A 57,671-nucleotide genomic window follows, 5' to 3' on the forward strand; every position below is an offset into this window, starting at 1 on the left:
CTCAACTGAACAGTCCCATATTTGGTTTCAAATTTCCGTGAATAGGTTCCATTACGACTATTCCCAGAATTATAGCCTACTTTATCGTAAGGTTCATACCCTAAAAAGGCTGATAACTCTGCTTGAAGCAGGTCATTCATAGCTGTTTCAAGAGAAGTACGGAAAAATTCATCAATATCTTGCTTTTGGGCTAGGAAGTTAAGTAGTTCTGTGGTAAACTGAGTCATAGGAATAAATCTCTTTCTAGTAATGTTTCGCAACTCTACTATAACGGATTTATTCCTTTTTGTGTTTACACAACTTATTTTACACTACCATACAAATCTTTCTTTATCATATCGATAACACTATTTCCCATCTCTAATTCTCCATCATAAATAGCTTTAGAATCTGTATCTAGTGAATTACATAGAGTATTTAGAATTTTCGAGTCTGGATTGTTCTTGGTAGTGTAAAATTGGAGTCTACAATCTATGTTAGTAACGAGTAAGGACACCTAAAAAAGAATAATCAGAATAAGGACAACACGACTCATGACCGAAGAAGGCTGCTTAAGATGTATCATTTTAAGTGAAAAAATGGGTGGTAATAGTTCGGCAATTTACCGAACTATTACCACCCAGAAGACAGTTTAAAGTTTCGTCCAACGATTGTTAATTAATTATGACTTTTCGTCTACATCAAAGAAATTATAAGCCTATAACTTTAATGTTTTTTGATTTTTTCTTTTTCCGAATTATATCCGCGAATAAATTCACTGATTTCAAAAGCTTTGTCATTAAATAATTTGTTTGCGACATCAATTGCTAGCTTTGGATAGATCGCAAATGTCCCGCTTTTTTTATAATCGCTTTGGGCTTTTTGGATACCCATTTCAAAATCGGTTAGATTAGATTGCTGGTTATTCTCGGTTTTCCAAGAAGTATAGGCTGCCTTGGCATCATCATAGTTTCCCGCTTCGTAATTCTTTTTTACGTAATCATGGATATCTTTCAGCATACTCATAGTATTTGCCCTACTTTCTGAGTTTCTAACTACACTGACTATTCTATGTTAATTCTTCTCAATTGTCAAGGGCGGTTTAAAATTGTCATATTATGGCGGAATAAAAATGTATGACTTTGGCGATTTATCTTTGCGTAGAAGCTAGTCAATATGATTTCCCTTTAATTTTAATGACATGGGAATGATAAACCAATCGATCTAAAATTGCTTCTGCTGCTATAGAATTATGTAATATGGTTCCCCAACTTGATAATGGGATATTGGTCGTTATGATCGTGGATTTGCGTTCATAACGACCATTTATTAATTGAAATAATAGGTTGGCGACTTCCGACGCAATAGGTAAGTATCCTAATTCATCGATTATTAGAAGATCATACCTTTCATAACGCCTGATTACTCTCTCCAAGTGGCCTTTCTCTTGAGCCTTAGTTAAACGTAAAATTAGTTCATGGCAATTAATAAATAATGTTCTAATCCCTTGTTCACATGCTGCAATACCCAATCCAATTGCTAAATGGGTCTTGCCAACACCCGGACTACCAAGAAAAATAATGTTTTGTTGATTATTAAGAAATGACATTGTTGAAAATTCTTTAATTTGTTGTGCATTTATAGTTGGTTGAAAGTCAAAATTGAATTCTTCTAATTTTTTTACAATTGGGAAACGAGCACGCTTAATTTTTATTCCAATCTCTTATTTTTTTGCCTATTTATAAAATACTAAAGAAATCTTCCTCCTTATCAGGATATTAAAAAAGCAGATTCATTGAACCTGCTTAAATATTTCAGCTTAAAAAGAAGACATTAACCCCTTCGCCAATAACAATCAGGCGGTCGCGGTTGCTGTCATCCCATTGGCTGGCGGCTTGGGCTCCGCTTGGTGTTGCCACGCCTGCTGGTACAACATAGTAATTCCAACCGTATTGATTAGAGAAGGCAGCGGACTGGCCATCTTGGTGGTAGTTGCTGAATTGACATTGGAAGTCGCCATCGGATTTACTGATAGTGCCAGTTCCATCTGCAGCTACCGTGAAGTTGATAGCGCCATTTTGACCGCTATAGGTGCCGGCAATGCTAGAAAGGTCACCCTGAGCTACGGCAGCTACATTGACATTAGAGTTGGTCTGAGATTGAGAAGAGTTTTGTTTCTGACTTGATGACTGTGCTGGAGCTTGATTAGAAGAACTTGGCGAACTAGTCTTACCCTGAGTACTATTTTGCCCCTGCTTACTTTGACTGGAACTAGTCGATTTTTTCTTGCTAGCTTTTTTACTGGTTTGGCTGGTCTTGGTAGAATGGTCCGTTTTACTTTTAGAAGTATTTTTCTGGCAGGCGCCTAATAGGAGCAGGCTGGTTAGAGCCAGCATAACAAAGCTTGTAACTTTTTGAACATTTTTCATGATAGGTAACCCCTTTCTATTTGAACAGGCCCGAATCTCTGAGGAATTTGAGAGTTTGGTTTAGCTGGACCTCGCTTCTTTTTTCAAACTCGGATTAAAGACTCTACAGACTTTTATACTCAATGAAAGTCTAATACAGACAAGGCAACGAACTGCGGTCTGTACTGAGTTACAGCAAAGTAAGTTAATGATGTATCTTTTTGATTTTCGAAGCGTATTAATCTCTTGAGTTACTTAACGGCCTAGTATCCGCTAAATTTTCACTCTTATTATATGAGATTTTTGACACAAACGCAATACAATCGTAATATTTTTGTAACTTTATCTTTTTTATCCATCTTTCTATTCGAAAATTATTTTAAAAATTTGAGCAAAATAAAATCCTAGGTAAAAAATCTACCTAGGATATGTTCTTACGAAGCCTTACTATGGGCCCGCAGGGCTGAGAGGATGGCCACGGTATCGACGACTTCTTGGAGCATAGCTCCGACTAGGGTTGGGATGACACCAGTCGCAGCGATTATCATAAGGACCACACAGACGGTTAGACCAATCAGGACTGACTGACGAGCAATGCTCATGGTATGCTTGACAATTTTGATTACTTGGGCAACCTTGCTGAGATCATCCTTGAGGATAACAACATCGGCACTTTCGCTGGCAGCACTGGAACCACCGGCCCCCATAGCAATCCCGACATCAGCAGTTGTCAGAGCTGGAGCATCATTGACCCCATCGCCGACCATGAGGACAGGGCCTTGATCTGGAGCGACTTCCTTGAGAAAATTAATCTTATCTTGAGGCAGGCAGTCTGCATGGACTTCTGTAATCCCGACCTCTTGGGCAATCTTGTCGGCAATAACCTTGCGGTCGCCTGTTACCATAACTAGACTGTTAAGACCAAGAATTTTAAGCTCTTCCATAGTAGCTTTAGCTTCTGGCCGAACACGGTCAGTAAAGGTGATATGACCAATATAGTGACCGTCTTTGGCAACATAAACACTGGTCTTATCGGTCTTTTGTTCCTCGGTCAAGTCAGTTATCATGGACATTTTCCCGACTGAGAACAGGCTATCCTGACATTTTCCTTGCACACCCTTAGCGGTGATTTCTTTAATATCACTAACTGGTAATAATTTAATTCCTTGACTTTGAGTATAGGTCACTAGGCTTTGAGCTAGGACATGGGAAGACGATTGCTCAATACTAGCAGCATAGGTTAAAAGCTCTTCCTTGCTCAAGCCTTCTGACACAACTTGATCGACCTGAAGATTCCCCTGGGTGATAGTCCCTGTCTTATCAAAAGCTGCTGTTTTGACCTTAGAGAGTTTTTCCAAGACCGTCCCATTTTTAACAATAACTCCCTCTTTGGAAGACTGGCTCATTCCGGCCACCAAAGCAATTGGAGCGGCCAGAATTAAAGGACAAGGCGAAGCAACAACCAAAACTTGGGCAAAACGCACTGGATCCTTGGTGACAAACCAAGCTATACCGCCGACCAGATAAGCAAAGATCGTGAAGGGAACAGCATAGCGGTCAGCTAGGCGAACGAAGGGAGCCGTGTTGCCTTGCGATTCCTTGACCAATTTGACCAGCTGTTGATACTGACTATCCTTGGCTAGGGCAGTAACCCTGAACTGGATGGCATCCGAGCCATTGAGAGAACCGGACATAATGCTGTCACCAGGGCCTTTTTCAATGGCCTTGGACTCACCAGTCAAGGAAGCTTCGTTAAAATCCGAGCGCCCTTCTATTATCTGGCCGTCAACTTGCACCATTTCTTGGGGCCGTAAGAGAACGATATCCCCGATTTGCAGGTCATCAACATCTACAACCTCAACATCAGCCCCAACCATGCGGTGAGCCAGTTTTGGGGTATTGTCCAGCAGACTGGTCAACTCCCGACTAGCCCTGCGACTGGCATAATCCTCCAGGCTTTCACCACCGGTCAGCATGACCAAAATAATCAGACTAGCCCAATAGTCACCGACCGCTAGGGTGGCAATAATAGCTGTAATGGCCAGGATATCAACACCATAGCGACCTTCCTTAAGGGTCTGAATCATGCCCCAGAACATGGAAAGCGACATAAGGCCACCCGAAATAGCTACCAGTATATAGGCTAAATGATCTTGATCCAAGCCGAAGGTCAGGACTAAAGTAAAGATCCCAATCAGGGATACAATCATAAATTTTTTGAAGTTGCTCATGGCCAACCCCCCCCTCATCCTAATTTTTATTTTCTAGCTTAATTATAATCATTACAATTAAGAATAGCAAGCTAAAAAATAAAAGTTCTAGATATGGGGTCTTGGCCTGTTGGCTTGGCTAAGGATAAGAGAAAGAAACACGAACCCGACTGACCAAGAAGTTGACCGTTCTGTAAAAGAAAAGGGCCTGACATTGAAGTCAAGACCTGTTGTTATCGCTTTTTTACTTAAAAAAGGTGTAAAGCATATTTACAGATAAAAAGTGCGGGAACAATCACGCCCCAGAAAGTCAGACCAATTGGACGAGCGACAGGATTCTTCCACCAAAGAAAGTCATCCTTAGAACTGTTAGAGCTAGACTTGTGGTCCAAACGGTCCCGAGACAGAGAGACATTTTTGGTCAGAGGATACTTTTTATCTAGGTGGGTTTTCCAATGGGTTTTGCGGATATATTTCGTGATTTTAAGACCAGCCAAAAAAGTGAATACCCAGATTAGACCAACAACAGTTTGAAGAAGCTCGCCCTTAATCAGATCAATACCGGCTGCCAACCCAACCATAATAAAAACATAGGCTAGTCGATAGATAGAAAATAATTTATCTTCAGCTTTCCACTTTTCCAATTGGCTGGCCTGCTCATCAGAATAGGCAGCAACTTCTTCCATCTTTGGACTAGGCTCGTCAGCTTGAAAGAGCTCCTTAATAGAGACATCCAAAGCATTGGCAACCAGTCCTAGTGTCTCTAAGCTGGAATCATCTCCTCTTTCAATTCGTTGAATGGTTCGAACACTAAGGCCTGCCTTTTCTGCCAAACGTTCTTGGGTCCAGCCCTTTTGCTTGCGAAGGTTTGCTACGAGTGTTTTGTTTTCCATGATATAAGATTCCTTTCGCTGATGAAGAGCTCTTAGTTGAGTGCCTTTTGAAAGCCACTATCTAATTTTGGGATAGGTCACCAGTTGAGTCTTCGTTTTTTGTTTACGGCCTTAGTATAGCTGGCCGGTAAAAAATTGAGAACGACAGTAACCCGACAAAGACCCGACAGGTCGCCGACAAGGCTGATTGCACACTTCTAGACCTTTGTATAGTTGACAGTCGTTGTCAAGTTTACATGGCGATATGACTTGCTAAAAACCGCACTAGGATAGGATTTCAATCCATAATTCAAAGCTTTACAAAACTGTCAATACTTGTCACCCTTTAAAATTTCAATGAAGCGGGCCGTAAACTGGGCTGTAATACCCCAAAGATCTTCTCCGGCTAAATCATAGAAAAGAACCTTACGCTTGTCCTTGCCAAAATTATAGTTGGAACCATTAGGGATTCGCTCAAAAGGAAAATTCGAGGCCGGTGTAGGTGTGGCCGTTAGATTATAGGTCTTGGGCTGGGTAGTCATGAGCTGGTCAAGTGGTAAGGTGAAGAGTCTTTGAACCTCATCAGGATTTGGTTCAAAGGACTGCCATTCTCCTGAAAGCTGACCAACGAAGCAACGGATGGTCCGACCGCGGTTGACCAGATAATCAATCTCCCCGATAACCTCTACCTGAGAGCTGGGAATATTCAACTCTTCGCTTGTTTCTCGGACAGCAGCCTCTTTGAAAGTTTCGCCAGGCTCCACCCGTCCTCCCGGAAAGGAAACTTCGCCGGGTTGGGAGATATGTTTGCTACGAATTTGGTAGAGAATCTGCCAAGTTTGGCTAGCCTCATCCCAAACTAGAGGTAGCAGGACTGCATAGGAATGCTCCTGACCCAAGGGTTTGGGGTGATAGTTTTTTACCCGTTCAATATAATTCTTCATCTTTTGCTCTTTTCCTTTTGCTTCTACCATCATAACATGTTTGCTTGGTATTTTATAGAAGTTTTTCAATGTCTCAACTTTTATATAAAAAAATTATATATTTTTTCTTGACATAACCTTTAAAGTATTTTATACTTAATATATAAAATTACTATATATCTTTTAGGAGGTGCCTATGTATTTTCCGGTATCATCCATTCTCATTGAATTCTTGATTCTAGCTATTATTGAAAAAGGGGATTCCTACGGTTATGAGATTAGCCAAACCATTAAGCTCATCGCCAATATCAAGGAATCAACCCTCTATCCCATTCTCAAGCGGCTGGAAAAGGCTGGCTATGTGACAACTTACAGTCAAGAATATCAGGGGCGGAGACGAAAGTATTATTCCATCACACCCGAGGGCTTGGTCGATCTAGCCCGACGCAAAGAAGAATGGCAAAGCCATATTTCAACCATCGACGGCATCATCGAAGGGAGAATCAGACATGACAAGAAATGACTATTTACAAGAGCTGGATAAACACCTGAAAAAGTTACCTCAGCAGGATTATCGAGAAGCAATGGACTACTTCACCGAGTACTTTGACGAAGCGGGGCCTGAAAATGAGACCCAGGTCATCCAAGAGCTGGGCAGTCCCAAGGAGGCTGCTAAAGAAATTATCCATAATATATTAGATGGAAAATCTGACCACAGTGAAAAGAACTCCAAATCCCGTCTAGCCTTGATTTGGATTGCCATCCTGGCCTGCCTCTTTAACCCTTTTGGTTGGGCTCTAATCGCTATCATTTTTTCTCTCTTGGTAGTCGGTGTCGCTATGATTTTTACTCTTTTCATGCTAGGCATCGCTGGAGCAATCTCTGGTATTGCCATCTTTATTGACGGTTTAAGCTATCTAGGGTCGACTTGGGCTGGTGGACTGATTGGTATCGGCATAGGCCTGGTCTTTGCAGGCCTTGCTTGTCTCTTCGTTTTGGCGACTACAGAGGCTTCTCGCTGGATTGGTCGAGGAACTGTTGCTATCGCTCGTTGGGCCAGTAGGAAAGGAAAAAGATCATGAAAAGATGGAAAAAAATTACATTAATTTCTGGGATTACTTTAATCCTTTCTGGAGCTGTAATTGGCTACATTGGTCAGGTCAGCGGTGGACTAGATGGCATTCTCCAGGAAAACCGCGGTCAGGTTCGTCATGTGGAAAAGAAATTAGACCAGTTTGATCAAATTGATTTAGAGGGAAATTACTATGACATATCAGTCAAAACAACGACTGATAAGGAAGCAAGTATCTCCTACTATACCAGTAAAAAGGCAAAGGTTGACTACAAGGTCGCAGACAAGAAGCTGAGCCTAAAGCAGTCAACTAAGGGAATAGGAGTGGTTCACTTCTTCAATCTATCACTCCTAGCCCAGCTTGCTGATCATAAGTCCGAAGACTTGAATACTATTTTAATTTCTCTGCCAAAGGGGCAAAGTCTTTCTAGCATCAAGAGTAGACTCAACATTCGTGGCCTGAAGCTAGACGGTCTGACGGTCAAACAGCTTGATGCTGATGTTAACATTGGTAGCCTCAGCATTAAGAATTCTAGGATTGAGGCTGGACGGGCAGATATTAATACAGGAGCTGCAGAAATTTCCAATTCGCAACTGTCCAACCTCACCATGATCAATGATACTGGTAGCATTGACCTTGACAATGTCATCCTGACCTCAAGTAACATTTCTCTTAGCACCGGTAGCCTATACGGAGAAGATTTAACCTTTAAGAAGACCAATAAAATTTCCGCTGATACCGGTAGCATCGACCTTAGTCTCAAAGATTACCATTTGACTGTTTCTAGCCATGCTGATACGGGGGGTTCTGATATTAGTGATAAGCTCATAAATTCAAAAGATAATTTCTTAGATCTCAAAGCCGACACCGGTAGTATCAATATTGAGTAAATCTCAAAAAAGCCAGCTTGACTGATTTGTCAAGCTGGCTTTTTATTGGCTTCTGAAAGAGTTTGGAACAAAACTCGCCTTATAACAGACGAAAAGAGGCTTGGACAAAAGGTCCCAGCCTCTTAACTTTTCCAACATCAGACCGTTTGATGCTTTTGCTTTGTCTCTAAACCTAACGATTATCCTGTCTACGATAGATAAGCAGACCGAAAATCATAGCACCAGCCATGAAGGCCAGTAAAGTAATTAGTTCCCGTCCGACATCTCCGGTTAAGGATATGGTCTTACGTAAACCTAATACTGAATAGGACATCGGTAGATAGGGCTGCACGACTCTAAAGAATTTTGGACTCAGCTCGATTGGATAGGTTCCTGCACTAGAGCCCAGTTGCAAGAGCAGGATAATCAAGCTAGCGAAGGCTCCATAGCGTTGGTCCCAGCCAACTAGGGCCGTTACTACCGCCATCAGGGCCCAAGCAGCAAAGAGGGTCACGAGGTAGGTTTTACCTGAATAATTAGGGTGAACACCGATGGCTTGCACAGCGAAGAAGAGAATGGTCGCTGACGCTGTTGCGATAAGCCCATTAATCAAAAGCTTATTCTTGGCCCAGGCAAAGCGACCTTTTGGTTCATTACCAGAAAGGGACTTGGCAAAGATAACATTGGTTGACAGGGCAACGACCATCAGGGCAACTGACATCATGTAAGGAGCCATACCAACACCGTTGGTTTCAACATTATCCTTATCAGTATGTTTTACGTTTAAGGGTTGGGAAACCGCCTTAGCATTTTCAGGTTTTACGGAAACCACATCAAGCTGATTCTTGGCCTTGGCTAGGGATTGAGAAAGGGTATCGGCCCCACTTGATAAGGTTGACAAGCCACTTGTCAGACTGGCTCCACCCTGAGCTAATTGATTGGCACCTGAGGAGAGCTGATTGGCTCCCGAAGCTAATTGACTAGCCCCGCTGGTTAATTGACCAGACTTGCTGGAAAGTTGACCAGCACCATTAGCAAGGGTCGAGGTGGCATTACTCAAGGTTGACACTCCTGTCAAGAGTTGGGAAGAACCGCTTGCCAACTGACTTTGCATGGTGCCGACACCACCGGCAACCTCTTGGCTACCAGGGAGAACCTGTTGGGTCAAGGTCGAGTTAACCGTTGACAGACCTGATTCTAGGCTTGACAGACTGCTGGCTGCACCTGGAAGAACGACATTAGCTTGACTAGCTAGGGTGGAAAGATTGGTTTGCAAGGCTGATAAATCTGGACCAGCGGATGCTGGAGTGCTTGCTGAGGCATCAGTCGTAGTTGTTGCCTGGCTAGTAGTACTAGCGTTAGCTAGGCTTGCTTCCAGACCTTGAACGGTCGCAATCAAGCCACTAACATCAACGGAACTGCTGCTAGCTTGAGGGGCATTACTGGTGATGGCACCGGAAATTTCCGCCTGTTGGTCCGGTGTCAAGGATTGATAGGCAGCGGTGGATTGAACGGCTGCCAATTGACCAGAAGTGTCCGCAGTTGTCGTAGTGCTACCTGTACCAGACAGGGATTGTAATTGCGTCTCAATGCTGGCTAGGCTAGCCTGCACGCTAGATAAATCTGGACCAGTAGAAGTTTGAGTCGTAGTCGTAGTAGCCGGTTGGGCCGATCTGGTTGTACCCATTTGGCTGATATTTTGATTGAGACTTTGAATAGCCGAATTTAGGGCTGGCAAGGCTGCAACCAATTGGTCAATCTGGGTCTTTTGATCAGTCGATAGGCCGGTGCTGGTTGCTAATTGGTTGATACCGGTTGAAAGCTGATTAGCTCCCGTCACCAAAGGTTGGGCTGAGTCGGCTCCAGAAGAGAGGGCAGAGACCCCATTTACCAGTGTTCCCATATTAGCATTCATGAGGTTGAGACCAGCTGATAGCTGATCCACCCCACCAGCATAGACTTGCAGGCCTGTGTCCAGACTACCAGCCCCAGAAGCTAGGGTTTGGGTTGAAGTTGACAGAAGATTAAGGTTATCTCCCAGCGTTTGACTACCAGACTTAGCCGTTTGGGCACCAGCCGCCAGAGCACCGCTCCCTTGGACTGCTTGACTCATGCCTCCTTGTAACTTGAACATGATTTGGAAGACGGCCTGAGTATAGGTCTTAGTCAGAGAGCCTGACACGCTAGACTCTAACTTGGACATAGCCGAATCACTCATTTTGGAAGCGACAAAACTTCTTCCCTTGGTCGTTTGGTAATTAATCTGCATCTTTTTCGGATGGTCCGTCATCAGCGTCGTCGCATTTTTGGATAGATTCTTAGGCAGGGTCACCACCATGTAGTAATCGCCATCTTTTAAGCCCTGATTGGCATCCTCTTTGGAAACAAAATGATAATCAAGGCTTTCATTTTCAGCCATGTTGTGGACCATATTTTGACCGATGGTCAAGTCATTCCCATTCAGCTTGGCTGCCTTGTCTTCATTGACGACGGCAACTGGTAGATGGTTAACATTTCCATAAGGGTCCCACATGGAACTCAGAAAAATCACATTATAGAGCATGGGGACAAGGGATACCCCGATAATTGTCACCCAGAGCGATGGCTTCTTTAGGATAGCTTTGATTTCTTCTCGCATTTTCTTCCTCGTTTTTAGACACATTGTCCATATTTTGATATAATATATTATACAAGTACAAGATATATTTTCAAGTTTACCACTCTTGATTTTAGACACCTTGTATAAGATTGTTCAAAAGGAGTCACAGTGACAAAAGACAGTCGAAAAGTACGCACCCGCCAGGCCTTGGAAGAGGCCATGGTCGAGCTCCTAATTGAGAAAGATTTTGATGACATCACAACCAGTCAGCTGGCCAAAACTGCGGGTATCAGCCGCTCAAGTTTCTATACCCACTATAAAGATAAATACGACATGATTGACCAGTATCAACAGGCTATCTTCAATAAGCTAGAGTATGTCTTTGATAAGAATCATATGGACATTGAGGCGACTCTCTTGAAAATTTTTGAATTTCTGGACAGGGAATCCCTATTCGCTACCTTGATTACCCAAAATGGGACTAAGGAGATACAGAATTTTATCCGCAGCCACCTGCAAAGGCTGATTTCCTCAGACTTTTATGACAGTGGCTTGACCCCTCAGCGGACCTCTCTGGAAAAGCTCTACAATAGTGTCTATATCAGCCATGCCATGTTTGGGGTTTATCAGATTTGGATTACCAGGGGAAAGAAAGAAAGCCCCAAGCAAATTACCAAACTCTTGATGAACCTCTTGCCCAGTCTCGATTAATACTCAATGAAAATTAAAAGTTGCTAAGGCGATGAACCGCAATCTAAAGTATGGTAACGTGAATTAACGACGGAAGGTTTTGATTCTCAAAGAGTATAAGTATTAGAATAACCTTCATCCACTTGGACGAGGGTTATTTTTTCCACAAGAAAAGGCTTGGGGAAAATCCCAAAGCCCTTCTTGACTTGTAAAATTAAAGCATCTTGTTGTAGAATTCAACGATAAGTGCTTCATTGATTTCTGGGTTGATTTCATCACGTTCTGGCAAACGAGTCAATGAACCTTCAAGTTTTTCTTCATCGAATGATACGAAAGCTGAACGACCAACAGTTGCTTCAACAGCTTCTAAGATTGCTGGAACCTTAGCTGATTTTTCACGAACTGAAATCACTTGGCCTGGAGTTACGCGGTATGATGGGATATCAACGCGTTTTCCGTCAACAAGGATGTGACCGTGGTTAACGAATTGACGTGCTTGACGACGAGTTGTAGCCAAACCGAGACGGTAAACAACATTGTCCAAGCGACGTTCCAAAAGAAGCATGAAGTTGTAACCAAGAGTTCCTTCTTTAACTTTAGTAGCTTGAACGAAAAGGTTACGGAATTGTTTTTCACCTAAACCGTAAGTGAAACGTAATTTTTGCTTTTCGGCCAACTGCATACCGTATTCAGAAAGTTTGCTACGGTTGTTTGGACCGTGTTGACCTGGTACGTAGTTACGACGTGCCAATTCTTTTCCTGTGCCTGTAAGAGACAAGCCAAGGCGACGTGATTGTTTCCATGATGGACCTGTATAACGTGACATTTAAATGCCCTCCTCTAAAAATTTATGAGGAAATAACGTTTTGAACAAACCTAATTCGTGCAGATGCCCTTCGCCTAAACAGCCAAGGTTACTGGTATTTCAGGATATCTGTTGACGAGCTTTATTTTGCCCTGCTGTTATTTCACACAAGGAGCAGTATAGCATAAAATCAGGCCCTTGTAAAGCTCAAAATTCCTAGAGGACGGAAAACTCCCAGCAAATTCTCGGCCTCTAACTAGCTCAGTTAACTAAGAAAGTGTCAGCAAAATAGGCCCAGCTTTACAACCTAAGTCAAGTAATGGTAGGGTGGGAGGGCCTGTTCTTTACAGTAGTGTCAAGAATTAATACTCTTTAAAGTTCAAAACCTGCTATTTTTTACTCCAGCATGGACACAATTCGCTAAAAAGTCAAGTACTTTAGTTAGGTGACTGAAGGATGAAGTGATACTTTCGCCGAAGTGGTAGATTAGCAACAAGCACAGCTGTTGCTAATAAGGGAAATTTTCGAGAGAGATTTAGTCCAGTGGACTAAATCTGCCTGAGCTTAAAAACTAGAGAGCGAAGAGGCTCAAAATTTATTACGGGGCAAATACATCAGCTACTAAAGTAGCGATGTCGCAGTAGTTGACTGCTGTCTTGGCACCTCTTCGTGACACAGCAGACAGCTAGTCATCCTTGCTGGGGTAAGACAACGAAGGTTTTGACGACTGTCAAAGCCCTTCTGTCCTATTCCCTAACGCCAATCTCTATAGCGATTGGCTAGCCCTCTGATTAACTCGGTTAAGCCAGTAAAATCGACTGGCCTAACCTCGTGTTGCAATGAAACTCCCTAGTTTTCAAGAAATTATCCGCTGGATAATTTCTTCTTGCGTCCGCACTTTTAAACGACCTTCCCTTTTCAAAATCGATCTTATTTTGAAAATGAAAGAGTAAGGTAGCTAGGTAAGTCGCCATAGCGATTACCGTAGTTTATCAGTGACTTTTAAGCACTGATAAACTTGCTAGGTTAGAAAGCATCAAAAATGAAAATTTTGATGTTTGTTGAGTATAAGTAAAGAAAAAAGCCCTTGGGCAGGCTTCTTAATCTTCATCAAAATAGCGAATCAGGCTCTTTTGGGTCAAAATATCTGAGTAAGTGTAGGATTCTACATAGGTGTTGCTGATTTCACCAGGTTGGCTGGCTTGGTCGCTATACTCAACGATAAAGAGCGATGGATAAACCTCAATCAGTCGACCGACCTTGGTTTTTTCCCGTTTTCGGCCATGATCCAAGGTCATTTCGACTTCCTGGCCTTCATGGTTTTTAACTTCTTCTTTAATTTTTTTCATTTTAGCAACATCTGCAAATGCATCACTCATTTAATTTTTACCTTTCTTCAAATTGTGCGATGGATGAGAATTTATTGTATTCTTTTTGGAAAATCAGTTTGACAGTGCCCCGAGCTCCGGCCCGGTTTTTCTCTAGGATAACCTCAATGGTATTATCTTCAAGCTGATCACCATCCTCCTTATCCCCTCGTTCATAGTAGTCATCTCGGTAGAGGAAGGCGACAATATCAGCATCCTGCTCGATTGAACCCGATTCACGGATATCTGAGAGGACAGGCCGCTTATCCTGCCTTTGCTCAACCCCCCGCGAGAGCTGACTGAGGGCAATAACAGGAACCTTGAGTTCCTTGGCCAAAATCTTGAGATGGCGAGAAATATCGGAAACCTCTTGTTGGCGGTTTTCAGTCCTAGTACCGGTAATCAGCTGGAGATAGTCAATGACAATTAGGCCTAGGCCTCCGAGCTCTTGGGACAGCTTTCTTGAGCGGGCTCGAATTTCTGTTACCTTGATACCAGGTGTGTCATCAATATAGATAGGGGCATCAGCCAAAGTTCCTTGGGCCAAGGTCAGATTTTGCCAATCTTGGTCTGTTAGTTGACCGGTCCGCAGATTATGGGAGTCAACTAGGCCTTCAGCTGCCAGCATCCGGTTGACCAAGCTATCGGCACCCATTTCCAGCGAGAAGATGGCAACTGGAGCATTCTGCTTGGTGCCAACGTTCTGGGCAATATTAAGGACAAAGGCTGTCTTACCAACCGCAGGACGGGCTGCCAGAATGACCAGTTGGTCTGGATGAAGGCCTGTTGTAATCTTATCCAAGTCACGAAATCCAGTTGGCAAACCGGTGACTTCAGAAGTCTGTTGCGAGCGCTCTTCCAGGGCCTCATAATTTTCTTTAAGAACATCAGAAATCTTGCGGAAACCGCTGTTGCTAGAACGCTCATTGATATCAACTAGGGCTTTTTCAGCATGAGCAATGACATCATCAGACTCAATAGAGCCATCGTAAGCCTCGTTGACTGTCTCAGTCAGGCGGTTGATGATATTGCGGAGCATGGCCTTTTCGGCCACAATCTTGGCATAGTAGTCCGCATTGGCACTGGTTGGCACACTATTGACAAGCTCAACCAAATAGGCCAGACCACCGATATTTTGCAGATCGTCCTGGCTGTCCAAGACAGCCCGAACAGTCGTAGCATCAATGGCATCATTGCGGTCATTCAGCGTTATCATAGCCTTGAAGATAACCCTGTGCGAATATTTATAAAAATCTTCGGGCTCAATATATTCCCGAACAGAAATCAGCTTGTCTGGGCTAATAAAAATCGACCCCAGGACAGCTTGCTCAGCAAGCAAATCTTGCGGTTGAACCCGCAACTCCTGAGCTTCTGGCATAAGTCTTACCTCCTTACTAAGATTGGTCAATAGCGGGCTGACTAAAAGTGACCACGAATTGGCCTCCAAAAAGCCTCACCATAATGGTCAAGAGCTTTCTTAATTCTGACAGCCCTGAACAGGGGCACTTTCTAAGTGGAAAGCTGGTTGACAAGGCTTGACAACTTTGTCAACTAGACTTGGTCAATTTTTAGCTTAATTTGTCCCTCAACTTCCTTGTGGAGCTTGATAGGAACTTCAATCAAGCCGATAGCACGGATAGGATGGTCCAATTCAATAGAACGTTTGTCAATCTTGATGTCAAATTGTTTTTGTAGTTCTTCAGCAATCTTCTTAGCGGTGATAGAACCGAAGGTCCGGCCGTCTGGACCGACCTTTTCATTGAATTGAACCCTAGTTTCTTCTTTATCCAACTGAGCCTTGACGGCCTTGGCTTCTGCTAGAATTTCTGCAGCTGCCTTGGCTTCTGATTTTTGCTTACCCTTAAGCTCATTGACGGCCTGGCTAGTGGCTTCCTTGGCAAGCTGCTTTTTTAGTAGGAAATTTTGAGCGTAGCCTGTTGGAACTTCCTTGACTTCGCCCTTTTTTCCTTTACCTTTAACATCTGCTAGAAAAATAACTTTCATCTTAGGTCTCCTCCTCGAGAATTTGATCAATAATGTCTGTTAAGTCAGAGTAGGCTTGCTTGACAGTCTTGTCATCTAGTTGATAAGCTGCCAGATTGAAGTGGCCCCCGCCACCCATTTTTTCCATAATACGTTGAACGTTGATTTTATCACGACTACGGGCCGAAATGGCGGTTTGACCAGCAGGATTTTTGGTAATCACAAAGCTGGCTTCGACATTGGCCATTGACAGCAGGGTATCAGCTGCTTTACTAGCAATAATATTGCTGTAAGCCTGATCCTCTGGTCCACAGGCAATAATCATATCACCACCGTAGGATTGGCCGGTCAAGATTAGTTCATTGACTTGACGGTAGTCGTCAAAGTCAGTTGCTGAAATTTCTTGAATTTCCGTACTGTCGCTACCCATGGTTCGCAGGTAGCTGGCCACGTCAAAGGTCCGATTGGTAACCCGAGCTGAGAAGTTCTTGGTATCCAGCATAATTCCAGCCATGAGTAGACTAGCCTGAATCTTAGATAGGGGCTCATGACCATTTTGGAATTGGAGCAACTCTGTGACCAATTCGCTGGCCGAGCTGGCTCCGCTTTCAATAAAGGTCAAGATGGCCTTTTCTGGGAAATCTTCATCCCGCCGGTGGTGGTCAACAACAATAACTTCTGTAAACTTATTGTAAAGTTCTCTTGACAGGGTCAGCCCTAACTTGGAGTGGTCGACCATAATCAAGAGGTCATTATCACTAGCCTGAACCAAAGCCTGGTCAACCGTAACCAGCCTAGTTTTATCCTCTTCTTGTAGTCGTTGAACAGCTCGAGCAATATCGGTGTTCATGTCCTGGTCATCATAGACTGCAAAACTATTTTCTAGGATATTGGCCGCAAAATGTTGCATCCCAACCGCAGCACCGAGGGCATCCATGTCCAATCGGGCGTGACCGACGACAAAGACTTGCTCAGCACTCTTAATTCGGTCGGAGATGGCTGTCATCATGGCCCGAGTCCGTGTCCTGGAACGTTTAACCGTTGAAGCTGTTCCGCCACCAAAGTAGAGGGCCTTCTTGTGCTCATCGGTCTCTTTAATGACGGCCTGGTCACCACCCCGCATGAGGGCAATGTTAAGATTTTGCAGGGCTGCCTGACCGATTTGTTGATGGTTGTCTTCTCCGAAAGAGATCCCCATACTGAGGGTTAAGGGCAGTTCCAGATTCTTAGCTTCATTGCGGAAGTTTTCCAGAACTGTAAACTTGTCGTCAATCAGGGCTGCTAAAACCTTGTAATCACTGAAAAAATAGAAGCGGTCCATGCTGACCCGACGATAGTAAATCTGGTGCTGACCGGCAAACTCAGAAATAAAGTTGGCAATAAAGCCATTAATTTGGGCCACATCAGCATCAGACAGGTCGGTCGTAATGTCATCGTAGTTATCAACAGAAATGACGCCGATAACCGGACGCTTGAGTGAACTATCAAAGCTGCTTTCTGTTCCTACAGAATCAAAGAAGTAAAAGAGACCAGCTGAAAGATCAATATTGACCACGTAGGTGTGGTTGTTGACTTGGATGCGGTGGTTGGCCGAACCAGCCTTTTGCTCTTGAATGGTTGTCCGCAGGAAGTCAACATTAAACTCCCCTTGGTCATTGGTAAAAATGAGCTCGGCATAGGGATTGAACCAGCCAATTTCATTGGTGTCAGGGGCAAATTGAACAACTCCTACCGGCATCTTATCTAGGAGGGACTTGAGACTGAGCTCGGTTTGGTCATTGAGCCGCTCAATCTGCTCCAATTCTGATAATTCATAGGCCTGCTTTTGGTAGTAAAGTAAGCCGACCATAGCCACTAGGACGACAAAAATAGCCAGAAGGAGAGCGGTTTGAGAGCTCATGGTTCTGACACAAATGGCTAGGATTCCAAAGAAAATCAAGCCAATCATCACGAGATGGATGGTCTCTAAACGAATTTTTCTCATTATTAAACCTCTTAATCTCCTTATTATACCACAAGAGCCCCTAAAATCCTAGGTGTCTTTTAGCACTTAGATTGAGGGCTAGCAAGGGTTAGGAAAATTCCTAGGTGATGATTATCAAGAGTTACGACTAGCCTTCTGGTTACCTTCCAGATAGACCATGAGAATGGAAATATCAGCAGGATTAACCCCAGAAATTCGGCTGGCCTGGCCAATGGTTTCCGGATTAATCTTCTTAAATTTCTGGCGGGCTTCGGTGGCAATGGAGTCAATGTCGTCCCAGTCAATGTTAGCAGGAATCCGTTTTTCTTCCATCCGCTTCATCTTGACAACCTGGTCCAGAGCCTTATTGATATAGCCTTCGTACTTGATTTCGGTCTCAAGTAGCTCAATCAGCTTGGGACTGAGGTCCTCAGCAGCAGGGCCGATAAATTTAATCACATCAGCATAGCTGACTTCTGGTCGCCGCATGAATTCCTTAGCGGTCACCGCATCGGTCAGGGGCTTGAAGCCCATGGCTTGAACCTCTTCGTTGGTGTCCTCGGTTGGCTTGAGTTTATTGGTTGACAGGCGTTTCATTTCGTTGTCAAATTGAGCCTTCTTGATTTCATAGTTGAGCCAGCGTTCTTCGTCAACCAGACCCACTCGCCGGCCAATTGGCGTTAGCCGCATATCGGCATTATCATGCCGTAAAATCAGGCGGTATTCGGCCCGAGAAGTCAAGAGGCGGTAAGGTTCCAGCGTTCCCTTGGTCACCAGGTCATCAATCATGACCCCAATATAGGCATCGCTGCGTTTTAAAATCAGCTCAGGCTTGCCTTGCACCTTGAGAGCGGCATTGATACCGGCGACAATACCTTGCCCAGCAGCTTCTTCGTAACCCGAAGTTCCGTTGGTTTGACCGGCCGTAAAGAGACCTGAGATGAGCTTGGTTTCCAGGGTCGCCCGCAGTTGGTGGGGCAGGACAATATCATACTCAATGGCATAACCCGTCCGCATCATTTCAGCCCTTTCCAGACCCTTGATAGAGTGGACCAGCTCCCTTTGGACATCCTCAGGCAAACTGGTTGACAGCCCTTGGATATAGACTTCCTCAGTATCACGCCCTTCCGGCTCTAGGAAGAGTTGATGGCGGTCCTTATCTGCAAAACGGACAATCTTATCTTCGATGGATGGACAGTAACGAGGGCCAACCCCCTTGACCACACCAGAGAACATAGGAGCTCGGTAAAGATTTTTATTGATAATATCGTGACTGGACTGGTTGGTGTAGGTCAGCCAGCAGGGAACCTGGTCCTTGAGGTAATTCTCATCCTTGGATAGAAAAGAGAAATGGTTGGGCTTGTCATCCCCTGGTTGAATCTCGGTCTCATCGTAATTGATGGAAGATGCCTTGACCCGAGGCGGTGTACCAGTCTTAAAACGACCGATTTCCAGCCCCAATTTTTTCAGATTGTCGGCCAGAGTGATAGAGGCCAGACTATTGTTGGGGCCAGAAGAATACTTGAGTTCTCCCAGAATAATTTCCCCTCGCAGAGCAGTTCCCGTCGTAACCACGACCGCCTTAGCTCCGTACTTGATGCCTGTCGCCGTTTCAACACCGACAACTCGACCGTCCTCAACCAAAATATCATCAATCAGACTTTGCCGCAGGGTCAGATTTTCCTGCTTTTCAACCGTGTGCTTCATTTCACGGGCATAAAAAGCCTTGTCTGCCTGAGCCCGCAGAGCCCGCACGGCAGGACCCTTACCGGTATTGAGCATCTTCATCTGGATGTAGGTCTTGTCAATATTCCTACCCATTTCGCCGCCCAGAGCATCAATCTCACGGACGACAATGCCCTTGGCCGAGCCGCCAATCGAAGGGTTACAGGGCATAAATGCCAACATTTCCAGATTGATGGTGGCCAGCAGGGTCTTGCAACCCATCCGACTAGCCGCCAGAGCCGCCTCCACGCCTGCATGACCAGCCCCCACCACAATCACATCAAAGTTTTCCGTAAATTCGTATGTCATTCTAAATACCAAGCCATTGCCCGTATGGGGATCGGCTTTAGTTCCTTTCTGTTAGTCTTTCTCTCTCTTTAGCATAAAGCACTTCTTGTAAGTATTTTCTAATTTTTTCTCTGTTTTGATACTTTTTCTTTGTTACTTTTCTCACTAAATTCCAATTTTTTATATCATTTTTGAATGCTATTGCAGTAAGGAATGAAACAATGACTAAAATTAGCGAGTAAAACATCCAGTCTTTTAAACCTTTTGTAATTACAGCTGTAAGTCCCGATAAAACTACCACCGATGTAATATGACCAAGCGTATTCCATTTATCACTTTGCTCTTTTGCAGTTTTATTAATAGCATCTGATATTTCATCTTTTAACATTTTTATATATTTTGAGCTGCTTAGGGAAAAATATACTTTTATAGCTGATAATATTTTTTCCTCATAAATTCTTCTAGCTAATTTATATTTGCTAGGTAATCTTAATTGTTCAACGTTTAGAAAAAATATTACAACTCCAAAAATTACAACTACTGCATCCATGACTATATGGCTTGATCTAGAAAGAAATTTATCCACACTTAATCCAATAATTATTATTGAAACAAAGAATATTATAGGTGCCAAAATAATTTCCATCTCAATCTTTTTTTCCTTTTGATTCAGCTCAATTAACTTCGGAGTAATAGATAATCTCTCAATTTCACTAATATCTTTTAAAACTCGATTATACTCTTTACTCAGGTCACCATCATATTTAACCGGAGAATACTTCTTCTTCCGTTTCCACATTTCCCTTCCTCCACACAAAAATAGCCAAAACTCTCGAAAACTGTACGCAAAAGACGCACAATTCTCATGAGCTTTGACCATCATGATTCTTGCTAAAGCCATTGTAACAGAATGGCTTGATTTGTCAATATTACTTAATAGGGAAGGCCCCCTTAACCCCGGTCAACAGCATTTGAATTCCAATTGTTGTTAAGATAAGTCCCATCATTCGTGTGATGATGGTCATCAAACTCTCACCTAATAATTTAGAGATTGTCTTGGCCCTAATTAAGAGAATATAAGTGGTTAGACATAGGGTTGCGAAGGCTAAAATAGTAATTAGTTGATACTCAACTTTTCCTTCAGCCAAACTAATAGCTGTTGCAATAGCTCCAGGGCCAGCAAACAGAGGCATTGCTAAAGGAGAAATCGCAACAAGTGTAGGATCTTGTTTGTCTGTTGACAGCGTTTGTGCCGTTGGTGAATGAACACCGTTAACCATATGGTAACCGATAAGCCCCACTAATAAGCCACCAGCTATTTTTAAAGCATCCAGTGTGATTCCAAAAATTTGAAACAAGAGATGACCACTAAGGACAAAAATACTGATAATGATAAAGGCTATGAGGAGGCTTTTTCGTGCAATTTCTTTAGAAATTTTTTGGTCATCATCAGCCACAATTGCCATGTAAGCAGGTAAATTAGAAATAGGATTCATTATGGCGAAGAAAGCCATAAAACATAAAATAAACCTTGATAACACTAGCCTTCCCCCTTTCTAGCAGAGATCAGATATATTGACAAACCACTTCATCCTTATAGGCGTTGTCAATGATGCCACCGCCTAGGCATTCGTCGCCATCATAGAAGACGACGGCTTGGCCAGGAGTAATAGCCCTTTGTGGCTCCGCAAAAATAACCTCGGCCTTGTCACCCTTGACATGGACGGTCACCTTGGAGTCTGGTTGCCGATAGCGGAATTTAGCTGTGCATTCCATGGTAAATTCCTGGGGCATGTCACGGGTAAAGTGGATAGTAGAAGCCTTGAGGCTGGTTGACATGAGGGCTTCGTTGTAGAAGCCTTGACCGACATAGAGGATATTTTGTGAAAGGTCCTTGCCGACCACGAACCAAGGGGCATTGTCGCCACCTTGTTGACCACCGATTCCTAGGCCACCGCGTTGGCCGATGGTGTAGTACATGAGGCCAGCGTGCTGACCCATATCCTTGCCATCAACTGTCAACATGCGGCCTGCTTGGGCCGGTAGGTAGTTGCTGAGGAATTCCTTGAAATTCTTTTCACCAATAAAGCAGATTCCGGTCGAATCCTTCTTCTTAGCGGTTGCCAGACCTGCTTTTTCGGCAATTTTACGCACCTCTGGCTTTTCCAAATGTCCCAGAGGGAACATGACCTTTCGCAATTGTTCCTGCGAGAGCTGACTGAGGAAATAGGTCTGATCCTTATTGTTATCAGACCCTCGCAACATGTGGACGGTTCCATCAGCATCTCTAGAAACTTGGGCATAGTGACCAGTGGCAACATAATCAGCTCCCAGACTCATAGCGTAATCCAGAAAGGCCTTGAACTTGATTTCTTTGTTGCACATGACATCGGGATTGGGCGTGCGACCGACCCGATATTCGGCTAGGAAATACTCAAAAACACGGTCCCAGTACTCTTTTTCAAAGTTGACAGAGTAGTAGGGAATACCAATTTGGTCTGCCACCGCAGCGACATCCTTGTAATCTTCGGTTGCCGTACAGACACCGAATTCATCCGTATCGTCCCAGTTCTTCATGAAGACGCCGATAACATCGTAACCCTGCTCCTTGAGCAGAAGGGCCGTTACCGATGAATCCACGCCGCCACTCATTCCGACGACAACACGGGTTTTAGAATTATCAGTCATAATGATAAATCTCCCATCAAATATTAGATGCTTAGGGCGTAAAAAACAACAAATACTCTTCGAAAATCAAAAAAATACTTCGTTAACTCGCTTTGTCGTACCTATTGAAGAAAGCAAGGCTTTCTCCATTCTTCACCTCAAAAGGTCTCCCAGACCTTTTGAGCTATCTACAGCTCGTTGCCTCGTCTGTTTTTAATTTTCTTTGAGTATGAATTTTAGGAGTTTTCGGCTTGAAATTGTAAATTTCTGGAAGAAAACTAGCTAAATTTCGAGTTTTTAGCCCGAGCTCGATTGGAAATATCAGCTAATACTCATTAAACTTCAAAACTTTTAGCTGACGTCTCAAGCCTTGTTAAATCTTGCTAAAGAGACACAAGATCCTAGTAATTGACGTAAGGATAAAGTGATACTTTCGCCAAAGTAGTATTATTAGCAACAAGCACGGCTGTTGCTAATAACGGGAATTTTGAGACTGAGGCTCAAAATTTAGCAATGAAACTCCGAAAGGAGTTTGCTTGCGTCCGCACTTTTTAAGAAAGTATCAAAATTGAAAGTTTTGATTTTAACTCAGCTAAGATAGCTCATATTTCTTGTTTGTAACGATTCGATTTGAAGGTCGAATGTTGCCTTTCAATAAACGATTTGAAGGTCGACATTGAAAAAATGATACCAGCTGGATGCTGACACCGTAGAAAATTATAACACGATTTAATCAGAAAGCAAAACTTGGAAACTGCGTTTGCTGGCCTTGTGGTAGAGCCAGTAGACCGCTAGACCCAGCCAGCTGATGATGGTCAGCCAAAGGGCAAGGGTAAAATAGGTCGGAACTGTAAAGCTAACTGTCAACTTATTGACACCCTTTCTGTCCTTTACAGTAGGAATACCAAAGGCCGACAGCTTATAATCCTTGCTCGTCAGAACCTTGCCATTAAGAACCAGGCGGGTCTTCTTATAGACAGTTACTGGCAGCTCGGTTTGGCTATTTCTGGAGACCCAAGTCATGGTCAGGCTACCATCGTCATTGACAGTTTTTGTAAAGCCAGATTTGAAAATAACCTTCTCGGCGTAGTAGTCATAAGCATTGTAGCCCTTGGTGGAGCTGTAAACCGGAATATAGTCAGGTGTTGACTTGCGAATTTTCCCAAGGAGATTGTCCAAGTGGTCATCAAATAGGCTGGCCCTTTGCTGATTATAGGTACCCACTAAGTGAACATGGCGAGTAGACTCATAGACATATTGCTCACTCTCAGCCTGACTGATTCGCTTACTGGTACTTAGGCAGGTCTGCAGACCCCCAAAGAGCAAGCAGGCGAGCAAGCCCCAGCTAATTATCCGTCGCCATTTGACAAAGTGATTGAGGATTATGCCTCCAATCAATAAGAGAAGAATGGTGGCTGGAATAAAGAAGCGGAAAGGAAACTGAATTAGTTGAGCGATTTTGACCCCATGCTTAACCAAGTAATTCCAGGGAATAACGCTGGTTGACAGCAGGATAAAGAGCAGATAAACCGCATGCAGGATACGTTTCCAATTGGCCATGGACCGCCAGCGAACGACGACAAAGATGACTTGCCCAATCAGGAAAAGAACCAAGGGATAGGGCGTGGTAATCCAATAGGTCGAACCGGTGTTGATGGCACTATTATTCATCAAATCATTGATAAAGGGGTCCAATAATTTGTTGTCCAACTTTAGAAAAACTAGGGCAACCCAGACATTGGCCGTCAAGAGTAAGGTCAGAAAGACTGCAAATAGGCCCTGGGCAATAATTTTGACCTTCTTTTTGCTACGGAAAAAACCATAGGCAAAGAAGGGAACATACATAATCACCAAGAAGAAGGTGCTAAGCAGGTGAATCTGAAAGATTAAACTGACCGCAAAGGCAAGCTGGAAGGTGTGAATTTCCTTATAAAAGGTAAAGCGAATGGCAGGAATAAAGCAGAAGGGCATAACCGCCGCTCCCCAGCTGGAAAAGCCCTGCCGTAAAGTCCAATATTGAATAGAAAAGGTCGTCAGGTAGAGCAAAGCTATCGGTAGAGAGATTTCCTCCTTAATCTTAGCCGACTTGAGTAAGGCATACATGGAGGAACCGGCAATCAGGCCCGGCACAAAGCGTGAGACCAGCTGATAACCAAACCAGGTGTGACCAAGCAGGACTAGCAGGCCTTGAAAATAAGCAAAGAAGGGGCCGTAAACCGCATTGACAATCCGTCCAGACTGCTGAAAGCCATAAATGGACAGAAAATAAGAGAAGTTCCAATGCTTAATCTGCATGGCAGCTTCGTAGAAGCGGTTATAGTGGAAGACTGAGTCTGTCCCGAGAATGATACCTCTACTCAGCCACTGGGGAATAATCAATATAAAAGAAAAGAGGGCGACCAGTAGGAAGGGCCTTAATTTTACAAAATAGTTTCTTTTCATACCGAAAACTCCTTTTCCCTCCAATTTCTTTCCAGTATAGCATAAAAAATTAATAGGACAGAGGCTTTCCCCACGATTTGCCTGCTTTGACAGACCTACCCTATCAAAAAAAGCCAGTCTCACTAAGGAGATTGGCTTTGAGGTGTGAAGAATATCTATTACATACCCCAGGCAGACATACCTTGAGCATTGTAAGCATTGATTGCTGAGTTAACTTGGTCTTGAACCGTTGCTGTTGACCCCCAACCTGGCATGGTTTGGAAGAGACCTGAAGCACCTGATCCGTTGGCAACATTTGGATTCCCATTTGATTCGCGAGCAATGATATATTCCCAAGTTGATTGACTGACACCAGTCGCTGCAGCCATTTGAGCAGCAGCATCTGAACCAACAGCACCAGCAGAGTTGCCGTTACCCAGAGCTTGAGGCCCATGGTTGGTACTAGCTGCTGCGGTTGCCGTTGTTGTCTCAGCGCCAGCCTTGCTTGCAGCAACCTGTGGTTGAGCTTGCTCTGAAGTTGAGTCCATTCCTTCAAACTGGGGAGTGGCAGTTTCGGTAGGGGCGGTTGCTGTTGAAGCTGGTGTTTCGGCTGCTTTAACCTCAGCCTGACCCTTATTATCTGTATTATCGTCTGCCGAAGAAACTTCTTCCGCAAAAGAAGATTCTGAAATTGAAATTTTTGTGTGTTGTGAGAGGAAACCAAAGACTAGGGCCGTGAAGGTCGTCAAAATTGTAATGACGAATAACTTATCAGATGTTCGGTTTTCTTTTCTCTTACGCATACCGTACTTCTTTTTTATAAACTATTATCAGTTTAACTTAGTTTTATTACTAACTAATTGTTTTAATATTAAAATTATTACAATTTTATGTAGATTTAAGCAAAAAAGCCCTAAAATCTAGATTTTGGGCTTAATTCTTATTTAGTTTAATTTTTTCTTAGTACCAACCGTTGGCATTCCAATAATCAAGAGCGGCTGACCATGAGCCATAACGGCTATTAACGTAATCATCAGCTGTTTTTTCTTGGTTTTCTTCAGAAAGGTCATTGTTCAAGTAGTCTCTTGTCAATTGGTAACGACCATAGTAAGAACCATTTTCGGCTGAGTAGTTACCACCTGATTCCCGTTGAGCAATTTCTTCCTTAGCTGCAGCATCTGCAGAGCTGAGGTTTGAAGAATAGCCAGATGATGCCGGAGCTGCATCTTGAGCACTGGTATCTTCTTGAGCCGGTGCCTCACTTGTTGCTGCTTCGCTAGCTGAAGCTGTATCTTCTTGTGTAGTTTCAGAGCTTGCGGTGCCTTCAGAAACAACAGTATTTGCATCTTGAGGGGCTTGAGCCTCTTCGGAACTTGCTGCTGTATCTTGGTTAGCTTCTTCAGAGGCAGGAGCTTGACTGTTTTCTTCTGATGCTTGATCAGTAGAAGTTTGGTCAGTTTGCTCTTGAGCTGATGCTTCGCTTGTTGTTGCTGCATCTTGAGCACTGGTATCTTCCTGAGCTGGTGCTTCATCTTCCTGTGGAGCTTGGCTATCTGCTACTGATGTATCTTCTGCAGCTGGTGCCTCACTTGTTGCTGTGGCATCTTGGGTATAGTCTACAGATGCTTCACTTGTTGTTGAAGCATCAGCCACTTCTTCTGGCTGAACAGCCGTTGTATCTGCACTAGCTGTTGCTGTGTCTGTAGCAGTCGCATCATTTTCAACGTCTTGGGCAGCACCCATAGCTGATGAAACGGTTCCACCAACTTCAATTGTTTGGCCCGCCACGATAAAGTCTGGGTTAGCAATATCATTGGTCTGAGTCAAGTTATCAACAGTTGTATTATGGTTTTCAGCAATTTCTGAAAGAGTATCTCCTGCTTGAACAGTATAAGTTTCAGCGTGGACAACATTTGCAGCTGCCGTCGCACCAAAAGCTGCCGCCGCTGACAAGCCTGCCAAAGCTAATTTTTTAGAATTAAGAGTATCTTTCAAAATTGATTTTTTAGACATATAGAAATATGCTCCTTTTCTGAGATAGTATGCTATATATTACACTCTTTTTGTTACCTCCAGTTTGGTCTTAGATTAAAAATGTTACAGATACTTTTAATCTTTATAAAAAGGGCGTAAGCTAAAAACCAGTACATCCATGATTTTCCTTCACTCTTTAGTTTCAAGGTGTCAATGAAGGATTTTCGGTAGTCACCATCTTGCGTGCCACTCTTTCCTTACTTAAGGTTCCTTTCAAGCTATCATTGAGTTTGAAAGGAATCTGTCACAGGATGAAAGAGTTCGCTGTTTTTTTTTCACTCTCTCCTGCATAGTTGATTTTTTTAGACAGGATGGGAGAGTACTTGGTCTATCTCTTGTTTAACAAAGAATAGGGATGTCTGATCAATCACTGCATCAGAATCAAATAAGCATATAAAATTTTGAATTTAGCAACTATTGTTCCAAAAACCTTTAAGAGCTTTTGAGTAGGAAGAGAAGACAGCCGACTACAAGGAGAGTTAAGATAGCTAATCCATCTGACCAGCCCCAGTTTAGTTGACGATATTTGGTCCGTCCATCTCCGCCCTGGTAGCCCCGTGCTTCCATAGCAATAGCCAGGGCATCAGCCCGCTTGAAGCTCGAGGCAAAGAGGGGAATCAGAATGGGGACAATGGATTTGACCTTTTGAATGAGGTTTCCTTGGCCAAAATCCACTCCCCGAGCTTGTTGAGCCTTCATAATCCGTGTGGTGTCATCCATCAAGGTTGGGACAAACCGCAGACTCAAAGACAGCATGAGACCAATTTCATGGACAGGAATCTTGAGTGGTTTTAGGGGCTTAAGCAGGGACTCAACCGCATCCGCCAGACTTAAAGGGGTTGTGGTTAGGGTCAAGAGGGTCGAAAAGCAAATGATCAGGACAAAGCGCATGAAAATCAGGGCAGCCTGTCCCAGGCCATAATCCGTTACTTGCAAAATCCCCATCTGCCAGACCAGCTTTCCTTGGTGGTTGAAAAAGATTTGGAAGGCCGTCGTAAAGAGGATAATAACAAACATGGACCTGAGGCCATTGAGGAAGAAGCTCAATTTAACCCGGGAAAGCAGGATTAAAAAGAGGGTGAAGGCGGCCAGAAGTATGTTGGTAACTAGGTTGTTGGCCCAAAAGACAATCACGATAAAGAGAAACATAGCTATGAGCTTACTTCTGGGGTCCAAACGGTGAATCAGAGAGGAGCCCGGCACGTAGCGTCCTAAGATTAATTTATCCATGCAGCCCCTCCACAAATTCAGCAATCGTTATGGGCAGACAATCCATAGCCAAACCACGCTCCCGCATTTTTTGGGCAAACTTGGTAATTTTAGGCACGCCCAGCTGCTTGCTTTCCAAAAATTCGACTCTCTGGAAGACCTCTCTTGGTTGGCCAGAAGCCACCAGATGACCTGCTTCCAAAACATAGACCTGATTAGCATAATTGGCCACATCATCCATGAGGTGGGTTACTAGGACGATGGTCTGTCCCTGCTGGTGGAGTTTGGCAAAGAGTTCCATCAGTTCTCGCCGTCCCTTGGGGTCAAGACCGGCCGTCGGTTCATCCAAAACGAGGATTTCTGGCTCCATGGCCAGAATACCAGCGATAGCTACCCGTCGCATTTGACCACCGGATAAGTCAAAGGGATTTTTTTCAAAAAGATCTGCTGTCAGCCCAACTAAGGCCAATTTTTCACGAGCAATTTTTTCAGCCTCCTCCTTAGAGAGACCAAAGTTTTTCGGACCAAAGGCCACATCCTTAAGGACAGTTTCTTCAAAGAGTTGGCTCTCTGGGAATTGAAAAACCAGACCAACCTTTTTTCGGACACCTTTGATTTCCTTATTTTTGGAGTTGGGATTAATCACCAAGTCATCAACGGTTACCGTGCCCTGACTAGGCAGATTGAGACCGTTGAGCAATTGCATGATGGTTGACTTGCCACTTCCTGTATGACCGATAAAGGCCGTGTAGGAGCCGTCCTTTATTTCCAGACTAATATCAAAAAGGGCACGCCCTTCAAATGGCGTTCCCGCTTGATAGGTAAAGCTTACGTTTTTGAGACTAATGCCCATAACTCATCTCCTAGTTGGCTTTCATTTAGATAGGCTTGATTGAACGTAAGTCCCTTATCTTCCAAAGCTTTGATAAGCCGAGAAGTAAAGGGAATATCCAAACCTAAGTTTTTAAGGTCGTCCCCTCGTCCTAGTAAGGCTTCCGGCGTTGAACTCGACTCTATCTGACCGGCCTTCATAACTAAGACACGGTCACTCATGGCGACCTCATCCAAATCATGGGTAATGGAAATCAGGGTCAGGCCGTACGTGTCCCGCACCGCCTGAATGGTCGCCATCAGCTCCAAACGACCTTCTGGATCTAGCATACTGGTTGCTTCATCCAAAATGAGAATGTCTGGTCGCATGGCAATGATACCAGCAATGGCTACCCTTTGCTTTTGCCCACCAGAAAGTCTAGCTGGTTCTCGCTCAGCAAAGTCAGCCATGCCAACCATGTCTAGAGCTTCTTGAACACGGACCTTCATCTCCTCATAGGGCAGGCCTTGGTTTTCCAGACCAAAGGCTACATCATCGGCCACAGTGGCTCCGACAAATTGGTTGTCAGGATTTTGGAAAACCATGCCAATCTTGCGTCGCAGATCCCAGACATTGTCCTCGGTCAGCACCTGACCAGCAATTTTAATTTGACCAGACTCAGCTTCTAAGAGGCCATCAATTAAACGGACGACCGTCGATTTACCTGAACCATTGTGACCAACAATGGACAACCATTCCCCTTGTTTCACGTGAAACGTCACGTCCTTAAGGATATCGTTCTGGTCCTCCTGGTATTTAAAATTTAACTTGTCAACTGAAATAATTTCTGTCATAGCTTATTTGAAGGTGTCTTTAAAGAGATAACCTGCTCCCTTGAAGTAGTCATAGCCCGAATAGATGGTAAAGAAGAGGGCGATGTAGAGCAGGATGGTTCCTAGCAAGTTGAGGTGACAGAGGAGAAAAATAATGGAAAACATTTGCGTAACCGTTTTGATTTTCCCTGGCATAGCTGCCGCCAAAACAGTTCCTCCATTTTCAACTAAGAGTAGTCTTAGACCTGTAACAGCCAGTTCCCGACAGATGATGATGGCTACAACCCAAGCCGGTGCCATCTTCATGCCAACCAGCATGATAAAGGCTGACATAACTAACATCTTATCGGCTAGAGGATCGGCAAATTTACCGAAATTGGTAACCACCTTCCATTTGCGAGCCAGATAACCATCTAGATAGTCTGTAAAGCTAGCAAGGGCAAAGATAACCGCCGCTACGATATTCCAAACTAAATCAGTCGAAATTGAGGTCAAAATTAAGAAGACGGGTATCATAAAGATACGGATGATGGTCAGCAGGTTGGGGATATTTTCTTTTTTTATCATGGTAGCTTCCTTTACTTGATGGTGAGGGTGATATAGCTGGTGTTGTCCTTAGCTAAGCTTGATAAATCAAGGGTTTGGTCATTGATTTTCACAGTTACGTTATCAATACTTGTTAGGGTAATAACTGACTTGTCAGCCTTTGAATCAAGGGTTGCTTTGGTATCCTTGGTATTACCATCCAGAGTAACGCCCTTCTTATCTAAGTTTGAGTTGGTCACGCAGACAAGATTTTCCTGGTCAGAGTCCTGAGAAATTTCAACCGTCACCTGGTCGTTCTTATCAGCCAAGGTCACCGATATATTGGAGCCCTTGGTTGTAGACGAGAGTTTACTATCGCTGGCTGCTGAGGAATCCGCCTGGGCTTGTCCCTTCTCCTGATGAAGGGAGGAGCTAGGAAGGGATGCTTTTTTCATTTCATCGCTGACTTGAAGGTAGACAGCTGACCCTATTAGTCCAAGAACCAGAAGACTTAAAAGGGACATGATAACCAAGGGTAGGCGACGTTTAGGATTTTTTAGATACTCAAAACGGTCTGAGCGAGACCACTTGGTAAAGGGTTCGACAACTTTAGAGGTTTGCTCCTCCTCGGGTTCAGGAAGAGGTTCTTCCTTTTTCTTTTCTTCAACCTCCAGGCGAAAATCCGGATCTCCATAGCCCTCAAGAAGAGGCTCACTATCTAAGTCTAAAAATTCTGTATATGCCTTGAGGTAGGCATCAGCTTTTTCTCGAGTCAGAAATTGAAACTGATTATGCTCCATAACAGTAATATACTGCATAGGAATGTTCAGCTCTACCGACACCTCTTCAACTTTCAAATCCTTGGCAAGGCGAGCTCTCTGAAGATACTCACCAATGCTCACTTTTTTCATTGCAACACCTCAAGATAATGATTATCCTCTATTATAGCAAATTTCAGCCTATTTTTATAATTAGTTTGGAAAGATGGTGAACTCAGAGCTTACCATAGTCCCTAGCAAGTTCTGCCCCAGTTCCTCAAGGTCAGCTAATTGCAGGTCAGATAGGAGCTTAGGCAGGTCCAAATAAGATTCTTCATCAGTCTGGTAGCTTGCCAGCTGGCTGGCCAACTGCTCTATCGAATCTAGACTTCTCATAAATTCGCCGTAGATTTCCCTTGTCAGCAAATCCAAGTGTTCCTGATTAAAGTCAGCAGAAAGTCTAAAGTCTTTCAAAAGGGTCTTGATATTATTGGCCAGCTTAATGGGTTCTTGGGTATCCATGCTGAGAATAAGGAATTGAAAGCGAGAGGACACCTCAATTTCTATGTCAAAAGAGTCATCTATCAGACCCTGATCATACCAATCTTGGTAAGCCTGGCTGGTCCAACCGAGAATGATGGAAAAGAAGAGTCTCAGAACTAATTTTTGTTTGAGGACTGATTTGTTTGTTGCTGGTAACCGAAAACCAAGGGCTAATTTGGGTTTTGCCACATCAAAACGAATGGATTTTCGCTTGACAGGCTCTGTCAACTTCAAGGTTTTTTTGTCAATCTTTGTCAACTTAGTAGTAAAGTTTCTCTGATTTTCTTTGATAGTTGCAAGAGCTGTCTGATAATCAAAATTTCCGACCAAAAAGAGAGACAGATTGTCAGGTCTATAATAGGCCTTATGACTGTTTCTAAGCCATTTTAAAGTGATTTTCTTTAGGCTTTCTTGGCTTCCTGCAATGTCTTGAGTGAGTTTAGTATTTGGATACAAATTCGCTAAAATACCACTGTAAAGTTGGTAGTCAGGATCGTCAAGGTACATGTCAATCTCTTGGGCGATGATTTTTTTCTCCCGTTCCAGAGATTTTTTATCAATGTTGAGGGTCTTGACAAAGTTCAGTAGGAGCTGTAAAGCTTCCTGACTCTGACCAAGACTAGTATAATAATAGGCTGTCTTTTCAAAACTGGTAAAAGCATTGCTATCTGCCCCTAGCTCAGAAAATTTGAGGCTAGCATCCTGACCATCGGCCATTTCAAAAAGTTTATGCTCTAAAAAATGTGCCAGACCAGCAGGACTTTCTTGAACAGAGCCATCTTCTGCTAGGAGCTCATCAAGAGCCCCAAAATTCACCTGAAGGAGGGCAGTCATTTCTTGAAAATCCTGTTTGGGTAGCAAATAAACTTGCAGGCCATTGTCTAGTCTAGTCTTATAGAAGGTTTCTTTGAGACTAGGGTAATCAATTTTTTCCAGCATCTCATTTTCCTCCTTCTAAATAGTAAAGGGCCTGTAAATGGATTTTTCTAGCCAGTTGCATAATATCTGCTTTGTTGACAGCAGCAATTCTGTCAGGCCACTTGGGAAGATTCTCATCATTTTTTGCTAAGTACTTTTGGTTATAGGCTCGCTCAATCAGAATTTTGGGCGAATCTTGAGCAAGATAATAGTCGTTTAGCAGAAGCTGCTTGGTTTGCTGTAGGAGATGACTGGAATAACGTCCCGCCTTTAAATTGTGCCATTCTTGGTTAATCATTCTCAGGGTTTTCTCTCGCTGCCTTTTGTCAATACCGGCGTAAACTTGGAGTAAAACTGTGTAAGGGTGAACTTGACTGGAAATTGAATAGGCCAGGCCTTCTTTTTCCCTCACTTGCGTAAAGAGACGAGAGTGGGCAAAACCTCCCAGCAGACCATTTAGAACTAGGGCAATGGGATAATCAGGATGACTATATGTTAAAGGCAAGTGATAGCCTAGCTGTAAAATTGATTGATGATCATCTTGACGATCAATCTTTTCTTGTGTAATATTGAGACGGTCTTGAGTGAAGTTGACAAACCTGTAAAGTTTCCTTGCTTGAAAGGGAAAGCGATTGATTTCCTCTAAAACTGAAGACGCTTCAAAATCACCCAAAAGAAAAATATCTATCTGATCTTCTTTGAGCATTCTTTGAAATTCCTGATAGGCAGTAAAGGAGTTTTCCTGTTCCACCAAATCTACTCTGGCATATTTAGAAACTTTCAGGTTGTCATCATGGTAAAAGAGGTCATAAAGCCCCAACTCACTTAGATAAAAAGAATCTTCCTTGTCAGCCTCAAGATAAGAGATTAGATTGGCCTTCTCCACATCAAATACCTTGGATTGAAATTGCTCCAAGGTGATCAGAGGCTTGTAAAGAATGGTGTAAAGCAAGTCAAAGATTTCATGCTGGAAGTCTGTTTTTTCAAGATAGGATGGACTTATAAATTCAAGGTCAATATCAAGAATATGGGCTTTTCCCTTAGTTGACACCCTAGTTGACAAACTTGTTCCATAAAGCCTAGCTAGAGTCTTACGTAATTTTTGTGAAGATGGAAAATCGGCATTAGCTGTAGCTAACATTTGGGCCACCAAAACTCGCTTAGCTACTGTCTTTTTCAAGCGTTCTCCTGTGAAGCGAAAAGTTAGGTGATTGGTCTTAAATTTTTCAGTTTTAATCAGGTGTAGGTTGACACCATCAACAATTTTCATGGACTTTCCTCGGGTCAGTTATTGCCTTAAATTATATCATTTTATGCTATAATATTCTCATTAGAAAGTCGAGGAAACCATGGACTACAAACTGTTTGAGGACTATATTACCCTGCAAGCCCTACTAAAAGATTTACGGATAATCTCCAGTGGTGGAGCTGTCAAATCATTTTTGGCAGAAACTAGGGTCCTTTTTAATGGCCAAGACGAAAAAAGACGGGGTAAGAAATTGCGGATTGGTGACACGATGAGCCTACCTGAACAAGACTTAACCATCAAGTTGGTTGGACCAAGTCCCCAAGAGTTGGCTCAACATCAGGAAGAAAAGGCTGAAAAAGAGCGGGTCGCTGCCCTGGTCAAAAAAATGAACCAGAAAACCTCTAAGAACCAGAAGTCTTCACGCTCTAAAGCTAAACAGTCAGCCAATAAAGGGGCAAAGAAGGCTCAGAGATCAGATCGCCAGCCTGTTCGTTTTCCCGGTACTTAATATGTGGTTAGAATCTATTTCCCTCAAAAATTTCCGTAATTATACTGAGATGACTGCTGATTTTTCTAGCGGTCTCAATGTTTTCCTCGGCCAAAACGCTCAGGGTAAGACCAATTTTCTCGAAGCCATTTATTTTCTAGCCCTAACTCGTAGTCACAGAACCCGCTCAGATAAGGAGCTAATCAATTTTAAGGCCAAGGACCTGTCTGTCTCTGGTCTTTTACGAAGAAGGGGAGGCAAGCTTCCTCTAGAAATTGACCTATCTGATAAGGGTCGAACAACCAAGCTTAACTACCTCAAACAAATCAAATTATCCGACTATGTTGGCAATATGACTGTGGTTCTCTTTGCCCCTGAAGATTTACAGTTGGTAAAGGGAGCCCCCAGTCTCAGGCGGAAATTTTTAGACATTGATTTGGGTCAAATCAAGCCCGTCTACCTGGCCGACCTCTCCAATTATAATCATGTTTTAAAACAAAGAAATGCCTACCTCAAGGCAGCAGAGACCATTGATAAGGATTATTTGGCAGTCATTGATGAACAACTAGCTGATTTTGGCAGTCGGGTTATGGAGCATCGTTATCAATTTGTCCAAGACTTGACAGTGGAAGCTGATAAGCACCACCATATCATCTCCAACCAGCTGGAGCATCTAAAAATTTCCTATCAGTCATCGGTTAAATTTCAAGAACCAGCCGAGATTAAGCAAAATTTCCTAGACCAATTGGCCAAATCCTTTAGCCGAGATAGCTTCAAAAAGAATACCGGTGTCGGACCGCACCGCGACGATCTGACCTTTTTTATCAACGATATGAACGCTTCCTTTGGTAGCCAAGGTCAACAACGCAGCTTAATTTTATCTCTAAAACTGGCAGAAATTGAGCTGATTAAAACCATAACCGGAGATAGTCCAATTCTTTTATTGGATGATGTTATGAGTGAGCTTGACAACCACCGTCAACTTCGTTTATTGGATGGTATCAAGGAAAACGTGCAAACCTTTATTACCACAACTAGTTTGGACCACTTACAAGGTTTACCAGATAACTTAAAAATCTTTACAGTTGATCAGGGTACTATAAAAACCAACGAGTGAAATCGTTGGTTTTCTTGTGTTTTGACTGTCAAGATACTGTCAATTTGACAGTGTTTTAAATAAAAAGGCTAGAACGACAAATTCTAACCTCGCAACTTTTTTCGCCAAACACTTTGGCGCAGTGGTTGATTGCAAGTACTTATCCCCTTCGGGATAGCGTCCTTCCTAATCAACTGTGCGGGGGCGGGACAACGAACTTGACGGCATCGCCGTAGCAAGTTCTGTCCCGCTCCCTGTTTTATTGAACAGAGTAGTTTGGTGCTTCGTTGGTGATTTGAACATCGTGGGGGTGGCTTTCAATCAAGCCAGCTCCAGACATTTCAATGAATTGGGCCTTATCATGCAGAGCTTTAATATCTTCAGCGCCAGTATATCCCATACCAGATTTGATACCGCCGACCATTTGGAAGACGATGTCTGCCGCAGCACCCTTATAAGCTACCCGACCTTCAATACCTTCTGGCACCAACTTGTTGGCTTCATTGACAGATCCTTGGAAGTAACGGTCGCTAGACCCTTTCTTCATAGCAGCAACAGAGCCCATACCACGGTAGGTCTTGAATTTACGACCTTGGAAGATTTCGGTTTCACCAGGAGCTTCATCGGTACCAGCCATCATCGAGCCTAACATAACGGCATCACCACCAGCAGCTAGGGCCTTGACAATGTCACCTGAATACTTGATACCACCATCGGCAATAATAGTCTTGCCGTACTCACGGGCTACACTGGCAGCATCATAAATGGCTGTAATTTGGGGAACACCGACACCAGCAACAACACGGGTAGTACAGATTGAACCAGGGCCAATCCCCACCTTAACTACATCAACACCAGCATCATAGAGGGCACGGGCTCCATCAGCTGTCGCAATATTACCAGCAATCAAGGTCTTATCTGGGAAGGTCTTACGGATTTCAGCAATCTTACGCAAGACACCAGCAGAGTGACCATGGGCTGTGTCAATAACAATGGCATCAGCACCAGCATCAAAGAGGGCAGACGCACGTTCAAAAGTATCAGAAGTGACACCAACAGCAGCAGCTACTAAGAGACGGCCAAACTCATCCTTGGCAGCATTAGGGAATTCGATAACTTTTTCGATGTCTTTAATTGTAATCAAACCAGACAGGCGACCATTTTCATCAACCAAAGGCAATTTTTCAATCCGGTGCTCATGGAGGATGCTTTCAGCTGTCTTGAGGTCAGTTCCAACAGGAGCTGTTACTAGATTTGCACTAGTCATATGGGTGCTGATAGCTTGATTGTAGTCTGAGATGAAACGCATATCACGGTTGGTGATAATTCCGACTAACTTGCGGTTTTCCATGGTTTCCACAATTGGAACACCAGAAATACGATAACGTCCCATCAATTCATCAGCCTCTTTAATAGTCCGATCTGGCGTCAAGAAGAAAGGATCAATAATAACCCCATTTTCTGAACGTTTAACTTTGCGAACCTCTTCGGCTTGAGCCTTGATGGACATATTTTTGTGGATAACTCCCAGTCCACCAGCACGCGCCATGGCGATAGCCATACCACTTTCTGTCACGGTATCCATGGCAGCCGTAATAATCGGGATATTCAATGTCAAATTCTTGGCAAGCTGAGTTTGCATGTTAACCTCGTTTGGAAGCACATGACTTTCTGCCGGAATAAGCAAAACATCATCGAAAGTGTAGCCTTTTTTCAAAAATTTAGTGTCCCAATTTGACATTAAATCCATCCTCTTTTCTATAAAAATTAGCCCCTAAAAGCTCTTGTTATTAGTATAATATCATATCATGCTAAAAAAATTTGTCAATAAAATTTTCTGAGCTAATCATAAAAATCCTGCTCCCTTTTCGAGGTCGAGACAAAGACCTATTTGTTAAATAAAAAAGGGTGAGATTATCGCATCCCAGCCCATAATTCTATTTAAAGTAATTGATACCCATGGCAGATTTAACCTCATCGAGGGTTTGGGCAGCGACTTCTTGAGCAGCCTGACTGCCTTTTTTCAGCATGTCATAGACTTGCCCCATGTCCTTAGCAAATTCTAGGCGACGTTCCCGAATGGGACCTAGTTCTCGCTCTAAAATTTCTAGAAGGTAGCGTTTGGTTTTGACATCCCCCAGGCCGCCAGCTTGATAATGGTCCTTCATAGCCTGAATATCAGCCTGATCTTCTTGGCGACCAAAAACATCTAGGTAGTGGAAAACCATGTTCCCTTCAATTTGGCCAGGGTCTTCAACCTTGATGTGGTTAGGGTCGGTGTACATGCTCATAACCTTTTTCCTGAGCGTATCGGCGTCATCAGCCAGATAGATGCCGTTGCCCAGTGACTTGGACATTTTAGCATTGCCATCAAGCCCTGGCAGGCGACCAGCTGCCTCATTTTCAGGATAGATGCCCTCTGGTTCGACCAAAACATCACAATTATAAGCATGGTTGAAGTTACGGACAATTTCTCGAGTCTGCTCAATCATAGGTTTTTGATCATTACCCACAGGCACCAAATTAGCCTTAAAGGCAGTAATATCCGCTGCTTGGGCAATAGGGTAGACCAAAAAACCAGTCGGAATGGACTCCCCAAAGCCTTTTTGGGCAATCTCGGTCTTAACCGTTGGATTGCGTTCCAGACGAGCCAGGGAAACTAGGTTCATGTAGTACATGGACAATTCCGCTAATTCAGGAATCTGACTTTGAATAAAAATAGTTGATTTTTCAGGGTCCAAACCAGCTGCCAAATAATCTAGTGCCACATTACCGACAGATTCGACGATAGTCTGCGGGTCCTTGGCATGGTCGGTCAGTGCTTGCTGGTCAGCCAAAAAGACAAACATCCGGTATTTATCTTCATTTTGCAGGTGAACACGATTCTGCAGACTGCCTACGTAGTGACCTATGTGGAGCTTACCAGTCGGTCTATCACCAGTTAAAATAATAGGTTTTGTCATGTGCATTTCTTCTCTCTAGTTTTTCTTTCAATAGCTCTTTAGATTATATCATAAATCGTTTGTGAACATCTTGAATAGTTTTCACCAGAAATCAATTCCTTTATTAGCAAGAAATACTATCTTAATTTTGTGATTACGGTAATATGTGTTCCCGTATATACAGAAATATGTATTTCTATATTTCTGTATTTACAGATATCCATAAAAAGTGTACAATATAAATACAAAGTTGAGAAAGTACAACATTATATAAGAAGTGTTTGAAGTACTTACTTAGTGTTAAACAGAAAAAGAAGCGGGGCTGCAACCTCACTTCTGGATAATAACTCTTCCCTGTTCTTCGACAAGACAATTTTTTCGAACTTTTATTGTCTTTATGTTTAGTCCGCGTTTCTTTTTTGAAAAGCGGCTTTTTTGTTTTTTCCATTAAAGCTGATCTAGAAAAGAACTTATAAAGCAAATCAATTGCAAGCTTTTCTATCACTTCAACAATAATTTTTATTAGAATATCAAGCGTGTTATCGCCCCCTCTCGTGTCTGTATTATTTCCCTCCTGACTTCTTATTTTAATATTATAAACACGAAAAGAGTTATCCGTCTTTTGTTATAGCATGATAGCTAAAATAATGAAAATACTTTTAGCGCTTTGGCTCAAAACTGATTTAATTTTTTACTATTCCACTTTAAATTGAAAAATCCCCCTATTTCTAGTAGAATGAAAACACGTATTATAATGAATAAAGAGGTAACACTTTGCTTACAGTATCAGACATCTCTCTGCGTTTTAGCGACCGTAAACTTTTTGACAACGTCAACATCAACTTTACTGCTGGTAATACCTACGGCTTGATTGGAGCCAATGGTGCCGGTAAATCAACCTTTTTGAAAATTTTAGCCGGCGATATTGAGCCAACAACTGGCTATGTCGCCCTTGGACCCAATGAGCGTCTCTCGGTTCTTCGCCAAAATCACTTTGACTACGAAGAGGAACGAGCCATTGATGTGGTTATCATGGGTAATGAACAACTCTATCAGGTGATGAAGAAAAAAGATGCCATCTATATGAAGCCTGATTTTTCTGAGGAAGATGGAGTCAAGGCTGCTGAGCTGGAAGGTACCTTTGCTGAGTTGGGTGGCTGGGAAGCGGAAAGCGAAGCATCTCAACTCCTGCAAAACCTCAATATTCCTGAAGATCTTCACTATCAAAACATGAGTGAACTGGCCAACGGCGACAAGGTCAAGGTGCTCTTGGCCAAGGCTCTCTTTGGTAAGCCAGATGTCTTGCTTCTGGACGAACCGACCAATGGTCTTGATATTCAGTCCATTTCTTGGCTGGAAGAATTTCTGATTGATTTTGAAAATACCGTTATCGTGGTTTCCCACGACCGCCACTTTTTAAACAAGGTCTGCACCCACATGGCTGATTTGGACTTTGGGAAAATTCAAATCTATGTTGGTAACTATGATTTCTGGAAGGAATCTTCTGAGTTGGCGGCTAAATTGCAGGCTGACCGCAATGCCAAGGCTGAAGAAAAAATCAAGGAGCTGCAAGAATTTGTAGCCCGCTTCTCAGCCAACGCTTCCAAATCTAAGCAGGCCACCTCTCGCAAGAAGATGCTGGATAAGATTGAATTGGAAGAAATCGTCCCATCCAGTCGGAAATATCCCTTCATCAATTTTAAATCTGAGCGGGAAATCGGTAACGACCTCCTGAGCGTAGAAAATCTGTCAGTCACTATTGATGGAGAAAAAATCCTCAATAATATCAGCTTCATCCTGCGCCCAGGAGATAAGACAGCCCTGATTGGTCAAAATGATATTCAGACTACAGCCCTGATTCGGGCTCTTATGGGTGATGTTGACTACGATGGAAGCATCAAGTGGGGCGTGACGACTAGTCGCTCCTACCTGCCTAAGGATAACTCAAGAGATTTTGCTTCTGGCGAATCTATCCTAGAATGGCTTCGCCAATTTGCTTCCAAGGAAGAAAATGACAACACCTTCCTGCGTGGTTTTCTGGGGCGCATGCTCTTCTCAGGCGACGAGGTTAATAAGTCTGTCAACGTCCTCTCTGGGGGTGAAAAGGTGAGGGTCATGCTGTCTAAGCTCATGCTCCACAAATCTAATGTTCTGGTACTTGATGACCCAACCAACCACTTGGACCTGGAATCAATTTCTAGTCTCAATGACGGCTTGAGAGATTTCAAGGAATCCATTATCTTTGCCAGCCATGACCACGAATTTATCCAAACCTTAGCCAACCATATCGTTGTCATTTCTCAAAACGGCGTTATCGACCGTATTGATGAAACTTATGACGAATTCTTGGCCAACGATGACGTTCAAGCCAAGGTCCAAGACCTGTGGAAATAAAACTCAATGAAAATCAAAATAGTAAGGAACAGAGATCTCAGCCACTAAAGAAGCAAGAGATCTGACGGCAATCGCTATAACGGTTGCCTAGCTTCTCCACTAACTCAGACTATTTTATCTAAGTGTCGCCGAGTAACTAACTGCAGGTAGCTTAAAAGGTCTTCCAGACCTTTTAAGACAGGAGATGGGAAAAGCCCTGCTTTTTTCAACAAGTACGGCAAAGTGAGTTAACAAAGCGACTCAAGAAAAAGGAAGACGATGATGCTTTCCTTTTGGAGCTAGTGAGAGTCATAGGTAGACCGCAGTAGCGGCTACTGCTGCAAATCAATATTTTCAAATCTTAGATTTGCTTTACTGATCTATCTTTTTGATTTTCGAAGCGTGTAAACAATTAAAGAGTCTGATGCTAATTAGTATTCAGGCTCTTTAAATAAGGAAAGTTTATTATGATTGCGTTTTTAAAAAAACATCAAAAAAACCTAGCTTTCTACGGTTTGGCCTTTCTCCTCCCCGTACTGATTATGCTGACTGCTCTTTGGACTTTGGGCATTTACTGGGGAAGTAAGACAACCATCTTAGCTAGTGACGGATTCCACCAATATTCTATTTTTGCCATCCAGTTACGTAATGTTCTGCATGGTAGTGATAGTCTCTTTTATACCTTCACCTCTGGATTGGGACTAAACTTTTACGCCCTCTCCAGCTATTATTTGGGATCCTTTCTCTCCCCTTTCTATTATTTCTTCAGTGCCAAGTCTATGGCCGATGCAGTCTATCTCTTTACCCTGATTAAATTCGGTCTGATGGGACTGTCAATGTCCTTTACACTTCGTCAACTTTTTGTAAAGCTGAAAAATGGGTTAATTATTAGTCTATCGACTTCTTATACTTTGATGAGCTTTGCCATTAGCCAGTTAGAAATCAATACCTGGTTGGATGTTCTCATTCTTGCTCCTCTGATTATCTTAGGGCTGCATTTTCTCCTAGAGAAGAAGAGTTTCTGGCTTTACTACTTGACACTAACTTTACTCTTTATCCAGAATTACTATTTTGGATTTATGATGGCTATCTTTTTAGTTCTCTACTTTTTAATGAACCTGAGTCGGCAGTCGTCTTGGCGGGAAGTTGTCACTTCCTTGACAAACTTTACAGTGATGTCCATTTTATCTGGTCTAACCTCTGCTATTATGCTGCTACCAAGCTATTTAGACTTGTCAACCCATGGAGAAAAATTCTCAACATTTGACACACTAGTAACTGACAAGGCTTGGACTTTTGACCTCTTTGCGAAAAATTTTGTTGGAGCCTATGATACAACCAAATTTGGGGCCACCCCCATGATTTACGTTGGGCTCCTTCCCTTAGTCTTGGCTCTGGTCTTCTTTACCCTTAAGGAAATTAAATGGCGGGTTAGACTGGCCTATTTTCTGCTATTAGCACTAATGATTGCTAGTTTCTATCTCAATCCACTGGACCTACTTTGGCAAGGAATGCACGCACCAAATATGTTTTTGCACCGCTACGCTTGGCTCTTTTCAACTCTCATTATTTTAATGGCCGGTGAGAGTCTCACTTACCTGCAAAAATTTCGTATTAAATACCTCTTTATTATTTTCACGGTCTTGATGGCTGGCTTTGGTATCACCTTCATTTTTGCTAAGCATTACACTTTCTTGAAGCCTGTTCATTTGATTTTGACCCTAGCTTTCCTTATTGCCTACGCTGTAATTTTGATTTCTTTCAAGAGAAAACAGTTAAGTCAGGGGGCTTTGATAGTCTTCACTTTGATTTTCTCGATTCTTGAGATTGGGCTTAATTCCTACTATCAAGTCAATCGTCTTAATGATGAATGGATTTTTCCAACTAGAGGTGGCTATGAACAAGATATGTCGGACATTGACTACCTTGTCAGCTATAGTAAAAAACAGCACGATACCTTCTTTAGAACAGAAAGGCTTCTGCCTCAAACTGGTAATGACAGTATGAAATTCAACTACAATGGTATTTCTCAATTTTCTTCTGTCAGAAATACAGCTTCCAGTAGCCAACTTGACCGACTGGGCTTTCAATCCAATGGTACTAATCTTAACTTACGTTACCAGAATAATACGATTATTGCCGACAGTCTCTTTGGTGTGACATATAATATTGCCAATGAAGACGTGGACAAATATGGTTTTAATCCAGTTGACTATTCTGGCCCCTTGACCCTTTACCAGAATAAAAATGCTAGCCAGCTGGCTATTCTGACAAATGGTATTTACAAAAATGTCAACTTTAGCATTAATACTCTGGACAACCAAACTTATTTACTCAATAATTTGAGTGGTCTCAAGCAGAATTACTTTACAAGGTTGTCAAGTCAATCGCAAGCCCTCTCAAAGCCTGCCCTGTTAAACAATCGGGTGACAGCGACTGCCTCAGCTGGAGAATCCACGGCAAAAATCACTTATCAGGTTCAAGTTTCAGCTAATCAACAAGCCTATGTTAGCATGCCCAACCTAACCTTGAGTAACGAGTCCGCCAAGTCTATCCTTATAACGGTTAATGGCAAAACCTACAATTATACCTCCGACAATGCCTATACTTTCTTTAATCTTGGCTACTACAAAGAAACTAAAAATTTGACGGTGACCTTCAGTTTCCCAGATAATAGTCAGGTTTCCTTTGATCAGCCAACCTTCTATGGTCTCAACACTCTCGCCTATCAAAAGGCCATGGACAAAATCAATAATCAAAAAGTCAATGTCACGACTGACCATAATCATGTTAGCGTCAACTACACCGCTAAAAAAGCTGGCTCCCTCTTTTTCACCCTCCCCTATGATAAGGGCTGGTCAGCTAAAGTCAACGGCAAACCCGTTAAAATTCGTAAAGGCCAAAAGGGCTTCATGGTTGTAGATGTCCCAGCTGGTAAAGGACAGGTCAAACTAAGCTTTCTACCGAATGGCTTCAAACTAGCCAGCCTCCTTTCCCTGGCAGGATTCACCCTCTTCATCATCTATAACTATGGCTATCGTCATTTTCTACAGAAAAAAGCAAAAGCTTCTGGACATTAGTCCAAAAGCTTTTTTGAGTAATTTAAGCAAAATAAAAAGCCGCCAAACCATTGACAACTTAAAAGTCTTATCATAGTCCGTACGGGATTCGAACCCGTGTTACCGCCGTGAAAAGGCGGTGTCTTAACCCCTTGACCAACGGACCAGACTTTAAATAGTATATCCTAGACTTTGTTCTGTGTCAATAGTTTTTTCAAATTATTTTTATATTTTTTTAAGCAAGTATCGCCAAAAACTTCTACCCCCTATAGTCACCGTTTTCTGTATTTTCGGCCATATTGACAGGCAAAGCTTTCTTTTGATAGAATAAAAGAGCTGGTTCCATAGCTCAGCTGGATAGAGCATTCGCCTTCTAAGCGAACGGTCGCAGGTTCGAATCCTGCTGGAATCATTTTTTTACTGAAAAAAAATCAAGGAATGAGACCAAAATCGGTATTGCTTAACAATTGATTTGGTTTTCTCAAACAGTCTTCCGGACTGTTTGGTCTATTCACTGGCATGGTAAGGACTAAGAACTTTACCTCCAGTTTGTTGGCATGTGCTGGGGTAATGCTGAGGCTTCAAGACAATCATCACAAATCAACCACTGCGTCAAATGGTTTGATGTAAAAAATAGAGAGGTTGGGATGACAAGCCCCCAGCCTCTTGTTTTATTTATGATAGGGACTGCCTTCTTGAATCATAAAGGCCCGATAAATTTGTTCAACCAAAACTAACCGCATGAGTTGGTGGGGCAGGGTTAAGCGACCAAAGCTCATTAGGAGGTTAGCTCGCTTTTTGATTTGAAGTGCTAGACCCAAGCTTCCTCCAATAATAAAGGTAATATCAGAAAAGCCTCTCAGGGTAGCATCGGCTAACTTCTTGGAAAAGTCCTCTGAGGTCCATTCTTGACCTTCAATGGCGAGGACGATGACAAAATCACGCTCGGCAACCTTAGCCATAATTCGCTCAGCCTCCCTGGCCATAATCTGCTGGTTCTGGGCAGAACTGGCCTTATCTGGTGTCTTCTCGTCTGGTAGCTCGATAGCTTCAAATTTAGCAAAACGCCCCAGACGCTTGACATATTCCTGGATCCCATCTTTTAAATATTTTTCCTTAAGTTTTCCAACTGTAATCAGCTTAATTTTCATAAGAACATTATAACACAGTCTCATATCCACAAGTTTTCCACAATCCAAAGATGCTATGATTACTCGATTCAACGGCTATATTTATAGTTCTGTTTAAACTTATCCACAAGCTGTGAATTCTTGCTTTTTACTGGACAATAGGGTATAGTTAAAAGGTCTTTTAAAAAAGAAAAATTTATTTCGGAGGATTGACTATTGAAAAAAGTTAAAAAGATTTCTTGGAAAAAAATCCTAAAACCTTTCTTGATGCTACTGATTGGTTTTCTAGGTGGCTTATTGGCAACCTTCGTCATGCTAAAAATGAGTGGTATCAATACATCTCTGGGCAAAAATGTCGTCAGCCATACCCAATACAATAATTCATCTGACGTCACAAAGGCTGTAGATAAGGTTAAGGATGCTGTTGTCACAGTTAATAATTACCAAGAGCTGTCTGATTCTCAAGCCAAGGCTGCTGATGAAGCTGGTTTGGAAAAGGATAAGGATGGCTTGACTCCAGTTGCTCAAGGTTCTGGGGTTATCTATAAAAAAGATGGAAAAAGTGCCTATGTCGTTACTAATGCCCATGTTGTTAGTGGCGCTAAGAAACTAACTCTCATGTTGGGTGGTGAAACTGATCGCAGTAAAGCCATCAAAGGGGAATTAATCGGTTCAGATACTTATTCCGATATTGCTGTTATCAAGATTTCCTCTGATAAGGTGACTAAGGTAGCTGAGTTTGCTGACTCGTCATCTGTTAAGGTTGGTGAAACAGCCATTGCTATCGGTAGCCCTTTAGACAAGAAATTTGCTAATACTGTTACTCAAGGTATTATTTCAGCTTTGGACCGAACAGTAACTCTGACCGCTGAAGATGGAACAACAATCCAAACCAAAGCCTTCCAAACCGATGCGGCTATCAACCCTGGTAACTCAGGCGGTGCCCTTATCAATATTGAAGGTCAAGTTATCGGTATCAATTCTAGTAAAATTTCTCTAGAGGGTGCTGAAGGTCTCGGCTTTGCTATCCCTTCTAATGATGTTGTTTCTACTATTAATCAGTTAGAAAAGAATGGTAAGGTTAGCCGCCCAGCCCTCGGCATTACCATGGGCGATTTAAGCAGCGCAAGCTCTTCCGTTAAGGACAAGGTTGATGTTCCTAGTGATGTTACCAAAGGTGTTGTGGTTGGTTCTGTCCAATCCGATATGCCAGCTGATGGTAAGTTGAAAGAATACGATGTTATCACCAAGATAGATGATAAGGATGTTAGCTCTGTTGCTGAGTTACAAGAAGAACTTTACAAGCACAAACTTGGTGACACCGTCACCCTGACCTTCTACCGCGACGGTAGCAAGAAGACAGCTGACATTAAATTGAATAAATCTAGCGATGATTTGGATTCATCCTCATCAAGCAGTAAGTAAAACTTGACAGTTTACTGAATACCTTTACACTATTGTAAAGGTATTTTTTAGAGGTGGTCATGACAGTAGAATTAAAAGAATTGAAATTAAGCGATATCTCACCCAATCCCTTTCAACCCCGCTTAACTTTTAAGCAGGAGGAGTTGGAGGAGCTGGCCGATTCCATCAAAGAAAACGGCCTGATTCAACCCATTATTGTCCGAAAATCAGCTGTCTTTGGCTATGAATTGATAGCTGGCGAACGACGTTTTCGAGCCTGCCAATTGGCGCAATTAGAGACTATTCCGGCTATTATCAAAGAACTTTCAGATCAAGACAGTCGCATTCAGGCCATCATTGAAAATTTGCAACGATCTGACCTCAATCCCATTGAGGAGGCCAAGGCCTACCGAAATCTGATTGAAACCAATCGGATGACCCATGAAGAAATCGCTAAGTACATGGGTAAATCGCGTCCCTATATCACTAACTTTTTGCGACTCTTGAATCTATCTGCTCCTTTACAAAAAGCTCTTGAAGACGGCAGCCTATCTTCTGGCCATGCCCGTCTCCTCTTAGGAATGAGAGACCAAGAACAAGAGGCTTGGCTGAACAAAATTAGAGACAATAAGTTGTCTGTCAGAGAATTAGAAAGACAGTCAAAACCACGGACCAAGCAAAAGAAGGCGAAACAAACCAATCTCTTCAAGAAAGATTTAGAAGAAAATCTATCAAGAGCTCTCGGCTTGCCGGTCAATCTCTCAATGACCAAAAAGCAGGCTGGCAAGTTGACCATTACCTTTTCCTCCCAAGATGACTTGAACAGAATTATCAACAAGCTTAATTAGGCTGTGAATTTTACTTTTCTAAGGAGATAGCTTATCCACACCAAAAAAGCTAAGAAAGCTTTGAGTTGACAGCTTTTTTATGTATATCCACAACTTGTGGATAACTTCAGTACATAATGTGTATAGTTTTCTCACACCCTGTGGAAAACTTTTTCTTTTTATGTTAAAATACGGTACAAGATATTCTTAAACTTATTGAAGTTCAAAACTTTTTACTGGCAAAGTTTCTTTGCCAATGATTTAAGGGTAGAGTGATACTTTCTCCAAAGTGGCATTATTAGCAACAAAATAGTTGTTGTTAATAACGGAAATTTTGAGACCGAGGCTCAAAATTTAGCAATGAAACTTCGTAAGAAGTTTGCTTGCGTCCGCACTTTTTAAGAAAGTATCAAAATGTTAATTTTGATTTTAATGAGTATAAAAAATGGAGAGAGCTATGACAGAAAATGAAACAATTTTTTGGAATAGGGTCCTTGAATTAGCAAGAGACCATCTCACTCAAGCGACTTTTGAATTCTTCGTTCTGGATGCCCAGTTGATTAAGGTGGAAAATGATACAGCTATCATCTATATTGACCGCATGAAGGAACTCTTTTGGGAAAAAAATCTCCAGCAGGTCTTGATTACCGCTGGATTTGAAGTCTTTAATAAACAAATTAGAGCCCAATATGTTTTTGAAAGTGCTGAGATTGAGACTGTTCTGGTTAATGAATCCAATTCCAATCAAGGGGGGCAGGCAGGAGCCTATTTCCAGCAAAGTCTTACTCAAACAGCCCAGCCGCCTGTTTCTTCAAATTTAAACCCCAAGTATCAGTTTGAAAACTTTATTCAAGGGGATGAAAATAAGTGGGCTAAGGCAGCTTCAATCGCTGTTGCCAATAGTCCTGGGACTACCTACAACCCTCTTTTTATCTGGGGAGGTCCTGGACTTGGGAAAACCCACCTTCTCAATGCTATTGGTAATACCGTCTTGGAAAATAATCCTAATGCTAGGGTTCGTTATATTACAGCGGAAAATTTTATCAATGAATTTGTCACCCATATTCGCTTAGAATCTATGGAAGAACTCAAGGAGAACTTCCGCAGTCTGGATGTGCTCCTGATTGATGATATTCAATCCTTGGCTAAGAAAACTTTAGAAGGGACTCAAGAAGAGTTTTTCAACACCTTCAATGCCCTCCATGCTAACAACAAGCAGATTGTCCTGACCAGTGACCGGACCCCCGACCATCTCAACAATCTGGAAGAGCGACTGGTAACCCGTTTTAAATGGGGCTTGACAGTTGATATTACACCGCCAGATTATGAAACTCGGATTGCCATCCTAACCAATAAGATTCTGGAGCAAGGTTTTCCTTATACCTTCTCCCAAGATACGATTGAGTATTTGGCCGGTCAATTTGATTCCAATGTCCGTGATTTAGAAGGAGCCCTCAAGGATATCAATTTGGTGGCTACGGTGAAGCAAGCCGATGTCATTACCGTTGATTTGGCCGCCGAAGCCATTCGGGCTCGCAAACAGGATGCACCTGTTATCAATATCATCTCGATTGAAGAGATCCAAACCCAGGTCAGCAAGTTCTATGGCGTTACCGTCAAGGAAATCAAAGCAACCAAGCGCAATCAAAACATTGTTCTCGCCCGTCAAGTCGCCATGTATCTGGCTCGGGAAATGACCGATAACAGCCTACCTAAGATTGGTAAAGAATTTGGTGGGCGTGATCATTCAACTGTCCTGCATGCCTATAATAAGATTAAAAATATGCTGGCCCAGGATGACAGTTTGCGAATCGAAATTGAGACTATCAAAAATAAAATCAAATAGGCTTGTGGACAAGAGCAAGATTTCTAGCTAGTTTATCCACAGCTTGTGCACAAGGCTACTGACTATTGAGCTCAAGCTTGCAGAAACTTTTCCACGCCCTCCACAAGACCTACTACTACTACTAAACTTATACTTAATACTATAAAGGAGTCCTCATGATTAACTTTTCGATAAATAAAGCCTTCTTTCTTCAGGCATTGAATACCACCAAAAGAGCTATCAGTAGTAAGAACGCTATTCCAATTCTCTCTAGCCTTAAAATTGATGTTCATTCTACAGGTATTACCCTGACAGGGTCTAATGGACAAATTTCTATTGAAAATTCCATTACTAGCGACAATGAAAATGCTGGTCTCTTGATTACAGAAACTGGTAGTATCCTCTTGGAAGCTAACTTCTTTATCAATATTGTTTCCAGCCTGCCAGATGTTAGTCTGGACTTTAAAGAAATTGAACACAGTCAAGTCCTGTTGACCAGCGGTAAATCAGAAATCACTCTCAAGGGTAAGGATGTTGAACAGTATCCTCGCTTGCAAGAAGTTGCTACCAGCAATCCCTTAATTTTTGACACCAAGGTTTTGAAAACTTTGATTGCTGAAACAGCCTTTGCTGCCAGCACTCAAGAAAGTCGGCCAATTTTAACAGGGATTCATCTGGTTTTGACCGATAATAAGAATTTCAAGGCTGTTGCTACGGACTCCCACCGGATGAGCCAACGCAAGCTGGTTTTGGAAAATTCTGGGGATAACTTTGATGTGGTCTTGCCAAGTCGCTCTTTGCGTGAATTTGCAGCCGTCTTTACTGATGATATTGAAACGGTGGAAGTTTTCCTATCAGGTAGTCAAATTCTTTTCAGAAGTGAAACTATTTCCTTTTACGCTCGCATGCTAGAAGGTGCTTATCCAGATACTGACCGCCTTTTGGTTAGTGATTTTGAGACTGAAATTCTCTTTGATACCAATAATCTTCGTTCGGCTATGGAGCGGGCTCACTTGATTTCTAATGCTACCCAAAATGGTACCGTTAAGTTGGAAATTGTCGATGGTCAGGTATCGGCCCACGTTAATTCTCCTGAAGTTGGTAAGGTCAACGAAGAAATTGATACTCTGGAAACCAGTGGCAGTGACTTGACCATTAGCTTCAACCCAACCTATCTGATTGAAGCTCTCAAGGCTCTCAAGAGTGAAACTGTGCGGATTCGCTTTATTTCACCGATTCGTCCTTTCACCCTAACTCCAGGTGATGATGGGGAAAACTTTATCCAACTGATTACCCCAGTTCGGACCAATTAAATCTTTTTGAGCAATGAAAATATTTAAGCAGAAATTAAGTGCCTGGGGTTATACTATAGTCAATCCTAAATAAACTTTTCTTTTTCATAATCTCCGGAAAGTGCCTGACCGTTTGGTTGGGTTCTTTCTTTGTGTTTAAGGACGTAAACTTTCCCTGGTGCGACTCCGCTGCACCAGGATCCGTCAGTCTAAACTCACTTCGTATCGTAGACTATCGTATCTTTTTCATAATCTCTGGAAGTGATCCAGCTTAGCTGGGCTTCTTCTTTTTTGTTTTTAAGTGATAGGGAAAAGAATTTTTACTAATACTGAGTTAAAATCAAAACTTTACAATTTTGCTACTTTCTTAAAAAGTGCGGACGGAAGCAACCTCCGTTGGAGTTTTATTCCTAAGATTGAGCCCAAGTCTCAATCTTTTGTTATTAGCACCAACTGTGTGTTGCTAATAATGCCACTTTGGAGAAAGTATCACTCTGCCCTTATACCATTAGCTAAAAAACCCAGCTTTTTTAGCAAGATATGACCGCTCGAGAGATGTCAATTGAAAGTTTTGAACCTGACTTTGTTGGGTTCTTTTTATAACTAATCAGTGATATTTTCTTGGTTTGAATTTGTCCAAACGGTAATACTCGTAGATTTGTCAGTCTAGGGCAATTTGTTTATAATAAAGCCAGATTGAAATTGAGGAGGATACTATGTATCAAGTTGGCTCGCTTGTAGAAATGAAAAAACCCCATGCCTGCACCATTAAGGAGACGGGTAAGAAGGCTAATTGCTGGGAAGTGACCAGGGTTGGGGCTGATATAAAGATTCGCTGTAGCAATTGTGATCACGTGGTCATGCTCAGCCGTCACGATTTTGAGCGAAAGCTCAAGAAAGTTCTATGACCCTTTTTATTATTGCAAATCCCAATGCTGGCGCTCATCAGGCCAGTCAGGTTGTGGAAAAAATTAAAAGTAATTATCCTCAGCTTGAGCAGGAAATCTTTTATACGGCTACTCCAGATGATGAAAAGTGCCAAGTGAGGCGCGTGCTAAAATCTTGGACAGATGATGACCGTCTCTTGATTCTGGGAGGGGATGGCACACTTTCTAAGGTGCTCTATTATTTGCCAGAAGATATTCCCTTTGCCTACTACCCAGTTGGCTCAGGCAATGACTTTGCTAAGGCCCTGAGCTTGCCAGACCTAGCCACTACTATGGCCAATCTCTTAGCTGGAACTAGCAGAGAATTAACGATTTTTGTGGATTCGGCTGGTGTCTTGCTCAACAGCTTAGATTTGGGTTTTTCAGCCTGGGTGGTCAATCGTGCGGCTCATTCAGTTGTTAAGCAGATGCTTAATCGACTCCATTTAGGAAAATTGACTTATATTTTACTTGCAATTTTATCCTTGTTTAAAAATCCTGTCGCAAGTGTTCAGATTAAGAAAATTAATGGTGTTCTCTTAGAAATTAAGGATGTCTATTTCTTCTCTCTAGCTAATAATACTTATTTTGGTGGGGGCGTGATGATTTGGCCCACTGCTAGTGTTTTTTCTTCACAACTGGACCTTGTTTATGCTAAGGGAGAACACTTTTGGCAACGTGTGCTGATTTTATTGACCCTGGTCTTTAAACGGCATCAAAGCTCTCCCTACTTAAAGCATCAGGTGCTGGTGAGTGGTACCAGTCTTACTTTCTTCGATGGTACCCTTTTGTCAGTTGATGGAGAAATAATCCAAGAACACCAGATAAGTTTGACCGCTCAAAAGAGGAGAATTTATCTCTAACTTTTGAAAGGGCGACTAGCAACTCTTACTTGCCCTCTATTTTTAGGGTTTTGACTGGTTTTGCGATTTAAGCTTGTTACTATAACTGCTGTCTTAGCTAGATAAAAAAAGCTTGCAACGGGCAGGCTTTTTTATGGTATAATATCTCCTGACTCAAAAAGAGAGAACGGAGATAAGAAAATGGCTTTAACAGCTGGTATTGTTGGTTTGCCTAACGTTGGGAAATCAACGCTTTTTAATGCAATTACTAAGGCAGGGGCAGAAGCGGCTAACTATCCTTTTGCCACTATTGACCCTAATGTCGGTATGGTTGAAGTGCCGGACGAACGCTTGGAAAAATTGACCCAACTGATTCATCCTAAAAAGACGGTACCCACAACCTTTGAATTTACCGATATTGCTGGTATTGTTAAGGGAGCCTCTAAGGGTGAAGGTCTAGGCAATAAGTTCTTGGCCAACATTCGTGAAGTGGATGCTATTGTTCATGTGGTTCGGGCTTTCGACGATGAAAATGTCATGCGGGAGCAAGGGCGTGAGGATGCCTTTGTTGACCCTCTGGCTGATATTGACACCATCAATCTGGAATTGATTCTGGCGGATTTGGAGTCTGTCAATAAACGATATGCTCGGGTGGAAAAAATTGCCCGTACACAAAAGGATAAGGATTCGGTAGCCGAGTTCAATGTGCTCGCTAAGATTAAGCCAGTCTTGGAAGATGGAAAGTCTGCTCGGACCATTGATTTTACAGACGAAGAAGCCAAAATTGTTAAGGGACTCTTTCTTCTGAGCACCAAGCCTGTTCTTTATGTGGCTAATGTCAATGAGGACCAGGTGGCTGATCCAGACTCTATTGACTACGTCAAGCAAATCCGTGAGTTTGCGACGACCGAAAATGCGGAAGTCGTGGTTATCTCAGCTCGGGCTGAGGAAGAAATTTCTGAATTGGACGACGAGGACAAGGGTGAATTTCTTGAAGCCATGGGACTTGCAGAATCCGGTGTGGATAAGTTAACTCGGGCGGCCTACCATCTGCTGGGCTTGGGCACCTATTTCACTGCTGGCGAAAAGGAAGTGCGGGCTTGGACCTTCAAGCGAGGCATCAAGGCTCCTCAAGCTGCCGGTATCATTCACTCTGACTTTGAACGGGGCTTCATTCGAGCTGTGACCATGTCCTATGATGATTTGGTAGCCTATGGCTCAGAAAAAGCGGTCAAGGAAGCTGGTCGCCTTCGTGAAGAAGGTAAGGATTATGTGGTCCAAGATGGGGATATTATGGAGTTCCGCTTCAACGTTTAATTTTAAAAATAATAGTTACCAAAGGCTGGAACCTTCTTCCAGTCCTTTTGGTCTTTCTAATACTGAGTAAAAATCAAACTTGAAATTGTTTCCAAGTTGAAAACTTTTGTTTTGGGTTAATCTGTAAACGAAGTGAGCCAAATCTGATATTTTCGTTGTAGTGGTATTATCAGTGATACTGACAGTGTCACTGATAACGGGATTTTTGAAACTTTAGGTTCAAAAATTAGGAATGAAACTTCAAAGGAGTTTGCTTCCGTCCGCACTACCTAAGAAAATATCAAAAATTAGATTTTGAAGTTTGATGAGCATGGAATGGGAAAAATAAGATGACAAAATTGATTGTTGGTCTGGGAAATCCAGGCTCAAAATATGATAAAACCAAGCATAATATCGGCTTTATGGCCATTGATGAGATTACAAAAAATCTGGATGTAACCTTTAGCGAGGATAAAAATTTCAAGGCCCTGGTTGGCTCCAGCTTTCTTAATGACGAGAAGGTTTATTTCGTTAAGCCCTTGACTTTTATGAATGAGAGTGGTCAGGCTGTCCAGGCCCTTTTGACCTACTTCAATATTGCTATTGCGGACCTATTGGTCATCTACGATGACTTGGATATGGCTGTTGGTAAGATTCGTTTCCGGCAGAAAGGGTCAGCTGGTGGTCACAATGGTATCAAGTCCATTATCAAGCATATTGGTAGTCAGGAATTTGACCGTATCAAGGTTGGTATCGGCCGGCCCAAGCCTGGTAGCAAGGTGGTCCATCATGTCCTGTCTACCTTTAGTCAGGATGACTATGCGACAATTTTAGCCTCTCTGGAACGAGTGGCTGCTGCTGTTAACTTTTATTTGGAGTCTGACGATTTTGAACAGACCATGCAAAAATACAATGGATAAGACACTTTTACAACTTTTTAATCAAAATAAACAACTGCAAGAATGGCAGGATAAGACAGGTCTCTTAGGACGCCAACTGGTCATGGGACTCAGCGGTGCCAGTAAGAGTTTGGCGATTGCGGGGAACTTTTTAGCCAATCAAGGTAAGTTAGTCATTCTGACAGCCAGTCAAAATGAAGCTGAAAATCTGGCTAGCGATCTCGTGGGACTTGTGGGTGATGACCAAGTCTATCAATTCTTTGCGGATGATATTGTCGGGGCAGAGTTTATTGTTGCTTCGCAGGAAAAATCCCTCTCTCGGGTGGAGAGTCTTAATTTTTTGCTGGATGAGAGAAAATCTGGTATTTTGGTGACCAGTCTTTTGGGAGCCAGGGTCCTTTTGCCCAATCCCCAGGACTATGCCAGCTTTGTTTTGACCTTTAACCTGGGTCAGGATTATGACCTGTCTGGTCTGGCTAAGACCTTGACCAGTTTGGGCTATAAGAAGGTCTCCCAGGTGCTCTCACTGGGCGAATTTAGTCAGCGGGGAGATATTCTCGACATCTACGATGGCAAGACAGACCAGGCCTACCGCTTGGAATTCTTCGGGGATGAGTTAGATAGTTTGCGGACTTTTGACCCTGAGAGTCAAAAGTCGCTGGAAAATCTAGAGAGCTTCACCCTAAGCCCTGTTGATGAGGCCGTTTTGACGCAGGAGAATCGGCGACTTGCCCTGGCTAAGTTAGAGGTGGAACTGGAGCGTGTTCAAAATGACCAGCACAAGGACTATCTGGAAGGGCTCTATACGACTCTGGCCGATGGCCATCGCCATCAAGATTTTAAGAAGTTTTTGTCTTATTTTTATGACAGAACTTACAGTCTCTTGGATTATTTGCCCCAAGGGACGCCAATATTTTTTGATGATTTTCAAAAGTTAACCGACCGCAATGCCAAGTTAAATCTGGAGATTACCAACTACCTGACCGAAAATTTGCAGCAGGCTAAGGCCGTCTCCAACCAGGTCTATTTTGCTGATATTTTTCAGGACTTACGCAATTATCAACCCGCCAGCTTCTTTTCTAATTTCCACAAGGGTCTGGGTAATATTCGCTTCCAGAAGATCTACAATTTCACCCAGTATGCTATGCAGGAATTTTTCAATCAAATTCCTCTATTGGTGGATGAAATCAACCGTTACCTCAAGACTAGGGCGACTGTTATCTTGCAGGCTGACTCGCAAGCTAAGCTGGAAAAGTTGCAAGCAGATCTGCGGGAATACGCTTGTGACCTGCCCATAGTAGCTGCTGATGAGTTAGAGCAGGGAATGGCTCAGCTGACCCAGGGTAATCTGACCAACGGCTTTTACTTTGCTGACCAAAAGCTGGTCTTGATTACAGAAAAAGAAATTTTCCACAAGACCCCCAAACGGCGGATTCGCCGGCAAAATATTAGCAATGCCGAGCGACTCAAGGACTACAATGAGCTACAAAAGGGCGATTATGTGGTCCACAATGTCCATGGTATCGGGCGTTTTCTGGGAATTGAAACCATCGAAATCAAGGGCGTGCATAGAGACTATCTGACCGTCCAGTATCAAAATGATGACAGGATTTCCATCCCTGTTGAGCAGATTGAATTGCTGTCCAAATATATGGCCAGTGATGGTAAAGAGCCCAAAATCAATAAGCTCAATGATGGCCGCTTCCAAAAGGCCAAGCAGAAGGTCTCCAAGCAGGTTGAAGATATTGCTGATGACCTCCTCAAGCTCTATGCCGAACGCAGTCAGCTCAAGGGCTTTGCCTTCTCAGCCGATGACGACAATCAGAGGGAATTTGAGGAAGACTTTGCCTACGTTGAAACCGATGACCAAGTCCGCTCCATCAAGGAGGTCAAGGCTGACATGGAATCCGATAAACCCATGGATCGGCTCTTGGTTGGTGATGTCGGCTTTGGGAAGACCGAGGTGGCCATGCGGGGAGCCTTCAAGGCAGTCAATGATGGCAAGCAGGTCGCTGTCCTAGTGCCGACAACCGTTCTGGCCCAGCAGCACTACAATAATTTCAAGGAACGCTTTGAAAATTATGCCGTCCAAGTCGGTATCCTCAGTCGCTTCCAGACCAAAAAGGAGCAAACGGAAACCCTGACTGCTCTGAGTAAGGGACAAATTGACATTATTATCGGGACCCACCGCCTACTCTCTAAGGATGTGGAATTTTTGGATTTAGGACTGATTGTCATTGATGAGGAGCAACGCTTCGGGGTTAAGCATAAGGAAAAGCTCAAGGAACTCAAGAAAAAATCCGATGTATTGACTCTGACGGCCACGCCCATTCCTCGGACCTTACATATGTCCATGCTGGGGATTCGGGATTTGTCAGTCATCGAAACGCCTCCGACCAATCGTTATCCAGTTCAGACCTATGTTTTAGAAACCAATCCTGGTATGATTCGCGAGGCTATCATTCGGGAAATTGACCGAGGCGGACAAGCTTTTTATGTCTATAATCGAGTGGAAACTATTGACCGCAAGGCCATGGAGTTGCAGGAATTAGTTCCTGAAGCTAATATTGGTATCGTTCACGGTCAGATGAGCGAAATCCAGCTGGAAAACACCCTCTTTGACTTCCTAGATGGGGTCTATGACGTCCTAGTAGCAACAACCATCATTGAGACAGGGATTGACATGCCCAATGTCAACACCCTCTTTGTGGAAAATGCTGACTGGATGGGTCTCTCGACCCTCTATCAATTGCGGGGCCGGGTTGGCCGTAGTAATCGGATTGCCTATGCCTACCTTATGTATCAGCCTGATAAGGTCTTGAGTGAGGCTTCCGAGAAAAGGTTGGATGCCATCAAAGGCTTTACCGAGCTGGGGTCAGGCTTCAAAATTGCCATGCGGGATCTCTCTATCCGTGGGGCTGGCAATATTCTGGGGGCCTCCCAGAGTGGCTTTATTGACTCGGTTGGTTTTGAACTCTATTCACAAATGTTGCAAGAAGCCATCCAGCACAAACAAGGCCAAAGTCAGGTCCGCCAGAAGGGCAATGCTGAAATCAATCTTGGAATTGACGCCTACCTTCCTAATGACTACATCGATGATGAGCGCCAAAAAATCGAAATCTACAAGCGAATTCGGGAAATTTCCTCCCAGGAAGATTACCAAAACCTGCAGTCTGAGTTAATTGACCGCTTTGGCGACTATCCCGACCAGGTGGCCTACCTGTTAGAAATCGGTCTGGTCAAGTCTTATCTGGATGCTGTCTTTGTTCAACTAGCTGAGAAGAAGCAGGAGGAAGTGACCATCCGTTTTGAAAAGGTCAGCCAAAATCTCTTTTTGACCCAGGACTATTTTGAAGCCCTGTCGGCAACCAATCTCAAAGCTAGAATTGGTGAGCATCAAGGTCAAATCGAAGTTATTTTTGATGGCCGCCGAAAAAAGGACTACGAAATTTTAGAAGAGTTAAGCAAATTTGGCCAGCAATTCTCGGAAATCAAGGATCGAAAAGCTAGCCAAAAGGCATAAAGTCCTGCGTTTTTTAGAAATTCATGAT

Annotated in this window: 46 protein-coding genes, 2 tRNA genes and 1 pseudogene; 18 read left to right on the forward strand and 31 right to left on the reverse strand. The window is 42.9% G+C overall.

What is annotated here, in order from left to right; all coding sequences use genetic code 11:
* The 7 genes and pseudogenes from BS63_RS01000000110905 to BS63_RS0104710 all read right to left on the reverse strand — a co-directional run.
* Positions 1–227 (reverse strand): transposase (locus BS63_RS01000000110905; protein ID WP_032798554.1); only part of this gene is annotated, 227 nt, incomplete at its 3' end.
* 478 nt (positions 228–705) lie between these two features.
* Positions 706–1,005, reverse strand: coding sequence for a hypothetical protein (locus BS63_RS0104685; protein ID WP_002959854.1), 300 nt, complete (start codon positions 1,003–1,005; stop codon positions 706–708).
* A gap of 145 nt (positions 1,006–1,150) precedes the next feature.
* Positions 1,151–1,690: pseudogene (istB, locus tag BS63_RS0104690) on the reverse strand (IS21-like element helper ATPase IstB); the annotation flags it as partial.
* A gap of 103 nt (positions 1,691–1,793) precedes the next feature.
* Positions 1,794–2,408, reverse strand: a complete 615-nt coding sequence (locus tag BS63_RS0104695) for a hypothetical protein (protein WP_002959857.1) — start codon at positions 2,406–2,408, stop codon at positions 1,794–1,796.
* Positions 2,409–2,821: 413 nt separating this feature from the next.
* The gene (locus BS63_RS0104700) at positions 2,822–4,618 is read right to left on the reverse strand and encodes a heavy metal translocating P-type ATPase (RefSeq protein ID WP_002959859.1); all 1,797 of its coding nucleotides are present in this window, start codon (positions 4,616–4,618) and stop codon (positions 2,822–2,824) included.
* Positions 4,619–4,845: 227 nt separating this feature from the next.
* Complete coding sequence (locus tag BS63_RS0104705) at positions 4,846–5,490, reverse strand: helix-turn-helix domain-containing protein (protein ID WP_002959860.1); 645 nt, start codon at positions 5,488–5,490, stop codon at positions 4,846–4,848.
* Between the two features lie 308 nt (positions 5,491–5,798).
* Positions 5,799–6,413, reverse strand: coding sequence for an NUDIX hydrolase (locus BS63_RS0104710; RefSeq protein ID WP_303660022.1), 615 nt, complete (start codon positions 6,411–6,413; stop codon positions 5,799–5,801).
* Between the two features lie 175 nt (positions 6,414–6,588).
* On the opposite strand from BS63_RS0104710, the gene BS63_RS0104715 reads away from it, so the two are divergent.
* From BS63_RS0104715 to BS63_RS0104725, 3 genes are read left to right on the forward strand one after another with little or no spacing between them, the layout of a single operon-like run.
* The gene (locus tag BS63_RS0104715) at positions 6,589–6,915 is read left to right on the forward strand and encodes a PadR family transcriptional regulator (RefSeq protein ID WP_002959863.1); all 327 of its coding nucleotides are present in this window, start codon (positions 6,589–6,591) and stop codon (positions 6,913–6,915) included.
* A complete protein-coding gene (locus tag BS63_RS0104720) occupies positions 6,902–7,474 on the forward strand; it encodes a DUF1700 domain-containing protein (protein WP_002959865.1) in 573 nt (190 codons plus the stop codon). Before BS63_RS0104715 ends, BS63_RS0104720 begins: the two co-directional genes overlap by 14 nt.
* On the forward strand, positions 7,471–8,355 hold the full coding sequence (locus tag BS63_RS0104725; RefSeq protein ID WP_019785376.1) for a DUF4097 family beta strand repeat-containing protein: 885 nt from the start codon (positions 7,471–7,473) through the stop codon (positions 8,353–8,355). The genes BS63_RS0104720 and BS63_RS0104725 overlap by 4 nt, the downstream gene beginning before the upstream one ends.
* 172 nt (positions 8,356–8,527) lie before the next feature.
* On the opposite strand, the gene BS63_RS0104730 is transcribed toward BS63_RS0104725, so the two are convergent.
* Positions 8,528–10,972: a YhgE/Pip domain-containing protein gene (locus tag BS63_RS0104730; RefSeq protein ID WP_028798458.1), complete on the reverse strand. Its 2,445-nt coding sequence runs from the start codon at positions 10,970–10,972 to the stop codon at positions 8,528–8,530.
* A 129-nt stretch (positions 10,973–11,101) separates the two neighbouring features.
* Here BS63_RS0104730 and BS63_RS0104735 point away from each other — a divergent pair, with 129 nt between their 5' ends.
* Positions 11,102–11,644: a TetR/AcrR family transcriptional regulator gene (locus BS63_RS0104735; RefSeq protein WP_002961054.1), complete on the forward strand. Its 543-nt coding sequence runs from the start codon at positions 11,102–11,104 to the stop codon at positions 11,642–11,644.
* A gap of 193 nt (positions 11,645–11,837) precedes the next feature.
* On the opposite strand, the gene rpsD is transcribed toward BS63_RS0104735, so the two are convergent.
* The 19 genes from rpsD to yfmF all read right to left on the reverse strand — a co-directional run bounded on the left by rpsD (position 11,838) and on the right by yfmF (position 33,743).
* Complete coding sequence (rpsD, locus tag BS63_RS0104740) at positions 11,838–12,449, reverse strand: 30S ribosomal protein S4 (protein ID WP_019769548.1); 612 nt, start codon at positions 12,447–12,449, stop codon at positions 11,838–11,840.
* A gap of 1,079 nt (positions 12,450–13,528) precedes the next feature.
* Positions 13,529–13,807: a Veg family protein gene (locus BS63_RS0104745; RefSeq protein ID WP_002962475.1), complete on the reverse strand. Its 279-nt coding sequence runs from the start codon at positions 13,805–13,807 to the stop codon at positions 13,529–13,531.
* Positions 13,808–13,814: 7 nt separating this feature from the next.
* Entirely contained in the window at positions 13,815–15,173 is a 1,359-nt protein-coding gene (gene dnaB / locus BS63_RS0104750) for a replicative DNA helicase (protein WP_002962476.1), read from the reverse strand.
* Positions 15,174–15,346: 173 nt separating this feature from the next.
* A complete protein-coding gene (rplI, locus tag BS63_RS0104755) occupies positions 15,347–15,799 on the reverse strand; it encodes a 50S ribosomal protein L9 (RefSeq protein ID WP_002962477.1) in 453 nt (150 codons plus the stop codon).
* A 1-nt stretch (position 15,800) separates the two neighbouring features.
* The gene (locus BS63_RS0104760) at positions 15,801–17,762 is read right to left on the reverse strand and encodes a DHH family phosphoesterase (RefSeq protein WP_002962478.1); all 1,962 of its coding nucleotides are present in this window, start codon (positions 17,760–17,762) and stop codon (positions 15,801–15,803) included.
* A 114-nt stretch (positions 17,763–17,876) separates the two neighbouring features.
* Positions 17,877–19,775 (reverse strand): tRNA uridine-5-carboxymethylaminomethyl(34) synthesis enzyme MnmG, encoded by a 1,899-nt coding sequence (gene mnmG / locus BS63_RS0104765; protein ID WP_019775591.1) that lies wholly within the window; start codon positions 19,773–19,775, stop codon positions 17,877–17,879.
* Positions 19,776–19,812: 37 nt separating this feature from the next.
* Positions 19,813–20,553: a hypothetical protein gene (locus BS63_RS0104770; RefSeq protein WP_002962480.1), complete on the reverse strand. Its 741-nt coding sequence runs from the start codon at positions 20,551–20,553 to the stop codon at positions 19,813–19,815.
* Positions 20,554–20,683: 130 nt separating this feature from the next.
* The gene (locus BS63_RS0104775) at positions 20,684–21,295 is read right to left on the reverse strand and encodes a MarC family protein (protein ID WP_028798459.1); all 612 of its coding nucleotides are present in this window, start codon (positions 21,293–21,295) and stop codon (positions 20,684–20,686) included.
* 25 nt (positions 21,296–21,320) lie between these two features.
* Entirely contained in the window at positions 21,321–22,442 is a 1,122-nt protein-coding gene (gene mnmA, locus BS63_RS0104780; protein ID WP_002962482.1) for a tRNA 2-thiouridine(34) synthase MnmA, read from the reverse strand.
* Between the two features lie 708 nt (positions 22,443–23,150).
* Entirely contained in the window at positions 23,151–24,863 is a 1,713-nt protein-coding gene (locus BS63_RS0104785) for a hypothetical protein (protein ID WP_002961259.1), read from the reverse strand.
* A 158-nt stretch (positions 24,864–25,021) separates the two neighbouring features.
* Positions 25,022–25,645: a transglycosylase SLT domain-containing protein gene (locus tag BS63_RS0104790; protein WP_002961260.1), complete on the reverse strand. Its 624-nt coding sequence runs from the start codon at positions 25,643–25,645 to the stop codon at positions 25,022–25,024.
* Positions 25,646–25,802: 157 nt separating this feature from the next.
* Entirely contained in the window at positions 25,803–26,855 is a 1,053-nt protein-coding gene (locus tag BS63_RS0104795) for an aggregation-promoting factor C-terminal-like domain-containing protein (protein ID WP_002961261.1), read from the reverse strand.
* Between the two features lie 453 nt (positions 26,856–27,308).
* On the reverse strand, positions 27,309–28,106 hold the full coding sequence (locus tag BS63_RS0104800) for an energy-coupling factor transporter transmembrane component T family protein (RefSeq protein ID WP_002961264.1): 798 nt from the start codon (positions 28,104–28,106) through the stop codon (positions 27,309–27,311).
* Entirely contained in the window at positions 28,099–28,938 is an 840-nt protein-coding gene (locus BS63_RS0104805) for an energy-coupling factor transporter ATPase (protein WP_019770101.1), read from the reverse strand. The genes BS63_RS0104800 and BS63_RS0104805 overlap by 8 nt, the downstream gene beginning before the upstream one ends.
* A complete protein-coding gene (locus tag BS63_RS0104810; RefSeq protein ID WP_019785490.1) occupies positions 28,914–29,750 on the reverse strand; it encodes an energy-coupling factor ABC transporter ATP-binding protein in 837 nt (278 codons plus the stop codon). Before BS63_RS0104810 ends, BS63_RS0104805 begins: the two co-directional genes overlap by 25 nt.
* Before the next feature lie 3 nt (positions 29,751–29,753).
* The gene (gene pgsA / locus BS63_RS0104815) at positions 29,754–30,296 is read right to left on the reverse strand and encodes a CDP-diacylglycerol--glycerol-3-phosphate 3-phosphatidyltransferase (protein ID WP_002961266.1); all 543 of its coding nucleotides are present in this window, start codon (positions 30,294–30,296) and stop codon (positions 29,754–29,756) included.
* A gap of 11 nt (positions 30,297–30,307) precedes the next feature.
* Entirely contained in the window at positions 30,308–31,165 is an 858-nt protein-coding gene (locus BS63_RS0104820; protein ID WP_019785489.1) for a helix-turn-helix domain-containing protein, read from the reverse strand.
* Positions 31,166–31,225: 60 nt separating this feature from the next.
* On the reverse strand, positions 31,226–32,494 hold the full coding sequence (yfmH, locus tag BS63_RS0104825; protein WP_019795299.1) for an EF-P 5-aminopentanol modification-associated protein YfmH: 1,269 nt from the start codon (positions 32,492–32,494) through the stop codon (positions 31,226–31,228).
* Between the two features lies 1 nt (position 32,495).
* On the reverse strand, positions 32,496–33,743 hold the full coding sequence (yfmF, locus tag BS63_RS0104830) for an EF-P 5-aminopentanol modification-associated protein YfmF (protein WP_019795300.1): 1,248 nt from the start codon (positions 33,741–33,743) through the stop codon (positions 32,496–32,498).
* Positions 33,744–33,822: 79 nt separating this feature from the next.
* On the opposite strand from yfmF, the gene BS63_RS0104835 reads away from it, so the two are divergent.
* Both BS63_RS0104835 and recF read left to right on the forward strand, forming a co-directional pair.
* Positions 33,823–34,230 (forward strand): RNA-binding S4 domain-containing protein, encoded by a 408-nt coding sequence (locus BS63_RS0104835; protein ID WP_002961272.1) that lies wholly within the window; start codon positions 33,823–33,825, stop codon positions 34,228–34,230.
* Position 34,231: 1 nt separating this feature from the next.
* The gene (gene recF / locus BS63_RS0104840) at positions 34,232–35,326 is read left to right on the forward strand and encodes a DNA replication/repair protein RecF (RefSeq protein ID WP_028798460.1); all 1,095 of its coding nucleotides are present in this window, start codon (positions 34,232–34,234) and stop codon (positions 35,324–35,326) included.
* A 238-nt stretch (positions 35,327–35,564) separates the two neighbouring features.
* Here recF and guaB read toward each other — a convergent pair whose 3' ends face one another.
* Together guaB and trpS are read right to left on the reverse strand one after the other, a co-directional pair.
* On the reverse strand, positions 35,565–37,046 hold the full coding sequence (gene guaB, locus BS63_RS0104845) for an IMP dehydrogenase (protein ID WP_019769643.1): 1,482 nt from the start codon (positions 37,044–37,046) through the stop codon (positions 35,565–35,567).
* Between the two features lie 196 nt (positions 37,047–37,242).
* The gene (gene trpS, locus BS63_RS0104850; protein WP_002962168.1) at positions 37,243–38,268 is read right to left on the reverse strand and encodes a tryptophan--tRNA ligase; all 1,026 of its coding nucleotides are present in this window, start codon (positions 38,266–38,268) and stop codon (positions 37,243–37,245) included.
* Between the two features lie 753 nt (positions 38,269–39,021).
* Here trpS and BS63_RS0104855 point away from each other — a divergent pair.
* Together BS63_RS0104855 and BS63_RS0104860 are read left to right on the forward strand one after the other, a co-directional pair.
* Entirely contained in the window at positions 39,022–40,641 is a 1,620-nt protein-coding gene (locus BS63_RS0104855) for an ATP-binding cassette domain-containing protein (RefSeq protein ID WP_002962169.1), read from the forward strand.
* Positions 40,642–41,087: 446 nt separating this feature from the next.
* Complete coding sequence (locus BS63_RS0104860) at positions 41,088–43,700, forward strand: YfhO family protein (protein WP_002962171.1); 2,613 nt, start codon at positions 41,088–41,090, stop codon at positions 43,698–43,700.
* 73 nt (positions 43,701–43,773) lie between these two features.
* On the opposite strand, the gene BS63_RS0104865 is transcribed toward BS63_RS0104860, so the two are convergent.
* Positions 43,774–43,845: transfer RNA gene (locus BS63_RS0104865), tRNA-Glu, on the reverse strand.
* A 172-nt stretch (positions 43,846–44,017) separates the two neighbouring features.
* On the opposite strand from BS63_RS0104865, the gene BS63_RS0104875 reads away from it, so the two are divergent.
* Positions 44,018–44,091, forward strand: a tRNA-Arg gene (locus BS63_RS0104875).
* A gap of 259 nt (positions 44,092–44,350) precedes the next feature.
* Here the strand turns inward: BS63_RS0104875 and rlmH are convergent.
* On the reverse strand, positions 44,351–44,830 hold the full coding sequence (rlmH, locus tag BS63_RS0104880) for a 23S rRNA (pseudouridine(1915)-N(3))-methyltransferase RlmH (protein WP_028798461.1): 480 nt from the start codon (positions 44,828–44,830) through the stop codon (positions 44,351–44,353).
* Between the two features lie 195 nt (positions 44,831–45,025).
* Here rlmH and BS63_RS0104885 point away from each other — a divergent pair, with 195 nt between their 5' ends.
* The 9 genes from BS63_RS0104885 (at position 45,026) to mfd (ending at position 57,643) form a co-directional block, all read left to right on the forward strand.
* Positions 45,026–46,234 (forward strand): S1C family serine protease, encoded by a 1,209-nt coding sequence (locus BS63_RS0104885; RefSeq protein ID WP_002960389.1) that lies wholly within the window; start codon positions 45,026–45,028, stop codon positions 46,232–46,234.
* A gap of 59 nt (positions 46,235–46,293) precedes the next feature.
* Complete coding sequence (locus BS63_RS0104890) at positions 46,294–47,061, forward strand: ParB/RepB/Spo0J family partition protein (RefSeq protein WP_002960391.1); 768 nt, start codon at positions 46,294–46,296, stop codon at positions 47,059–47,061.
* Positions 47,062–47,497: 436 nt separating this feature from the next.
* On the forward strand, positions 47,498–48,886 hold the full coding sequence (gene dnaA, locus BS63_RS0104895) for a chromosomal replication initiator protein DnaA (RefSeq protein WP_002962486.1): 1,389 nt from the start codon (positions 47,498–47,500) through the stop codon (positions 48,884–48,886).
* A 155-nt stretch (positions 48,887–49,041) separates the two neighbouring features.
* Positions 49,042–50,178: a DNA polymerase III subunit beta gene (gene dnaN / locus BS63_RS0104900; protein ID WP_002962485.1), complete on the forward strand. Its 1,137-nt coding sequence runs from the start codon at positions 49,042–49,044 to the stop codon at positions 50,176–50,178.
* Positions 50,179–50,873: 695 nt separating this feature from the next.
* The gene (locus BS63_RS0104905) at positions 50,874–51,065 is read left to right on the forward strand and encodes a DUF951 domain-containing protein (RefSeq protein ID WP_002961258.1); all 192 of its coding nucleotides are present in this window, start codon (positions 50,874–50,876) and stop codon (positions 51,063–51,065) included.
* Entirely contained in the window at positions 51,062–51,946 is an 885-nt protein-coding gene (locus BS63_RS0104910) for a diacylglycerol/lipid kinase family protein (protein WP_002961256.1), read from the forward strand. The genes BS63_RS0104905 and BS63_RS0104910 overlap by 4 nt, the downstream gene beginning before the upstream one ends.
* A gap of 180 nt (positions 51,947–52,126) precedes the next feature.
* Entirely contained in the window at positions 52,127–53,242 is a 1,116-nt protein-coding gene (gene ychF, locus BS63_RS0104915; RefSeq protein ID WP_019776480.1) for a redox-regulated ATPase YchF, read from the forward strand.
* 329 nt (positions 53,243–53,571) lie between these two features.
* Complete coding sequence (gene pth / locus BS63_RS0104920; RefSeq protein ID WP_019769101.1) at positions 53,572–54,141, forward strand: aminoacyl-tRNA hydrolase; 570 nt, start codon at positions 53,572–53,574, stop codon at positions 54,139–54,141.
* Positions 54,134–57,643 carry a transcription-repair coupling factor gene (mfd, locus tag BS63_RS0104925; protein ID WP_002959949.1) on the forward strand — a complete coding sequence of 1,170 codons (3,510 nt, stop codon included), beginning with the start codon at positions 54,134–54,136 and terminating at the stop codon, positions 57,641–57,643. The genes pth and mfd overlap by 8 nt, the downstream gene beginning before the upstream one ends.
* Positions 57,644–57,671: the final 28 nt, after the last annotated feature.

Source organism: Streptococcus sobrinus DSM 20742 = ATCC 33478, from assembly GCF_000686605.1.
In the GTDB taxonomy this organism is placed as follows: domain Bacteria; phylum Bacillota; class Bacilli; order Lactobacillales; family Streptococcaceae; genus Streptococcus; species Streptococcus sobrinus.

Excerpts from the sequence above, each read along its gene's own strand:
- yfmF (WP_019795300.1), bottom strand. The coding sequence starts at position 33,743 with ATGAAAATTGTTGATGGTGTCAACCTACACCTGATTAAAACTGAAAAA.
- yfmH (WP_019795299.1), bottom strand. The coding sequence starts at position 32,494 with ATGCTGGAAAAAATTGATTACCCTAGTCTCAAAGAAACCTTCTATAAG.
- BS63_RS0104910 (WP_002961256.1), top strand. The coding sequence starts at position 51,062 with ATGACCCTTTTTATTATTGCAAATCCCAATGCTGGCGCTCATCAGGCC.
- BS63_RS0104715 (WP_002959863.1), top strand. The coding sequence starts at position 6,589 with ATGTATTTTCCGGTATCATCCATTCTCATTGAATTCTTGATTCTAGCT.
- pth (WP_019769101.1), top strand. The coding sequence starts at position 53,572 with ATGACAAAATTGATTGTTGGTCTGGGAAATCCAGGCTCAAAATATGAT.
- BS63_RS0104725 (WP_019785376.1), top strand. The coding sequence starts at position 7,471 with ATGAAAAGATGGAAAAAAATTACATTAATTTCTGGGATTACTTTAATC.
- BS63_RS0104905 (WP_002961258.1), top strand. The coding sequence starts at position 50,874 with ATGTATCAAGTTGGCTCGCTTGTAGAAATGAAAAAACCCCATGCCTGC.
- BS63_RS0104720 (WP_002959865.1), top strand. The coding sequence starts at position 6,902 with ATGACAAGAAATGACTATTTACAAGAGCTGGATAAACACCTGAAAAAG.
- mfd (WP_002959949.1), top strand. The coding sequence starts at position 54,134 with ATGGATAAGACACTTTTACAACTTTTTAATCAAAATAAACAACTGCAA.
- BS63_RS0104810 (WP_019785490.1), bottom strand. The coding sequence starts at position 29,750 with ATGACAGAAATTATTTCAGTTGACAAGTTAAATTTTAAATACCAGGAG.
- BS63_RS0104760 (WP_002962478.1), bottom strand. The coding sequence starts at position 17,762 with ATGAGAAAAATTCGTTTAGAGACCATCCATCTCGTGATGATTGGCTTG.
- BS63_RS0104745 (WP_002962475.1), bottom strand. The coding sequence starts at position 13,807 with ATGAGTGATGCATTTGCAGATGTTGCTAAAATGAAAAAAATTAAAGAA.
- pgsA (WP_002961266.1), bottom strand. The coding sequence starts at position 30,296 with ATGATAAAAAAAGAAAATATCCCCAACCTGCTGACCATCATCCGTATC.
- BS63_RS0104695 (WP_002959857.1), bottom strand. The coding sequence starts at position 2,408 with ATGAAAAATGTTCAAAAAGTTACAAGCTTTGTTATGCTGGCTCTAACC.
- rlmH (WP_028798461.1), bottom strand. The coding sequence starts at position 44,830 with ATGAAAATTAAGCTGATTACAGTTGGAAAACTTAAGGAAAAATATTTA.
- BS63_RS0104710 (WP_303660022.1), bottom strand. The coding sequence starts at position 6,413 with ATGAAGAATTATATTGAACGGGTAAAAAACTATCACCCCAAACCCTTG.
- BS63_RS0104795 (WP_002961261.1), bottom strand. The coding sequence starts at position 26,855 with ATGTCTAAAAAATCAATTTTGAAAGATACTCTTAATTCTAAAAAATTA.
- BS63_RS0104820 (WP_019785489.1), bottom strand. The coding sequence starts at position 31,165 with ATGAAAAAAGTGAGCATTGGTGAGTATCTTCAGAGAGCTCGCCTTGCC.
- BS63_RS0104860 (WP_002962171.1), top strand. The coding sequence starts at position 41,088 with ATGATTGCGTTTTTAAAAAAACATCAAAAAAACCTAGCTTTCTACGGT.
- BS63_RS0104705 (WP_002959860.1), bottom strand. The coding sequence starts at position 5,490 with ATGGAAAACAAAACACTCGTAGCAAACCTTCGCAAGCAAAAGGGCTGG.
- BS63_RS0104730 (WP_028798458.1), bottom strand. The coding sequence starts at position 10,972 with ATGCGAGAAGAAATCAAAGCTATCCTAAAGAAGCCATCGCTCTGGGTG.
- recF (WP_028798460.1), top strand. The coding sequence starts at position 34,232 with ATGTGGTTAGAATCTATTTCCCTCAAAAATTTCCGTAATTATACTGAG.
- rpsD (WP_019769548.1), bottom strand. The coding sequence starts at position 12,449 with ATGTCACGTTATACAGGTCCATCATGGAAACAATCACGTCGCCTTGGC.
- BS63_RS0104805 (WP_019770101.1), bottom strand. The coding sequence starts at position 28,938 with ATGGGCATTAGTCTCAAAAACGTAAGCTTTACCTATCAAGCGGGAACG.
- guaB (WP_019769643.1), bottom strand. The coding sequence starts at position 37,046 with ATGTCAAATTGGGACACTAAATTTTTGAAAAAAGGCTACACTTTCGAT.
- dnaN (WP_002962485.1), top strand. The coding sequence starts at position 49,042 with ATGATTAACTTTTCGATAAATAAAGCCTTCTTTCTTCAGGCATTGAAT.
- dnaA (WP_002962486.1), top strand. The coding sequence starts at position 47,498 with ATGACAGAAAATGAAACAATTTTTTGGAATAGGGTCCTTGAATTAGCA.
- BS63_RS0104835 (WP_002961272.1), top strand. The coding sequence starts at position 33,823 with ATGGACTACAAACTGTTTGAGGACTATATTACCCTGCAAGCCCTACTA.
- BS63_RS0104800 (WP_002961264.1), bottom strand. The coding sequence starts at position 28,106 with ATGGATAAATTAATCTTAGGACGCTACGTGCCGGGCTCCTCTCTGATT.
- BS63_RS0104785 (WP_002961259.1), bottom strand. The coding sequence starts at position 24,863 with ATGAAAAGAAACTATTTTGTAAAATTAAGGCCCTTCCTACTGGTCGCC.
- BS63_RS0104770 (WP_002962480.1), bottom strand. The coding sequence starts at position 20,553 with ATGTGGAAACGGAAGAAGAAGTATTCTCCGGTTAAATATGATGGTGAC.
- trpS (WP_002962168.1), bottom strand. The coding sequence starts at position 38,268 with ATGACAAAACCTATTATTTTAACTGGTGATAGACCGACTGGTAAGCTC.
- BS63_RS0104700 (WP_002959859.1), bottom strand. The coding sequence starts at position 4,618 with ATGAGCAACTTCAAAAAATTTATGATTGTATCCCTGATTGGGATCTTT.
- BS63_RS0104790 (WP_002961260.1), bottom strand. The coding sequence starts at position 25,645 with ATGCGTAAGAGAAAAGAAAACCGAACATCTGATAAGTTATTCGTCATT.
- ychF (WP_019776480.1), top strand. The coding sequence starts at position 52,127 with ATGGCTTTAACAGCTGGTATTGTTGGTTTGCCTAACGTTGGGAAATCA.
- mnmG (WP_019775591.1), bottom strand. The coding sequence starts at position 19,775 with ATGACATACGAATTTACGGAAAACTTTGATGTGATTGTGGTGGGGGCT.
- rplI (WP_002962477.1), bottom strand. The coding sequence starts at position 15,799 with ATGAAAGTTATTTTTCTAGCAGATGTTAAAGGTAAAGGAAAAAAGGGC.
- dnaB (WP_002962476.1), bottom strand. The coding sequence starts at position 15,173 with ATGCCAGAAGCTCAGGAGTTGCGGGTTCAACCGCAAGATTTGCTTGCT.
- mnmA (WP_002962482.1), bottom strand. The coding sequence starts at position 22,442 with ATGACTGATAATTCTAAAACCCGTGTTGTCGTCGGAATGAGTGGCGGC.
- BS63_RS0104890 (WP_002960391.1), top strand. The coding sequence starts at position 46,294 with ATGACAGTAGAATTAAAAGAATTGAAATTAAGCGATATCTCACCCAAT.
- BS63_RS0104685 (WP_002959854.1), bottom strand. The coding sequence starts at position 1,005 with ATGAGTATGCTGAAAGATATCCATGATTACGTAAAAAAGAATTACGAA.